The sequence below is a fragment of the Nocardioides sp. genome, from assembly GCF_047606145.1.
GTDB lineage: Bacteria > Actinomycetota > Actinomycetes > Propionibacteriales > Nocardioidaceae > Nocardioides.
In genome coordinates, this window is record NZ_JASGET010000097.1 from 1 (window position 1) to 57,186 (window position 57,186).

At 70.9% G+C, this 57,186-nt stretch carries 52 protein-coding genes and 2 riboswitches (1 of these 54 only partly in view); of the genes, 13 read left to right on the plus strand and 39 right to left on the minus strand.

Features of this window, described 5'->3' with window-relative positions:
* Positions 1-16 precede the first annotated feature (16 nt).
* Positions 17-925 carry a GTP-binding protein LepA gene (locus QM638_RS11850; RefSeq protein ID WP_415142179.1) on the plus strand — a complete coding sequence of 303 codons (909 nt, stop codon included), beginning with the start codon at positions 17-19 and terminating at the stop codon, positions 923-925.
* A gap of 70 nt (positions 926-995) precedes the next feature.
* Here QM638_RS11850 and QM638_RS11855 read toward each other — a convergent pair whose 3' ends face one another.
* The 9 genes from QM638_RS11855 to QM638_RS11895 form a co-directional block, all read right to left on the minus strand.
* Entirely contained in the window at positions 996-3,299 is a 2,304-nt protein-coding gene (locus QM638_RS11855; protein WP_415142180.1) for a RelA/SpoT family protein, read from the minus strand.
* 139 nt (positions 3,300-3,438) lie between these two features.
* Positions 3,439-3,984 carry an adenine phosphoribosyltransferase gene (locus tag QM638_RS11860; RefSeq protein WP_415142181.1) on the minus strand — a complete coding sequence of 182 codons (546 nt, stop codon included), beginning with the start codon at positions 3,982-3,984 and terminating at the stop codon, positions 3,439-3,441.
* Between the two features lie 11 nt (positions 3,985-3,995).
* Positions 3,996-5,273 (minus strand): protein translocase subunit SecF, encoded by a 1,278-nt coding sequence (gene secF, locus QM638_RS11865; protein WP_415142182.1) that lies wholly within the window; start codon positions 5,271-5,273, stop codon positions 3,996-3,998.
* Complete coding sequence (secD, locus tag QM638_RS11870) at positions 5,273-7,078, minus strand: protein translocase subunit SecD (RefSeq protein ID WP_415142183.1); 1,806 nt, start codon at positions 7,076-7,078, stop codon at positions 5,273-5,275. The genes secF and secD overlap by 1 nt, the downstream gene beginning before the upstream one ends.
* Positions 7,078-7,572, minus strand: a complete 495-nt coding sequence (gene yajC / locus QM638_RS11875; RefSeq protein WP_415142184.1) for a preprotein translocase subunit YajC — start codon at positions 7,570-7,572, stop codon at positions 7,078-7,080. The genes secD and yajC overlap by 1 nt, the downstream gene beginning before the upstream one ends.
* Before the next feature lie 138 nt (positions 7,573-7,710).
* Complete coding sequence (ruvB, locus tag QM638_RS11880) at positions 7,711-8,790, minus strand: Holliday junction branch migration DNA helicase RuvB (protein ID WP_415142232.1); 1,080 nt, start codon at positions 8,788-8,790, stop codon at positions 7,711-7,713.
* Between the two features lie 2 nt (positions 8,791-8,792).
* A complete protein-coding gene (ruvA, locus tag QM638_RS11885; protein WP_415142185.1) occupies positions 8,793-9,398 on the minus strand; it encodes a Holliday junction branch migration protein RuvA in 606 nt (201 codons plus the stop codon).
* The gene (gene ruvC / locus QM638_RS11890; RefSeq protein ID WP_415142233.1) at positions 9,395-9,919 is read right to left on the minus strand and encodes a crossover junction endodeoxyribonuclease RuvC; all 525 of its coding nucleotides are present in this window, start codon (positions 9,917-9,919) and stop codon (positions 9,395-9,397) included. The genes ruvA and ruvC overlap by 4 nt, the downstream gene beginning before the upstream one ends.
* A 229-nt stretch (positions 9,920-10,148) precedes the next feature.
* The gene (locus tag QM638_RS11895) at positions 10,149-10,919 is read right to left on the minus strand and encodes a YebC/PmpR family DNA-binding transcriptional regulator (protein WP_415142186.1); all 771 of its coding nucleotides are present in this window, start codon (positions 10,917-10,919) and stop codon (positions 10,149-10,151) included.
* Positions 10,920-11,059: 140 nt separating this feature from the next.
* Here QM638_RS11895 and QM638_RS11900 point away from each other — a divergent pair, with 140 nt between their 5' ends.
* Complete coding sequence (locus QM638_RS11900) at positions 11,060-13,567, plus strand: HAD-IC family P-type ATPase (protein WP_415142187.1); 2,508 nt, start codon at positions 11,060-11,062, stop codon at positions 13,565-13,567.
* A gap of 28 nt (positions 13,568-13,595) precedes the next feature.
* Here QM638_RS11900 and pdxT read toward each other — a convergent pair whose 3' ends face one another.
* The 15 genes from pdxT to QM638_RS11975 all read right to left on the minus strand — a co-directional run bounded on the left by pdxT (position 13,596) and on the right by QM638_RS11975 (position 28,559).
* Complete coding sequence (gene pdxT, locus QM638_RS11905; protein ID WP_415142188.1) at positions 13,596-14,222, minus strand: pyridoxal 5'-phosphate synthase glutaminase subunit PdxT; 627 nt, start codon at positions 14,220-14,222, stop codon at positions 13,596-13,598.
* The gene (locus tag QM638_RS11910; protein ID WP_415142189.1) at positions 14,215-15,276 is read right to left on the minus strand and encodes a signal peptidase I; all 1,062 of its coding nucleotides are present in this window, start codon (positions 15,274-15,276) and stop codon (positions 14,215-14,217) included. The genes pdxT and QM638_RS11910 overlap by 8 nt, the downstream gene beginning before the upstream one ends.
* Before the next feature lie 8 nt (positions 15,277-15,284).
* Positions 15,285-15,866, minus strand: a complete 582-nt coding sequence (locus QM638_RS11915; protein WP_415142190.1) for a SipW-dependent-type signal peptide-containing protein — start codon at positions 15,864-15,866, stop codon at positions 15,285-15,287.
* The gene (locus QM638_RS11920; RefSeq protein ID WP_415142191.1) at positions 15,859-16,512 is read right to left on the minus strand and encodes a hypothetical protein; all 654 of its coding nucleotides are present in this window, start codon (positions 16,510-16,512) and stop codon (positions 15,859-15,861) included. Before QM638_RS11920 ends, QM638_RS11915 begins: the two co-directional genes overlap by 8 nt.
* Positions 16,509-17,039 carry a signal peptidase I gene (locus QM638_RS11925; RefSeq protein WP_415142192.1) on the minus strand — a complete coding sequence of 177 codons (531 nt, stop codon included), beginning with the start codon at positions 17,037-17,039 and terminating at the stop codon, positions 16,509-16,511. Before QM638_RS11925 ends, QM638_RS11920 begins: the two co-directional genes overlap by 4 nt.
* A 7-nt stretch (positions 17,040-17,046) precedes the next feature.
* The gene (locus QM638_RS11930) at positions 17,047-17,601 is read right to left on the minus strand and encodes an alternate-type signal peptide domain-containing protein (protein WP_415142193.1); all 555 of its coding nucleotides are present in this window, start codon (positions 17,599-17,601) and stop codon (positions 17,047-17,049) included.
* 240 nt (positions 17,602-17,841) lie between these two features.
* Positions 17,842-18,741: a pyridoxal 5'-phosphate synthase lyase subunit PdxS gene (pdxS, locus tag QM638_RS11935; protein WP_415142194.1), complete on the minus strand. Its 900-nt coding sequence runs from the start codon at positions 18,739-18,741 to the stop codon at positions 17,842-17,844.
* A gap of 409 nt (positions 18,742-19,150) precedes the next feature.
* The gene (locus QM638_RS11940; protein WP_415142195.1) at positions 19,151-19,465 is read right to left on the minus strand and encodes a hypothetical protein; all 315 of its coding nucleotides are present in this window, start codon (positions 19,463-19,465) and stop codon (positions 19,151-19,153) included.
* Positions 19,466-19,596: 131 nt separating this feature from the next.
* Positions 19,597-21,213, minus strand: coding sequence for an MFS transporter (locus tag QM638_RS11945; protein WP_415142196.1), 1,617 nt, complete (start codon positions 21,211-21,213; stop codon positions 19,597-19,599).
* A gap of 84 nt (positions 21,214-21,297) precedes the next feature.
* Positions 21,298-21,921 carry a phosphatidylinositol phosphate synthase gene (pgsA, locus tag QM638_RS11950; protein WP_415142197.1) on the minus strand — a complete coding sequence of 208 codons (624 nt, stop codon included), beginning with the start codon at positions 21,919-21,921 and terminating at the stop codon, positions 21,298-21,300.
* A 12-nt stretch (positions 21,922-21,933) separates the two neighbouring features.
* The gene (locus QM638_RS11955; protein ID WP_415142198.1) at positions 21,934-22,464 is read right to left on the minus strand and encodes an HIT family protein; all 531 of its coding nucleotides are present in this window, start codon (positions 22,462-22,464) and stop codon (positions 21,934-21,936) included.
* A gap of 10 nt (positions 22,465-22,474) precedes the next feature.
* Positions 22,475-24,154, minus strand: coding sequence for an FAD-dependent oxidoreductase (locus QM638_RS11960; protein WP_415142199.1), 1,680 nt, complete (start codon positions 24,152-24,154; stop codon positions 22,475-22,477).
* A 27-nt stretch (positions 24,155-24,181) separates the two neighbouring features.
* Complete coding sequence (locus QM638_RS11965) at positions 24,182-25,207, minus strand: AurF N-oxygenase family protein (protein ID WP_415142200.1); 1,026 nt, start codon at positions 25,205-25,207, stop codon at positions 24,182-24,184.
* Between the two features lie 214 nt (positions 25,208-25,421).
* The gene (thrS, locus tag QM638_RS11970) at positions 25,422-27,446 is read right to left on the minus strand and encodes a threonine--tRNA ligase (RefSeq protein ID WP_415142201.1); all 2,025 of its coding nucleotides are present in this window, start codon (positions 27,444-27,446) and stop codon (positions 25,422-25,424) included.
* A gap of 219 nt (positions 27,447-27,665) precedes the next feature.
* On the minus strand, positions 27,666-28,559 hold the full coding sequence (locus tag QM638_RS11975) for a LysR family transcriptional regulator (RefSeq protein WP_415142202.1): 894 nt from the start codon (positions 28,557-28,559) through the stop codon (positions 27,666-27,668).
* A 71-nt stretch (positions 28,560-28,630) separates the two neighbouring features.
* Between QM638_RS11975 and gabT the strand changes: the two genes are divergently transcribed.
* On the plus strand, positions 28,631-29,995 hold the full coding sequence (gabT, locus tag QM638_RS11980; protein ID WP_415142203.1) for a 4-aminobutyrate--2-oxoglutarate transaminase: 1,365 nt from the start codon (positions 28,631-28,633) through the stop codon (positions 29,993-29,995).
* Positions 29,992-31,587 carry an NAD-dependent succinate-semialdehyde dehydrogenase gene (locus QM638_RS11985; RefSeq protein WP_415142204.1) on the plus strand — a complete coding sequence of 532 codons (1,596 nt, stop codon included), beginning with the start codon at positions 29,992-29,994 and terminating at the stop codon, positions 31,585-31,587. Before gabT ends, QM638_RS11985 begins: the two co-directional genes overlap by 4 nt.
* Positions 31,588-31,618: 31 nt before the next feature.
* On the opposite strand, the gene QM638_RS11990 is transcribed toward QM638_RS11985, so the two are convergent.
* The 8 genes from QM638_RS11990 to QM638_RS12025 form a co-directional block, all read right to left on the minus strand.
* The gene (locus tag QM638_RS11990; RefSeq protein WP_415142205.1) at positions 31,619-33,205 is read right to left on the minus strand and encodes an amidohydrolase; all 1,587 of its coding nucleotides are present in this window, start codon (positions 33,203-33,205) and stop codon (positions 31,619-31,621) included.
* Entirely contained in the window at positions 33,202-33,984 is a 783-nt protein-coding gene (ddaH, locus tag QM638_RS11995; protein ID WP_415142206.1) for a dimethylargininase, read from the minus strand. The genes QM638_RS11990 and ddaH overlap by 4 nt, the downstream gene beginning before the upstream one ends.
* Before the next feature lie 66 nt (positions 33,985-34,050).
* Complete coding sequence (locus QM638_RS12000; protein WP_415142207.1) at positions 34,051-34,686, minus strand: TetR family transcriptional regulator C-terminal domain-containing protein; 636 nt, start codon at positions 34,684-34,686, stop codon at positions 34,051-34,053.
* Complete coding sequence (locus QM638_RS12005; RefSeq protein ID WP_415142208.1) at positions 34,683-35,495, minus strand: ABC transporter ATP-binding protein; 813 nt, start codon at positions 35,493-35,495, stop codon at positions 34,683-34,685. Before QM638_RS12005 ends, QM638_RS12000 begins: the two co-directional genes overlap by 4 nt.
* The gene (locus tag QM638_RS12010) at positions 35,495-36,235 is read right to left on the minus strand and encodes an ATP-binding cassette domain-containing protein (RefSeq protein WP_415142209.1); all 741 of its coding nucleotides are present in this window, start codon (positions 36,233-36,235) and stop codon (positions 35,495-35,497) included. Before QM638_RS12010 ends, QM638_RS12005 begins: the two co-directional genes overlap by 1 nt.
* On the minus strand, positions 36,235-37,095 hold the full coding sequence (locus tag QM638_RS12015; RefSeq protein WP_415142210.1) for an ABC transporter permease: 861 nt from the start codon (positions 37,093-37,095) through the stop codon (positions 36,235-36,237). The genes QM638_RS12010 and QM638_RS12015 overlap by 1 nt, the downstream gene beginning before the upstream one ends.
* Positions 37,096-37,171: 76 nt before the next feature.
* Positions 37,172-38,119, minus strand: coding sequence for an ABC transporter permease (locus tag QM638_RS12020; protein WP_415142211.1), 948 nt, complete (start codon positions 38,117-38,119; stop codon positions 37,172-37,174).
* A gap of 7 nt (positions 38,120-38,126) precedes the next feature.
* On the minus strand, positions 38,127-39,659 hold the full coding sequence (locus QM638_RS12025) for an ABC transporter substrate-binding protein (protein WP_415142212.1): 1,533 nt from the start codon (positions 39,657-39,659) through the stop codon (positions 38,127-38,129).
* Between the two features lie 380 nt (positions 39,660-40,039).
* Here QM638_RS12025 and QM638_RS12030 point away from each other — a divergent pair, with 380 nt between their 5' ends.
* From QM638_RS12030 to QM638_RS12050, 5 genes are read left to right on the plus strand one after another with little or no spacing between them, the layout of a single operon-like run.
* A complete protein-coding gene (locus QM638_RS12030) occupies positions 40,040-40,390 on the plus strand; it encodes a DUF190 domain-containing protein (protein WP_415142213.1) in 351 nt (116 codons plus the stop codon).
* A complete protein-coding gene (locus tag QM638_RS12035) occupies positions 40,387-40,773 on the plus strand; it encodes a DUF190 domain-containing protein (protein ID WP_415142214.1) in 387 nt (128 codons plus the stop codon). Before QM638_RS12030 ends, QM638_RS12035 begins: the two co-directional genes overlap by 4 nt.
* A gap of 37 nt (positions 40,774-40,810) precedes the next feature.
* Complete coding sequence (locus tag QM638_RS12040; protein WP_415142215.1) at positions 40,811-42,079, plus strand: MFS transporter; 1,269 nt, start codon at positions 40,811-40,813, stop codon at positions 42,077-42,079.
* Positions 42,080-42,108: 29 nt separating this feature from the next.
* Complete coding sequence (eno, locus tag QM638_RS12045; protein WP_415142216.1) at positions 42,109-43,395, plus strand: phosphopyruvate hydratase; 1,287 nt, start codon at positions 42,109-42,111, stop codon at positions 43,393-43,395.
* On the plus strand, positions 43,392-44,075 hold the full coding sequence (locus tag QM638_RS12050) for a histidine phosphatase family protein (RefSeq protein WP_415142217.1): 684 nt from the start codon (positions 43,392-43,394) through the stop codon (positions 44,073-44,075). The genes eno and QM638_RS12050 overlap by 4 nt, the downstream gene beginning before the upstream one ends.
* A gap of 46 nt (positions 44,076-44,121) precedes the next feature.
* Here the strand turns inward: QM638_RS12050 and QM638_RS12055 are convergent, their stop codons facing one another.
* The 7 genes from QM638_RS12055 to QM638_RS12085 are packed head-to-tail and all read right to left on the minus strand — an operon-like array spanning position 44,122 to position 52,568.
* Entirely contained in the window at positions 44,122-46,182 is a 2,061-nt protein-coding gene (locus QM638_RS12055; RefSeq protein WP_415142218.1) for a proton-conducting transporter membrane subunit, read from the minus strand.
* Entirely contained in the window at positions 46,179-47,027 is an 849-nt protein-coding gene (locus tag QM638_RS12060) for a hypothetical protein (RefSeq protein ID WP_415142219.1), read from the minus strand. Before QM638_RS12060 ends, QM638_RS12055 begins: the two co-directional genes overlap by 4 nt.
* A gap of 57 nt (positions 47,028-47,084) precedes the next feature.
* Positions 47,085-48,602 carry an NADH-quinone oxidoreductase subunit C gene (locus QM638_RS12065; protein WP_415142220.1) on the minus strand — a complete coding sequence of 506 codons (1,518 nt, stop codon included), beginning with the start codon at positions 48,600-48,602 and terminating at the stop codon, positions 47,085-47,087.
* Complete coding sequence (locus QM638_RS12070) at positions 48,599-50,302, minus strand: proton-conducting transporter membrane subunit (protein ID WP_415142221.1); 1,704 nt, start codon at positions 50,300-50,302, stop codon at positions 48,599-48,601. The genes QM638_RS12065 and QM638_RS12070 overlap by 4 nt, the downstream gene beginning before the upstream one ends.
* 3 nt (positions 50,303-50,305) lie before the next feature.
* A complete protein-coding gene (locus QM638_RS12075) occupies positions 50,306-50,977 on the minus strand; it encodes a hypothetical protein (RefSeq protein WP_415142222.1) in 672 nt (223 codons plus the stop codon).
* Positions 50,977-51,939: a respiratory chain complex I subunit 1 family protein gene (locus QM638_RS12080; protein ID WP_415142223.1), complete on the minus strand. Its 963-nt coding sequence runs from the start codon at positions 51,937-51,939 to the stop codon at positions 50,977-50,979. Before QM638_RS12080 ends, QM638_RS12075 begins: the two co-directional genes overlap by 1 nt.
* Positions 51,936-52,568 (minus strand): NUDIX hydrolase, encoded by a 633-nt coding sequence (locus QM638_RS12085; protein ID WP_415142224.1) that lies wholly within the window; start codon positions 52,566-52,568, stop codon positions 51,936-51,938. Before QM638_RS12085 ends, QM638_RS12080 begins: the two co-directional genes overlap by 4 nt.
* An 11-nt stretch (positions 52,569-52,579) precedes the next feature.
* A riboswitch (Fluoride riboswitch) is annotated at positions 52,580-52,672 on the minus strand.
* A 184-nt stretch (positions 52,673-52,856) separates the two neighbouring features.
* On the opposite strand from QM638_RS12085, the gene QM638_RS12090 reads away from it, so the two are divergent.
* From QM638_RS12090 to QM638_RS12105, 4 genes are all read left to right on the plus strand, one after another.
* Positions 52,857-54,470 carry a MutS-related protein gene (locus QM638_RS12090; protein ID WP_415142225.1) on the plus strand — a complete coding sequence of 538 codons (1,614 nt, stop codon included), beginning with the start codon at positions 52,857-52,859 and terminating at the stop codon, positions 54,468-54,470.
* Positions 54,467-56,035, plus strand: coding sequence for a MutS-related protein (locus QM638_RS12095; protein ID WP_415142226.1), 1,569 nt, complete (start codon positions 54,467-54,469; stop codon positions 56,033-56,035). Before QM638_RS12090 ends, QM638_RS12095 begins: the two co-directional genes overlap by 4 nt.
* 13 nt (positions 56,036-56,048) lie before the next feature.
* On the plus strand, positions 56,049-56,909 hold the full coding sequence (locus tag QM638_RS12100; RefSeq protein ID WP_415142227.1) for a hypothetical protein: 861 nt from the start codon (positions 56,049-56,051) through the stop codon (positions 56,907-56,909).
* Positions 56,910-56,974: 65 nt separating this feature from the next.
* A riboswitch (Fluoride riboswitch) is annotated at positions 56,975-57,039 on the plus strand.
* A gap of 30 nt (positions 57,040-57,069) precedes the next feature.
* Positions 57,070-57,186: the start of a hypothetical protein gene (locus QM638_RS12105; protein WP_415142228.1), read on the plus strand. The gene runs 387 nt beyond the window's last position; 117 of the gene's 504 nt are visible here — the first part of the coding sequence; it begins with the start codon at positions 57,070-57,072; the stop codon falls past the right edge of the window.

The following is a 57,186-nucleotide window of genomic DNA, read 5'->3' on the forward strand; positions in this document are numbered from 1 at the left end:
CGATCGGATCGGTCGCATGACCCATCCGATCGCGACGCGGCCGCGAACCCCCGCCATGACATCGCCGCGATCGACCCGACTCCGACTCGCCGACCACGTCGACCGGTTCGCCAGCGAGCACCCGCCGATCCCGATCGCCTCCGTCGACTTCACCATCCGCGACCCACGCGCCGTCGCCGAGCGGTTCGGTGGAGTCCTCGACTACATGGCCCGCACCGAGTTGGAGGTCGAGCGCAACGTCCTCGAACTCACCACCCTGCTTCCGGACCCGCCCGAGATCGACCGGCGGTTCTACGCCGAGGTCTGGGGTCCGCAGGAACGACAGCACGGCCTGATCCTCGATACCCTGCAGACCAGGCTCGGGATGGCACCGACGGACGCCGATCTGACCACCGTCTCGACCAAGATCCGCGTGCTCGGGCTGCTCGCCCATCTCACGCCGATCCAGGACGTCGTACGGATGCTCTACTACCTGACCGGCATGACCACCGAGCGGTCGGCGCTGATCGCCTATCAACGACTGCACGACGGCGCCAAGGAGATGACCGAGAAGGCGCTGGCCGCCAGCGTGATCGCACCGATCCGCCGACAGGAGCCGGGCCACTACGCCTACTACCAATTCGCGGCCCGCCAGCTGTGGGACCAGCTCGCGCACTGGCAGCGGTGGCTGGTACGCCGCCTGCGGGCCCTGTCCTTCTCTCCGGTGGGCGCCGGGGACCGTCACCGCCGCGCCGAGGTCGGCCGAATGATCATCGACCTGGACCTGGGCGATCCGGCGAGCATCGATGCGCTGGCCGAGCAGGTGGCGCGAGTCGAGACCGAGCTCCTCGGTGCCGGCCGGCGCGGCTTGCGGGTCCCGCCGTACATCGTCGGGGCCTTCCGCGATGCGGTCGCACTCGCCGGTGAGCCATCGAGCCGAGCGTGACTGACCACCGCTTCATGTGCTGCTCTCGTTTGGTCGAGTAGCAGTCGCGGGGGACGAGCGACGGTCGGCGCTACTGGGTGATCCGGTAGGCGTCGAAGACGCCGGGGACGCCGCGCACCGACTTGAGCACCGTGTCGAGGTGCTTGGCATCGGCCATCTCGAAGGTGAAGCGGCTCTTGGCGACCCGGTCGCGGGTGGTGGTCAGCTGCGCGGAGAGGATGTTCACGTGGGCATCCGAGATGGCCATCGTGACATCCGAGAGCAGCCGGGAGCGATCGAGGGCCTCGACGCAGATGTTCACCAGAAAGGTGGAGTTCACCGTCGGCTCCCACTCGACCTCGACCAGCTTCTCCGGGTGCGTCGTGAGCTCGGCGGCGTTGGTGCAGTCCATCCGGTGCACCGAGACTCCCCCGCCCTTGGTGACGAAGCCGAGGATCTTGTCACCGGGGACGGGCGTGCAGCACTTGGCCAGCTTGACCCACACGTCGCCGGCCCCCTTGACCACCACGCCGGCGTCGCCGCCGGAGGCCACCTTCCGGTTGCGCCGGCCGGTGATGGTGACCGCCTCGGCGAGGTCCTCCCGGGCCCCCTCGGCACCGCCGTGCTCCTCGATCACCCGTCGTACGACGGCCTGGGCGCTCAGGTTGCCCTCGCCGACCGCGGCGTACAGCGCGGTCACGTCGGCGATGTTGAAGTGCCGCGCGGCCAGCCCGAGCGACTCGTGCGACATCAGCCGCTTGAGCGGCAGCCCCTCCTTGCGCATCAGCTTGGCGATCTGCTCCTGGCCCTTCTCGATCGCCTCGTCGCGCCGTTCCTTGGTGAACCACTGCCGGATCTTCGCCCGCGCCCGGTTCGACTTCACGAAGCCCAGCCAGTCCTGCGACGGGCCGGCGGTGGGTGACTTCGAGGTGAAGACCTCGACCACGTCGCCGCTCTCCAGGGTGGACTCCAGCGGCACCAGCCGGCCGTTGACCCGGGCGCCGATGGTGCGGTGTCCGACCTCGGTGTGGACCGCGTAGGCGAAGTCCACCGGGGTGCCGCCCTGGGGCAGCGCGATCACGTCGCCGCGCGGGGTGAAGACGTAGACCTCGGTGCGGTTCATCTCGAACCGCAGCGACTCCAGGAATTCCCCGGGATCCTCGACCTCGGACTGCCAGTCCATCAGCTGCTTGACCCAGCTCATGTCGTCGTTGGCCAGCCGGTCGGTGTCGACGCCGTTGCGTCCGTCCTCCTTGTACTTCCAGTGCGCCGCGACGCCGTACTCCGCGCGGCGGTGCATGGCGAAGGTCCGGATCTGCATCTCCACCGGCTTGCCCTGCGGCCCGATCACCGTGGTGTGCAGCGACTGGTACATGTTGAACTTCGGCATCGCGACGTAGTCCTTGAACCGGCCGAGCACCGGGTTCCATCGCGAGTGCAGCACGCCGAGCACCGAGTAGCAGTCCCGGTCCTCGGCGACCAGGATGCGGATGCCCACCAGGTCGTAGATGTCGGAGAACTCCTTCCCCCCGACGATCATCTTCTGGTAGATCGAGTAGTAGTGCTTCGGCCGGCCGGTCACCGTCGCCTTGATCCTGGCCTCGCGCAGGTCGTTCTCGACCTGACTGATCACGTCGGCGAGGAACTTGTCCCGCGCCGGCGCGCGCTCGGCCACCAGCCGGACGATCTCGTCGTAGATCTTGGGGTGCAGCGTCGCGAAGGCGAGGTCCTCGAGCTCCCACTTGATGGTGTTCATGCCGAGCCGGTGAGCCAGCGGGGCATAGATGTCGAGGGTCTCCCGCGAACTGCGCTCCTGGCTCTTCGGGGAGACGTAGCGCAGCGTGCGCATGTTGTGCAGCCGGTCGGCCAGCTTGATCACCAGCACCCGGATGTCCTTGGACATCGCCACGATCATCTTGCGGATCGTCTCGGCCTGCGCGGAGTCGCCGTAGGTGACCTTGTCGAGCTTGGTGACGCCGTCGACCAGCAGCGCCACCTCGGCGCCGAAGTCACGGGTCAGCTCATCGAGCGTGTACGGCGTGTCCTCGACCGTGTCGTGCAGCAACGCGGCGACCAGGGTCGGCTCGGTCATGCCGAGCTCGGCCAGGATGGTGGTGACCGCCAGCGGGTGGGTGATGTAGGGGTCACCGCTCTTCCGCTTCTGGGTGCGGTGCAGCCGCTCGGCCGTCTTGTAGGCGCGCTCCAACAGCGCCAGGTCCGCCTTCGGGTGGTTGGCCCGCACCGCACGGAACAGCGGCTCCAACACCGGGTTGCTCGGATTGCCGCGAGAGCCCATCCGGGCCAGTCGGGCCCGCATGCTGCGACCCGACGGCGGCTGCTCGGGGACCTCCGACGCGCGCTCGCGCGGCTTCGCGACGGCTCGGTCCTCACTCATGAACCGAGTTTAGCCACAGCCCCTCGGCCCCGTTCGACCCAGCACGAGGCAGGCGTGACCCGGCAGAGACCGACCCAGCGCCGACCGAGCCGAGTTCACCCCGGGTGGCTCCGGGTGGCTCCGGGTGGCTCCGGGTGGCTCAGACGGTGAGCAGGGCGGTGAGCGGCATCCCGCCCAGCGCGTCCCGGCCGGGCAGGAAGGAGAGCTCCATCAGCACCGCGACGCCCGCCACCACGCCACCGCAGCGCTCGACCAGCTCGCGGGTCGCGGCGATGGTGCCACCGGTGGCGAGGACGTCGTCGACGAGCAGTACCCGCTCGCCGGGAGCCACCGCGTCCGCGTGCACCTCGAGCGTGGCCGTGCCGTACTCGAGCTGGTAGGAGACCGTGTGCGTCTCGCGTGGAAGCTTGCCGGCCTTGCGGATCGGCACGAAGCCGACGCCGAGCGCCAGCGCCACCGGTGCACCGAGGATGAAGCCGCGCGACTCCATCCCGAGCACCTTGGTCACCGTCACCCGCCCGTCGCGGTCGCGCGCCGGCGCAGCCAGCGCCGCCACCACCGCGGCCAGCCCATCCGGGTCGGCGAGCAGCGGCGTGATGTCCTTGAAGACGATGCCGGGCTCCGGGAAGTCCGGTACGTCGACCACCAACCGGGACAGCGCCTCGGCGAGCCGGTCGGGGTCCATCGCGCCGGGCGTCACTTGCCGCGCTTGGAGCGCGGCTGCCGGGTCGGCTGCCGCCGCCCGGACGCGCCGCTCTCCCGGACCGGGCGATGCTCCGTCGGGGCGGTGCGCCCGCGGCCCATGGCGTCGGTGCGCGACTGCGGACGGCCGCGGGGCGACGTACCGACGCCGTCGTCCCGGTCCAGGTCATCCAGGTCGTCGAGGTCGTCGGCGTCGCTGGCCAACCGCGCCCCGCGCAGCTCCTCGGGGTCCTCGGCGACCGGCATGTCCTCGGTGAAGGCGGGCACGTCGGCGTACCGGTCGGCCTTCTTCATCCGGGCGCGAGCGCGCCGCTCGGCGTCGATGACGTCCTTCTCCCCCGACTTCAGGTGGACCAGCAGCGGGGTCGCGATGAAGATCGAGGAGTAGGTGCCGGCCGCCATGCCGACGAACAGCGCCAGCGCGATGTCCTTCAGCGTGCTGGTGCCGAGCTGAACGGCACTGACGTAGAGGATGGCCAGCACCGGCAGCAGGGCCACGATCGAGGTGTTCACCGAGCGCACCAGCGTCTGGTTCAGCGCCAGGTTGGCCTGCTGGGCGTAGGTGCGCTTGGAGGCCCGGAGGTTCTTGGTGTTCTCTCGCACCTTGTCGAAGACCACGACGGTGTCGTAGAGCGAGAACCCGAGGATGGTCAGGAAGCCGGTCACCGTGGCCGGCGTGACCTCGAAGCCGCTGAGCGCATAGACGCCCACCGTGATCACCACGTCGTGCACCAGCGCGACCACCCCGGAGACGGCCATCTTCCATTCTCGGAAATAGCCCCAGATGAAGAAGATGACCAGGATGAGGAAGACGATCAGGCCGGTCGCGGCCTTCTTCGCGACCCGCTCCCCCCAGCTCGCGCCGACCACCGTCTGGGAGATCTTGGAGTCCGCGACCCCCGCGGTCGACGTGATCGCCTCGCGCACCTTCTGGTCGGACGCGGAGTTCTCCGTGATGGCGCCGGTCTCGATGACGATCGACTTGCCGCCCGCGGTCATCACCGTCGGCGTCTCCGCCGCCACGACTCCCGTCGAGCCCACCGACTCGCGCAGTTCGTCGGCGAGCTCCTGGGTCGCCTTCGACACGCTCACGGTGTAGGTCGTGCCGCCCTTGAACTCGATGCCGAGATTGAGCCCCTTGAACACCAGCCCGCTGAGCGCGACCACGATGATCAGCAGCGAGATCGAGTACCACAGCCAGCGGCGGCCGACGAAGTCGACCGAGCGACGACCGGTGTAGAGGTCGTTCCCGATCTGGGAGAGCTTGCCCATCAGGCCCTACCTCCGAGGGTGATCTGGTCGACGCCGAGGGTGCTCGCATCGAGTCCCGAAAGCCGATGACCACGGTTGAAGAACCGCAGGCCGGAGAGCATCTTGACCATCGGGTGGGTGAAGAAGAAGAAGACCAGCAGGTCGATGACCGTCGACAGGCCGAGCATGAAGGCGAAGCCCTTCACCTCGTTCGTGGCGAAGATGTAGAGCGTCAACGCCGCCAGGAAGGAGACCGAGTCGGCGGCCAGACAGGTGTTCCGGGCACGCTTCCAGCCCAGGTCGACCGCGACCCGCATCGACTTCCCGTCGCGCATCTCGTCCCTGATGCGTTCGAAGTAGACGATGAAGGAGTCCGCGGTGATGCCGACCGCGACGATCAGACCGGCGATGCCGGGCAGGTCGAGGGTGACGCCGGCGGTCTTGCTCAGCAACACCACCATGCCGTACGTCGACGCGCCCGCCACGATCAGCGAGCCGACCACCACGATGCCGAGCCCGCGGTAGTAGAGCAGACAGAAGAGCATCACCAGCGCCAGGCCGATCGCACCGGCCCACAGCCCGGCGGTGAGCTGGTTGCCGGCCAGGGTCGGCCCGATGTTCATCGTCTGGATGCCGGACTCGGGGAAGTCGAGCGGCAGCGAGCCGTACTTCAGGTTGTTGGCCAGGTTCTTGGCCTCCTCCTGAGTGAAGCTGCCGGTGATCTGGGCGCTGCCGGAGATCCGGGAGCTGGCGGTGGCGGCCGAGATGACGTCGCCGTCGAGCGTGATGGCGAACAGCTCCGAGTCGTTGCCGGCGATGTCGCCGGTGGCCTCGGCGAAGGCCTTGCGGCCGGCGCTGTGGAAGTCGAGCGTGACGACGTAGTTGGCTTGGCCGGACTGAATGCCGTAGTCGGCGTCGGAGACCTCGGTCCCCTCGATGATCGCCGGGGTGAGCAGGTAGACCTCACCGGTGCTCTGGTCGCAGGTCAGCAGCGGCTTGGTCGGGTCGTCCTTGATCGTCGAGGTGTCGCTCGGGCAGGTGAAGTTGGAGAACTTGGTCTGCCACTTGCTCGGCACGTTGCGCATGAACTTCACCGCGGCGCTCACGCTCATCACCGCGTCGTCGCCGGTGCCGGTGATGGTCGAGCCGGAGGAGGCGCTGGCCGAAGAGGAGGCCGACGCCGACGAAGAAGCCGAGGCCGACCCGCTCGCGGACGCGGAGGCCGAGGCGCTCGACGTGGCCGACGCCTTGGCGGAGGCGCTCGACTTGGTGGTCGCCTTCTTGCTGGCCTTCTTCGTCGCCTTCTTGGTCGACACCGTGCCGAAGGCGGCCCGGTTCGCGCCGGAGTTGGTGGACGTGCTGCTCGCGGTGCTGGCGCTCGCGGTGGAGGTGCTCAGCCCGCTCTGGGTGGTGGTCGAGGAGGACGTCGAGGCGCCACCGCAGCCGTTGCTCGTCGAACAGGCCACCAGCCGGAAGCGCAGCTTCGCGGTCTGCCGCACCCGGTCGGCGAGCTCCTTCTGCACCTTGCCGGTGCCGGGGATGCTCACCACGATGGTGTCGCTGCCCTGGGTGGTCACCTTGGCCGAGGCGACGCCCGAGCCGTTGACCCGCTGGTCGATGATGTCGCGGGCCGCGTTGAGGCTGGTCTTGCTGACCGAGCCGCCCTGCGTGCTCTTGGCGGTCATGGTGATCTCGGTGCCGCCCTGCAGGTCCAGCCCGAGCTCGGGCTTCCACGAACCGCCGGCGGCGACCAGCCCGTAGACCACGGCGAGCACCAGGAAGAAGACGGCAAGGGTGCGGCCGGGCCGCACGGTCTTGCGTGCCATCAGCGCCCGCTCTCCTTCCACAGGTCGTCGTCGGTGCCGCCGGTACGGGCCGGCTTGTCCAGGCTGACCTCCTGGTCCCCGGCGGCCTCGTCCGCGACCGGGTCGCCGGTCTCGCGGCTCTCGGCCTCGGAGCTCGCGGAGCCGGCGGAGACCTCCGAGCCCCCGGGGTCCACGGTGTCATCGACGTCATCGACGGAGCCATCGGAGTCGCCGAGGCCGCCAGAGCTGTCGGAGTCGTCGGCGACGTCCGGCGGGATCACGTTCCCGATCGCCGCCCGTACCACCTTGATCTCGACGCCGTCGGCGATCGAGACCACGATGTGATCGTCCTCGATCCGGACCACCTCGCCGAAGATCCCCGAGGTCAGCATCACCCGCTCACCGGGACCGAGGGCGTTCTGCATGGCCCGCGCCTCCTTGGCCCGCCTCTGCTGCGGTCGGATCAGCAGGAACCAGAAGACGACGACGATCAGCAGCAGTGGCAGGAGAGTCACGGGATGTTGGCTTCCGTTGGGTCGGTGGAGTGGATCGACCGGTGGCCGACCGACGGGCAAGTGTAACCAGCCTGGCAGGTGCGACAAGCAATCGCGGCCCGACCGCAGGGCGGACCACCGAGCCACCGGGCTGCCGAGCTACTCCTCGAAGAGTCCCTCGTCGACGATCCCCGCGCCCGGCGGCGCACTCAGGCCCAGGTGCGTCCAGGCGGAGGCGGTGGCGATCCGGCCGCGCGGCGTACGAGCGAGGAACCCGTTGCGGACCAGGAACGGCTCGGCCACCTCCTCGACCGTCTCACGCTCCTCCCCGACCGCGACCGCAAGGGTGGACACGCCCACCGGTCCGCCACCGAACCGGCGACAGAGCACGTCGAGTACGGCGCGATCGAGCCGGTCCAGGCCGAGCGGGTCGACCTCGTAGAGGTCGAGAGCGGCCTGCGCCACCGTCCGGGTGAGCACGCCGTCCGCCTTGACCTGGGCGTAGTCGCGGACCCGCCGCAGGAGCCGGTTCGCGATTCGCGGGGTGCCGCGCGAGCGCGACGCGATCTCGGCGGCACCGCCGTCGGTCACCTCGGCCCCGAGCAACCCGGCGGAGCGGCGGACGATCAGGTCGAGGTCGTCGGGCTCGTAGAACTCCAGATGGCCGGTGAAGCCGAATCGGTCCCGCAGCGGTCCCGGCAACAGTCCCGCGCGCGTGGTCGCGCCGACCAGGGTGAACGGCGGGATCTCCAGTGGGATCGCGGTCGCACCCGGGCCCTTGCCGATGACCACGTCGACCCGGAAGTCCTCCATCGCCATGTAGAGCATCTCCTCGGCCGGCCGCGACATCCGGTGGATCTCGTCGACGAAGAGGACGTCGCCCTCGTTCATCCCCGACAGGATCGCGGCCAGGTCGCCGGCGTGGGTGATCGCCGGTCCGCTGGTGAGCCGCAGCGGCGAGCCCATCTCGGCGGCGATGATCATCGCCAGCGTGGTCTTGCCCAGACCCGGCGGGCCGGACAGCAGCACATGGTCCGGGCAGCGGCCGCGCTGCCGCGCGGCCTCGAGCACCAGGCCCAGCTGGGCTCGGACCCGGTGCTGGCCGACCACCTCGTCCAGCGTCCGGGGCCGCAGCGCCGCCTCGACGGCACGCTCGTCGCCCTCGGCCTCGGCGGCGGTGAGCGAGCCCAGCTCGCCCAGGCGCTCGGCCTCGGCCGCCAACATCTCGTCCTCGTGCATGCTCACGCCTTCGACAGGCTGCGCAGCGCGGCGCGCAGCAATTGCCCGATGTCGGGCGCGTGGCCGGCGTCCCCGGCCTGGTCGGCCACCGCCTCGGTCGCCTTGTCGGCGTCCTTCGCGCTGTAGCCGAGGCCGACCAGCGCCTCGCACACCTGGTCACGCCACCCCGGCGCCGCCGCCGTCGCGGTCCGGGCCGGTCCGGAGACCGGCGCACCGACCCGGTCCTTGAGCTCCAGGATGATCCGCTGCGCGCCCTTCTGGCCGATGCCCGGCACCTTGGTCAGGGTCTTGACGTCGTCGGCGGCGATGGCGCCCCGGATCCCGTCCGGAGACAGGACGGCGAGCATCGCCTGAGCCAGCTTGGGTCCGACCCCCGAGGCCGTCTGGAGCAGCTCGAAGAGCGTCTTCTCCTCCTCCTCGGCGAAGCCGAAGAGGGTCAGGGAGTCCTCCCGGACCACCATCGAGGTGGCCAGCGTGGCCTCGGCCCCGGTCCGCAGCCCGGCCAGCGTGCCCGGCGTACACAGCACCTCCAAGCCGACGCCGCCGACCTCGACCACCGCGCTGGACAGCGTCACCGCGGCCACTCTGCCTCGGACGAAAGCGATCATCGAGCGACCTTTCCGGTTGTCCTGCTGCGGGCGAGTGCGGCCTCGACGCGGGCCTGGGCACCGCCACGCCAGATGTGGGTGATGGCCAGCGCCAGCGCGTCGGCGGCATCGGCCGGCTTCGGCGGGGAGGTCAGCCGCAGGATGCGGGCGACCATGGCCCCGACCTGGGCCTTGGCGGCTCGCCCGTTGCCCGAGACCGCGGCCTTGACCTCGCTGGGGGTGTGCAGCGCCACCGGTAGCCCGCGACGCGCGGCACAGACCATCGCCAGCCCGCTGGCCTGGGCGGTGCCCATGATCGTGCTCACGTCGGAGCGGGCGAAGATGCGCTCGATCGCCACTGTGTCCGGCTGATACTCCTCGATCCAGGCCTCGATCCCGCGCTCGATCGTCACCAGTCGCTCGGGCACCGGGACCTGCGCCGAGGTGCGCACCACGTTCACGTCCAGCAACCTCAGCGGTCGGCCGAGCTCCCCCTCGACCAGGCCGATGCCGCACCTGGTCAGACCGGGATCGATCCCCAGCACCCGCATCGAGCATCCTTCCCACCTCGAACGTCTGTTCGTAGCGCAACGCTAGCCGCTCCGGGCGACACCTCGAGAGGCGACACGCGGGTCGTTGGCAGCCACTGGTGTCCTCGACGTTCGCGCAGACGGGCTCGCGGCCCCTCGGCGCGGTCGGAACCGAGGCAAGGACATCGTGGTGCCTCGAGCCCCGGTCGTCGCCGGATCCGCCGCGGAGCCGATCGGTCGATCAGGCGTCGTCGAGCTGGGCCAGCACCTCGTCGGCGACGTCGGCGTTGCTGAACACGTTCTGCACGTCGTCGAGGTCGTCGACGGCGTCGATCAGCCGGAACACCTTGCCGGCGGCAGCCGGGTCGGCCACCGGAATGTCCATGCTCGCCACGAACTCGACGTCGGCCGAGTCGTAGTCCACGCCCGCCTCCTGCAGCGCCGACCGTACGGCGACCAGGTCGGTCGCCTCGGAGACGACCTGCCAGGTCTCGCCGAGGTCGTTGACCTCCTCGGCCCCGGCATCGAGCGTCGCCTCGAGGACGTCGTCCTCACTGACCTCCTTGCCCTCCTGGGACTTGGCGGCCACCACCACGCCCTTCCGGTTGAAGAGTCGCGAGACCGAGCCCGGGTCGGCCATCGTGCCGCCGTTGCGGGTGACGGCCGTGCGGACCTCCATCGCGGCGCGGTTGCGGTTGTCGGTCAGACACTCCACCAGCAGTGCGACGCCCTGGGGGCCGTAGACCTCGTACATGATCGTCTCGTAGTTGACCGCGCCACCGTCGAGGCCGCCACCGCGCTTGACCGCACGATCGATGTTGTCGTTGGGGACCGACTGCTTCTTCGCCTTCTGGATGGCGTCGTACAGCGTCGGGTTGCCCGCGGGGTCCGGGCCGCCCATCTTCGCCGCGATCTCGATGTTCTTGATGAGCTTGGCGAACAGCTTGCCGCGCTTGGCGTCGATGGCCGCCTTCTTGTGCTTGGTGGTCGCCCATTTGGAGTGGCCGCTCATCTGTATCCCGTCCGTCCTCGATCCGCGGTCGCCGCTTCGACGACCCCCGATATCCTAACGATGCGGCAGGAGACCGAGCGGGCGACCGGCGTCACTGACGGCGTCACCCACACGTCGCGCACGGACGGAGGGGTGGGTCGGTGACGCAGAGTCTCGACGAACGGGCCGGCTCGGGCGGACTGAGCAGCGCCGAGGTCGCCGCCCGGGTGGCGGACGGGCGCACCAACGCCGATGGCGCGCGCACCAGCCGTCGGCTGCTCGACATCGTCCGGGCCAACGTCGTCACGCCGTTCAACGGCCTGCTGACCGTGCTGTTCGTGATCATCGCCGTCACCGGACGCTGGCAGAACGCGCTCTTCGGCCTCGTCGTGCTGGCCAACACCCTGATCGGGGTGGTGCAGGAGGTGCGGGCCAAGCGCACCCTCGACCGGCTGGCGATCCTGCACGCCCCTCGTGCCCGGGTACGCCGTGACGGGTCCGAGCACGAGCTGCCGCTGGCCGACCTGGTCGCCGACGACCTGGTGCTGCTGCGTGCCGGGGATCAGGTGCCCGCGGACGGCGAGGTCGTCTCGGCCGACGGACTGGAGGTGGACGAGTCGCTGCTCACCGGCGAGTCCGACCCGATCGCCAAGGGCGAGGGCGAGGAGGTCATGTCGGGCTCGATCGTGGTCGCCGGCGCCGGCGCCTTCGTGGCGACCGGAGTCGGCGCCGACGCCTACGCCACCCGGATCGCCACCGAGGCGCGGCGCTTCCAGGTCACCCGATCGGAGTTGATGACCGCCACCAACACGATCCTGAAATGGGTGGCGCTGACGATGGTGGTGGTCGGCCCGGTGCTGTTGTGGAGCCAGTTCCGCAGCCCGGACAACGACACCTGGCAGGACGCCGTCACCGGAGCGGTCGCCGCGCTGGTGGGCATGATCCCGGAGGGTCTGGTGCTGCTCACCAGCCTGGCGTTCATGGTCGCCACGCTCACCCTGGCCCGGCGGCAGACCCTGGTGCAGGAGCTCCCGGCGGTGGAGGGCCTCGCCCGGGTGGACGTGGTCTGCCTGGACAAGACCGGGACCCTGACCCAGGGCGACGTCGGCTTCGACCGGATCGAGACGCTCGACGGATCCGACCAGGAGCCGGCCGCGACGGGTACGACCGGTACAACCGGTACAACCGGTACAACCGGTACAACCGGTACAACCGGTACAACCGGTACAACCGGTACGAGGATCGAGCAGGCGCTCGCCGTACTGTGTCGAGGAGACGGCAACGCCACCTCGGCCGCGATCGCCGCCGCCATGCCGGACCCGGTCGCCGAGCCGAGCTCGGCGGTGCCGTTCTCCTCGGCCCGCAAGTGGTCGGCCTGCACACTGCGCGAGCGCTCCTGGGTGCTCGGTGCGCCGGAGATGGTGTTGCCCGCGCCCGCCACCCCGGCGCAGCGCGCCGCCCGCGGCCGGGCCGACGAGATCGCCCGACAGGGCAGCCGGGTGCTGCTGCTCACCCGCGCCGAGCAGCCGCCGACCATGGCACCGAACGGCACCGACTGGGCGCTGCCGGACGGTCAGCGGCCCGCGGCGCTGGTGATCCTGGCCGAGCGGGTCCGCGAGGACGCCGCGGACACGCTGCGCTACTTCACCGAACAGGGCGTGGCGCTCAAGGTGATCTCCGGCGACAACCCACGCACCGTCGGCGCGGTGGCGGCGGCCGTCGGCGTACCGGGTGTGGCCGGCGCCCGGGACGCGGTGGACGCACGCGAGCTGCCGGAGGACCTGGACGAGCTGGCCGCCCAGGTCGAGGCGCACAGCGTGTTCGGTCGGGTCACGCCGCACCAGAAGCGGGCGATGGTGGGCGCGCTGCAGCGCCGCGGACACGTGGTGGCGATGACCGGCGACGGGGTCAACGACGCGCTGGCGCTGAAGGACGCCGACATCGGCGTGGCGATGGGCAACGGCTCGCCGGCCACCCGCGCGGTGGCCCAGCTGGTGCTGCTGGACAGCCAGTTCGCACACCTGCCCGACGTGGTGGCCGAGGGCCGGCGCGTGATCGCCAACATCGAGCGCGCGGCCAACCTGTTCCTGGTCAAGAACGTCTACTCGGTGCTGCTCGCTGCGGTCACCGCGGTCACCCTGGCCGCCTATCCGCTCGCCCCCATCCAGCTCTCGCTGATCTCCGCGGTCACCATCGGCGTGCCCGGCTTCTTCCTCGCCCTCGGCCCGAACCGGCGCCGCTACGTGCCCGGCTTCCTGCGTCGGGTGATGCGGTTCGCGCTGCCGACCGGGATCGTCACCGGAGCCTGTGCGTATGCCGCCTACCTGCTGGCCCGCTCGCTGGACAGCGCCGGCGGCGCCGCCGGGGTCGACGGGGCACGCACCTCGGCAGCGCTCACCGTGCTGATCGTGTCGCTGTGGACCCTGATGGTGCAGGCCCGACCGCTGGCCGGTTGGAAGCTGGCCCTGGTCGCGGCCATGGCCGGATGCGTGGTGCTGGTGGTGCTGATGCCGCTGAGCAGCACCGTCTTCCTGCTGTACTTCACCCCGCTGCGCATCGCCATCGCGCTGGCCTGCGGTGCCGCCGGTGCGTTCGGGGTCGAGCTCAGCTGGCGAGCGGTGCAGGCGATGACCCGGGCCCGCGACGGCCACGAGGCGGTCGCCTCCTGACGCCTGGGTCCACCCGAGTCGGCCCGAGTCAGCCGCCGGCCACGACGTCCAGGAACAGCCGATGGATCCGTCCGTCGCCGTCCACCTCGGGATGGAACGAGGTGGCCAGCAGCGGCCCCTGCCGTACGGCGACCGGGTGATCCATCGCCGTGGCGAGCACCTCGACCTCCGGGCCGGCCTCCTCGACCCACGGGGCGCGGATGAAGACCGCGGGCACCGGATCGGGGAGTCCGGTCACCTTCAGCTCGGTCTCGAAGGAGTCCACCTGCCGGCCGAAGGCATTGCGCCGCACCGTCACGTCGAGCCCGCCGACGGTCTCCTGCCCGGCGACCGCGTCCAGCACCCGATCGGCCAGCAGGATCATCCCGGCGCAGGTGCCGAAGGCCGGCATCCCCTCGCGCACCCGCTCCCGCAGCGGATCGAGCAGGTCGAAGATCCGCGCGAGCCGCCACATCGTGGTCGACTCGCCACCGGGAAGCACCAGGCCGTCACAGGCGTCGAGCTCGGCGGGGCGCCGTACGGCGATCGCACGGGCACCGAGCCCGGTCAACGCGGTCAGATGTTCACGTACGTCGCCCTGCAGGGCGAGGACACCGATGGTGGGCACGGGCGGAGTGTAGTGCGGCCGGGAGTGAGCGATGACGGCGTCACGCATTGCAGGTGAAGCTCGGGATGGTCAGCACCGCTCTGGTGCTGAAGTTGATGCTCACCGTGGTCGCGCCGTACCAGTACGTCGATCCCACGAGGTGTGCCTGGATCTGCACCTGGAGCGTCTGTGCGCTGAGCAGATCCAGGCCGAGCAGGTTGCCGAGGAGGGTGCCGCCATACGTCACCGACTGGGTGGATCCGGCCGCACCGCTGTGCGAGACCGTCTGGGTCGTGACCGTGGTGCCGGTGCTCCGGTTGTCGAAGGTGAGCAGGTATTCGTACTGGTCGACGCTCTGGCCGGTCCCCGGCGTGATCCCCGTCCAACTGAACGTGATGGTGCTGCTGGTCAGCCCGTTGCTCGCCACGCAGTTCGCGGACGTGCCCAGCGCCACCGGGGAGGACGCCGCCCCGGTCGCCATCGTCACGTCCGCGACACTCCCGGTGTCGCTCCACCTGGCCGCCGCCGATCCGATCGTGCAGACCCCGATCATGAGGACACCGGCACCGACGCCCACCGTGCGAGCGCTCCGGCGCCCGCCGCGGCGTCGATGGCCACCGTGCCGGCGCGGCCGGTCGTCGGATCCGGGACCCGGCCGCACGAGCAGCAGCAACAGCACGGCGTACCCGGCGAGCACGAACACCCCCGGGGCCCGGGAGAACCAGGCGATCGCCGTCCCGAGCCCCGGCAGGGAGAACCAGATCCGGTCGGCGTGGCCGGTCACCACCACCGGCCGGGCATCGTCGGCGTTGTTCGCGTCGCCGCGCAGCCGCAGGGTGGCGCGATCGCCGTCGCGAGTCAGGTCGACGATCCGATGGGTCACCCTGACCCCACCCTCGTGCACGGTCACCACGTCGCCGACCTCGAGGTCGGCGACCGGCACCTGTCGGGTCACGCCGAGGCTGCCGGCGGTGATGGCCGGGCTCATCGATCCCGACCGGAAGACGAGCGGCTGCACCCCGGCCACGACGCCGGCGAGCACGGCCAGCAGACACAGCGCGCCGACGACGGCGGCAAGAGTGAGCAGCACTCCTCCGACCTGCCGCGCCCAGACGGCTCTCACCTGCGGTCTCACTCTTGGCTCGCGGTGAAGGTGAGGGTGACGGTGGTGCTCGCGCTCTGCAGCGAGCTGGCTGCGTCGGTGGGCAGGGTGACCTGCACGCACAGCTCCTCGCTGGCACCGGCGGCCAGCGTCCGGGCAGCCGAGACGATGCTGGTGGTCAACGTACCGGTGTCCACCGCTGTCCCGCCCGTGCAGGTGGCGCTGGTGCCGCTGCCGCTGACGGTACCGCCGGCGGAGACGTCCACGGTCAGGACCCCGGCGAGCTCCGATCCGGTGCTCGCCGCGGCCGCGGCGGTGTAGCCGAGGGCGACGGTGCCGCTGTTCGTCACCGTGAGTACGGCGGCCGTGGTGCTGCCCGGCACCATGCCGCTCACACTCAGCCCGACACCGTCGTCGACGTCATCGACGCTGTCCTCGCCATCGATCTGCAGATCGAGGCCGCCGGTGGTGATGGTGATGCCCTCGACGGTGGCGCTGTCGGTCCACTGCGCCCAGGTGCCGCCCACTCCGAGCGCGGCGACGGCCCCGAGGGCCAGCAGTGCGCGGAGCCGGACCGTGCTCCGGCGCCGTCGGTCCCGATGCTCAGCCATGGTCCTCCTTCGTGCCCACGCCGCAGCCGCGTCGGATCAGCACCGCGCCAGCGGCCAGACAGGCGCCCGCCGCCAGCACCCACCAGCCCAGCTCCGGGGCGCCGGTCGCCGGCAGGTGTCCGGCACCGGTCCCGTCCCGGCCGCCCGAGCCGTCCCCAGAGCCGGTCGAGCCGGTGCCCGCCAGGTTCACCCGGACCCGCAGCGTCGCGGTCCGACCAGCCGAGAGACCGGTGGACCCGGCGGGCAGCTCGGCCCGGAACCGGACCGGCAGCACCGCGCCCCGCTCGAGCCCGCCCAGGCGGACCCGGGCGGTCGCACCGGCCGCGGATTCCCAGCTCCCGGCGCCGATGCGCGTCGCGAGCCTCAGGTCCCTCGGCGCCGCGGACATCGTGCTGGTCATGGTGACCGAGAGCGTCGCCGTACCGCTGCCGTCGTCGCGGACGTAGAAGGTACGCCGGGCGACGTCGCCGGGCACCCAGCGCTCGGTGGAGTCGAAGACGGTCCCGGCGAGCGAGTTCGACCAGTGTGCGCGGTCCCACGAGAGCTGCAGCTGATCGGCGGCCGCGCCGGCGGGCGCGACGACCCAGCACGTGCCCGCGACGGCCACTCCGAGCACGACCAGCAGGCGCCGCAGGACGTCGCTCACGTCGCCGCCACCTTGCGCCGGTCCCGGAGCGCACCGACGAACATGACCCCGGCGTAGCCTAAGAGTCCGGCCGCCGCCGCATCGATCCCCCCTTGCCGCTGCGAGACGGTGAGGGCCTCCTCGGCCCACCCGAGGTAGGGCACCGAGTACCACAGCCGTCCCCGGATCTGCACCGGCCGCACCCACGCCTGGTCCGGTGCGTCGTTGGCGTCCCCCTGGGTGCGGAAGATCCTGCCGCCGCTGGCGTCGTACCCCAGGGCGACGATGCGGTGGGTGACCACCTCCGGCTCGCCGGAGGCGAGCTGATAGGTCACCACGTCCCCGATCCGAAGGTCCGCGGCCGCCACCGGCCGCATCACCACCAGCGTCCCGGGCGGGTGACCGGGACGCATCGAGCCGGTGAGGATGGTGTACGGCGTGGCACCACCGATCCGGGGAACGACCACCGCGACCGTGAGGATCGCGAGCGCACCGAGCAACACCACCCAGACCAGCACTCGCCACGCCCACCCGAGCGCGTTGCGCACGGCGTCCCTAGCTGTGCACCTGGGTGGCGGTGATGACGATGTCGCCGAGGGCGCTGGTGACGTCCTCGGTGTCGTTGTCCGCGCTCCCGTCGAAGCTCACCGTCACCTCGAGCTCCACGCTGTCGCCGTCGTTATCCTCGGTCAGGCCGGTGGCCGGGACCGTGGTCCAGGTGGTGCCGTCCGAGCTGGATTCCAGCGAACCCACGTCGAGGCTCAGCTCCCCGCTGGTGAACAGGCCGTCGTTGGTCCCCGCCTCGGCGTCGAGGGTCGCCCGCAGGTGATTGCCGGTGCCGTTGAACGTGGTGGTGCAGGTCTCGGTGATCACGTCGCCGGGCACGAGGGTGTCGCTGGTGGGGTCGAAGGTGTCACCGGCCGTCTCCTCCGCACTGTCGAGGGTCCAGTCGGTGCAGGTCGGGGCGGTGATGCTCATGTCGCCGGTGACGATATCGCCACCGGCGACGTCCTGGGTGGAGTTCCAGTAGGCGAGCGAGCCGGCACCGCCGAGCAGCAGTACCGCCGCGGCTCCGGCGGCGAGTGAGCCCTTGGTCGACTTCTTAATCAATTGCTCCAGAGGTTCTGCGGCCGTGACCGCGCCGGGATCGACCGGGTTCGGACGCCCGGCGGTGGAAATACCACAACATGGGTATTGACCTTGTCCCGGCGATGGGATCTAACAGCCCGAAATCACTACCGGCCATGGCCCAGGTGGGCATGGCCGGTAGTGATCGGTCGTCATCGACCCCGTCGAGCAGCGCCGCCGAGTCTCGAGGGCTCGGCTCGCTACTCGACCGGCGGCGGGGCGCTACCAGCCGCGCTCGGCGAGGCGGTGCGGGGCGGGGATCTCCTCGACGTTGATCCCCACCATCGCCTCACCCAGGCCGCGCGAGACCTTCGCGACCACGTCCGGGTCGTCGTGGAAGGTGGTGGCCTTGACGATCGCCTCGGCCCGCTGGGCGGGGTTGCCGGACTTGAAGATGCCCGAGCCCACGAAGACACCCTCCGCGCCGAGCTGCATCATCATCGCCGCATCCGCCGGGGTCGCGATCCCGCCCGCGGTGAACAGCACCACCGGCAGCTTGCCGGTCTCGGCCACCTCCCTGACCAGCTCGTACGGCGCCGCCAGCTCCTTGGCCGCCACATAGAGCTCATCGCCCTCCAGCGCCCCCAGCCGACGGATCTCCTTGCGGATCGTCCGCATGTGCGTCACCGCGTTCGAGACGTCACCGGTGCCGGCCTCGCCCTTGGAGCGGATCATCGCCGCACCCTCGGTGATCCGCCGCAACGCCTCACCCAGGTTGGTGGCACCGCACACGAACGGCACCGTGAACGACCACTTGTCGATGTGGTTGGCGTAATCCGCCGGGGTCAGCACCTCGGACTCGTCGACGTAGTCCACGCCGAGGCTCTGCAGCACCTGCGCCTCGGCGAAGTGACCGATCCGCGCCTTGGCCATCACCGGGATCGAGACCGCCGCGATGATGCCGTCGATCATGTCCGGGTCGCTCATCCGCGACACCCCGCCCTGGGCCCGGATGTCCGCCGGCACCCGCTCCAACGCCATCACCGCCACCGCGCCGGCATCCTCCGCGATCTTCGCCTGCTCCGGGGTGACCACATCCATGATCACGCCGCCCTTGAGCATCTCCGCCATCCCCCGCTTGACCCGGGAGGTTCCTGTCTGTCCAGCCTCGTGCGCAGCCATACCGCGAAGCGTAGATCCCCTCGCCGGCATCCAGCGACTCGCGGCCGGCGACGAAGGTCACCCCGGGCCTCCTCGCCGCATCGCGGCCCCTTCGCGCGGCAAACCGCCCAGGATGCCGGTCGAGGATGACGGGAACACTCATAGCCGCGTCACCCTCGATAGTCCGCTTCGCGGCCGAAGACCTCCTCGGCCGCTATGTGTCTCTCCTTCCTGATTTTGAGGCGACCATCACAACTCCGATGACGAGGGAGAAGAAAAAGAGCGGAGAGGTCAGAGCCCTGCCAAGCGAAATGCCGATCAGCAGTTGAACCGCCAACCAGAGTCCGGCACCCGCGAAGGGCGCGACGAGCGCCCACCTAGGCACGGGCTCCGTCGTCATGCGTTTCTCAGGCATCTCAGATCCACCCCCTTAACAGGACGCCGCTGCACCGGCCATCGCACCACTTGTTCCGAGCCAGATAGCGCCGGCTCCGACGCCGATCGGAGTCTCACCGGCTCCGATCGCGGCACCACCCAAGGCGCCGGTGAGCGTCGCACCGACAGTTCCTAGCGTGCATTTGAGCCAGCCCCACATGTACATCGGTCGCGCCTTCACCACGCGCATCGTGACCCGAGCGTGATGCCGGTCGATGATCTTGTAGGTGAGCGTCGCCAGACGCTTCTTCTTCCGCACCTGATGTGGGAGACGCTGGCGCTTCTTGCCGTTGGCCTTGACGATCGTCACGTGCCCCTTGTGCCGGACCAACGTCGCTCGAGAGCCGAGGGTCAGTCGCGCGACATGACGACTCACGCGATGCTGCCCGACCCGCTCCAGGCGGGCCGGGCAGCGCTGGAATCCGGCTCGACCGGCCGGGCTCAGGCGGCGGCCGGCTCCGGCTCGGACTCCTCGAGGAAGGCGTCGCGGTGGGTGTGACCGCCGATGAACACCGCCGCGATCACCGCCGCGGCCAGCGCGGCGATGCCACAGACCAGGAAGCCGAGTCCGTAGCCGTGGGAGAGGGCATGCAGCACCGCATCGCTGAGGTCACCCGAGGAGCTGCTGGTGATCGCTCGAGCCGCCAGTGGGCTGGCATGGATCTCGGCCTGCGCGGCCGCCGGCAGCTTGGCCAGCTCGGCGGCCACCGACGCCGTGGTGAGCTTGTCCGCGATCGCGTTCGCCGCCGTGGTCAGCGCGATCGCGCCGACGATCGCCGGACCGAGGCTCAGGCCGAAGTCGCGCAGCATGCTGGTGGCGCCGCTGGCCATGCCGGCCTTCTGCGTCGGCACGCTGTTGACCGCCACCACGGTGATGGCGGTGACCGCGACCTTGAAGCCGGCACCGACCACGAACAACGGGGCCAGGATGAGACCCCATGCCATGTTCGTCGCCGGGATCGCCGCGATCACGATGTCGCCGATGCCGATCATGGCGGCACCGACGGCGAGCACCCAGCCCGGGTTGAACCGCTCCAGCATCTTCGTGCTGACCGGGAAGAGGATGGCGCCGGCGATGTTCAATGCGATGAAGGCCACCGAGGTGGTCAGCGGCGAGTAGAGCTGGATGCTCTCCATCCGGAGGCTGGTCGCGTACGCCGTGCCGAGGTAGGCGAACATGGCCAGCACCGTGACCACCGCGGACACCGCGAAGACCCGGTTGGCGAAGAGCTCCAGCTGGATCAACGGCCGATCCACCCGGAGCTCGATCATCACGAACGCGACCAGGAAGACGACCGCCAGCACGAAGCTGCCGATCACGATCCCGCTGCCCCAGCCATCCTCGGCGCCCTGGATCACGCCGTACATCAGACAGAACAGCGCGACGGCGACCGTGATCTGGCCGGGCCAGTCGAGCGACCGGCCCTCGGGCGCGGAGGAGTTCTCCGACTTCCACGCGGTGACCACCACGCTGACCAGCGCGAGGATCGCCATCGCGACGAAGGAGTAGCGCCAGCTGGAGTAATCACCGCCGGAGTGGTGGATGCGGGTCAGCAGCCCGCCGAGCACCGGCGACATGAAGCCGCCGGTGGTCAACGCCGCCGCCCACAGCGACAGCGCGTGCGCCCGCTCCGCGACGGTGTGGGTGCCGGCCGCCAGCATCGCGATCGAGGTCGGGAAGATCGCCGCCGCCCCGAGTCCGGCGAGCACCTGGGCGACCAGCAGCACGCCGATCCCGCCCGACGGGGTGAGGAAGCCGAGGATGCCGCCGACCATCATCAGGCCGGCGCCGATGGCCAACAGGCGCTTGCGCCCGAACAGGTCGCCGAGCACGCCGAAGGAGAGCTCGAACAGGGTGACCGGCACCATGAAGGCGTCCGAGACCCAGGTCAGCTGGGTCGAGCTGGTGCTCAGGTCGAGATTGATGTACCCGTTGATGGTCGCCGGGATGCTGACCCCGATCTGGGCGACGAAGCAGGCGAACACCGCCGCCGCCAGGGTTCCTTTGGTCAGGGTCGATCGTGCCGCCGGGACGGCGGCCGTTGCGGAGTCACTCATGGCGTGCAGTCAACCACCGGGAAATCGGACTGTACAGGTTTCCTGTCTATGCATCCGGAAACACATCCCGAACTCACAGGTCGGTCACGACGACGCCGGCGTCCCCTCGGCGAGCGCCTGCCTGCGCACCACCCAGATCCGCTGCCCGACGGTGATGGTCGAGGCCACCGCCAGCGCCCACAGCGTGAGATAGATCAGCCAGTCGACGTCGAAGATGCCGGCGAAGCCGGTCATCACCAGGATGGAGACGAGCCGGTCGGAGCGCTCCGCGATGCCGACCTTGGCCTGGAAGCCCAACGCCTCGGCACGCGCCCTGGCGTAGGAGGTGACCGAGCCCATCACCAGACAGATGAGGGCCAGCCACAGATAGAGCCGGCTCTCGCCGGGCCCGGCGAAGTAGAGCGCCAGTCCGCCGAAGATGGCGCCGTCGCCGATCCGATCGAGCGTCGAGTCGAGGAACGCCCCGAACTTGCTGGTCGTCCCGGTCAGCCGGGACATGTAGCCGTCGATCAGGTCGCTGAAGACGAAGCAGGTGATGAAGATCGTCCCGCCGAGCCGGTGGCCCTGGGGGTAGAAGGCGAGCGCCCCCACGCAGACGCCGACGGTGCCGACCAGCGTGACGGCGTCGGCACTGACGCCGAGCCGGATCAGCAGGTGGGCGACGGGCGAGATGACCTTCGTCCAGAAGGCGCGGAATCTTTCAAGCATGGCGGCAGCAGGTTACCGTCCGGTCGGCCAGGCGTCGGCGAGCAACCGCCGGGTCTCGGCGAGGAGCTGGGGCAACACCTTGGTGTCACCGATCACGGTGATGAAATTGGCGTCCCCCGACCACCGCGGCACCACGTGCTGATGGAGGTGGTCGGCGAGTGAGCCGCCCGCCGAGCCGCCCAGGTTGAGACCCACGTTGAAGGCGTGCGGGTTGCTGACCTCGCGGATCACCCGGATGGCCTGTTGGGTCAACGCCATCAGCTCCCCCGACTCCTCCGCGGTGAGCTCCTCCAGATCCGCCACGTGGCGATACGGCACCACCATCAGGTGTCCGGGGTTGTAGGGATGCAGGTTGAGCACGACGTACGCCGCGCTTCCGCGGGCGACCACCAGCGAGTCCTCCCCCGTCATCGCCGGGATCGCGCAGAACGGGCAGCCGTCGTCGTCGACCATCGCGCGCACGTACGCCATCCGGTACGGCGTCCACAGCCGTTCGAGGCCGTCGGGATCGGGCTGGCTGGGCCGGTCGCTGGGCTCGGTCACACCCCGAACCCTAACGAGCCCGGGTCCCGGCGGTGGCTCGGGCCGCGATCCGGCGCAGCTCGGACAGGTCGGTGATCTTGACCCGGGGCCGGCCCGCGGCGGCACCACGGCGGCGCTCCTCGGCGTCGATGGCACGCCAGCCCTCCCGGTCCACCACCCCGGGCTGCCGTCGCCGCACCACCGCCGCGGTCTCCTCGGCGGTGCCGGTCGGCACCGGACACAGGCCCGTGTCGAGGTCGTCCAGGATCGCCTCGACGGTCTCCTGGGCATCGGTCTTGTTGGTCCCGATGAAGCCGGTCGGTCCGCGCTTGACCCAACCGGCGACGTACACCCCGGAGCGCACCCGGCCGGCCCGGTTGGTCACGGTCCCGGTGTCCGCGTCATAGGGCAGATCGGCCACCGGCAGTCCGCGATAGCCCACCGCGCGCAGCACCAGGCCGGCCTCGATCAGCTCGGTCCGGCCGGTCGGCACCGCACGCACCGTCCCGGCCGCGGTGGTCTCCAGCCGGTTGCGACCGACCTTGACGCCGGTGACGCGCTCCTCCCCCACGATGCGCACCGGGGAGGCGGCGAAGCGCAGCACGATCGTTCGCTTGCCCGGCTCCGGGACGCGGTCGACCAGCTCCCGCAGGATGCGGCTCTTCGTGGTCGGCCCACCCGGTCCGTCGGCGGCGAACACCTCCTCGGCACGCAGTCCGCCGAGGTCCGCGACCACGTTGAGGCCCGGGTGGCCGGCCAGGCCGAGCAGCTCGGGCACGGTGAACGCCGCCTCCGCCGGCCCGCGCCGGCCCAGCACCACCACCTCGCGTACGGCGCTGCCGCGCAGCACCTCGAGCGCCGGATCGGCGATGTCGGTGGATGCCAGCGACTCGGGGTCGAGGCAGAGCAGTCGGGCACAGTCGAGGGCGACGTTGCCGTTGCCGACGATGACCGCCCGCCCCGATCCGCACGCGTCCGCGTCCAGCCGCACCGGCGTCTCCTGCTTGTCCGGGTGGCCGTTGTACCAGCCGACCACGTCGGTCGCCGACAGCGAGCCAGCCAGGGTGTCCCCGGGCACGGAGAGCGGCTTGTCGCTGGCCGCACCGACGGTGTAGAGGACCGCGTCGTAGCGCATCGCCAGCTCCGCGTGGGAGAGGTGCTTGCCGATCTCGACGTCCAGGAAGTAGCGGAACCCGCGCTCCTGCTCGATCTGGGAGAAGAGACGCTCCACCTCCCGGGTGTGTCGATGATCGGGCGCCACCCCGGCGCGCACCAGCCCGTACGGCGTGGGCAGCCGGTCGTAGACGTCGACACCGATCTCGGGATGCTTGAGCAGCTCGTCGGCCGCGTACATCCCGGCCGGGCCGGCCCCGACGATCGCGACCCGGAACGGACCGCGACGCCGCAGCCGGCGCTGCTCGGGCACCAGCGCGAGCGGCGTACGGTCGGCATGCGGGAACACCTGGTAGTACTCGGCGTTGAGCCCGAGGAACGGCAGCTGGGCCGGCTCCAGCCTGGTGTGCGGCACGATCGCCCCGGCCGGGCAGGCCGTGACACAGGCGCCGCAGTCGACACAGCTCGAGGCGTCGACGTACACCATCTCCGCCGTCGCGAAGCCGGGCTCACCGGGAGCCGGGTGGATGCAGTTGACCGGGCAGGCGACGACGCAGGAGGCGTCGGCACAGCACGACTGGGTGACGACGTGTGGCACTCGACCGGCCCGATCGTCTCGCCGGCCTCAGGAGGCCGCGTGCGCCGGCTCGCTGCGGAACCGCGCGGCCCGACCGTCGATGCCCATCCGACGCCACACCCAGCGGGCCGGTCCGGTCCGGATCTCCAGCCGGTCCGCCAGCATCCGTACGTCGGCGAAGAGGTCGCGCAGCAGCTTGGTGGACTCCGCCGAGTCCCACCAGATCTCGCGGGCCACCTCGTCGGGGATGCCCATGTCCTCGCGGGCCTGCTTGCAGGGCACCATGATGACGTCGCACAGTGCCCGCATGATCACCGGGAACAGCATCGCGAGCAGACGACGCTTGACCGGCCCGAGCTCGGGGACATGCTGCTCGAGATACTGGTGGGCGAACCCGATGTGCCGGGCCTCCTCGGCGATGTGGATCTGCATGATCCGGTTCGCCAGCGGGTGCATCCCGCCGCTGCGCAAGGTCGCCTTCTGCAGGTGGTCGATCGGCTCCTCACCGGCCAGGATGCCGGTGAAGAACGCCTCCGGGAACCACGCACCGGCCGAGGCCAGCAGCGGCACCAGCCGCTTGAACTTCGGGGAGGCGCCGACGGCGTCCGGGCACACCCGATTGGTGAACTCCTGGAACATCTGGGTGTGGTGCGTCTCCTCGGTCACCTCGTGGGTGGCGTAGCGGAACTCCGGGTTGTCGTTCTCAGCCCACATCAGATGGTTCATCACGCCGCCGATCAGCAGTTGCTCGAACTGCAGTCCCACCTTGGCGATCTGCGCCCAGCGGTACATCCCGATCTCGATCTGGCGCTCCTTGGACAGCGTCTGGTACCACGGATGCGCGCCGACCTCATCGATGGTGGGCAGGATCCAGCGCTCGTCGTTCGCCACGACCGCCATCTCGGGGTCGTCCCAGTCCACGTCCTTGAAGGCGTCGAAGTGCTGGTCGACCGACGCCTGCGACAGCGTGCGCAGTGCGTCGTGATAGGCCTGCCGCCGGCTGTCCCGCTCGTTCGCGGACTCCTCGGTCGTGGACCGGTCGTGGTCGTGCTCGCGCTGCTCGAGGATCGTCATGGCGCACCGTCCTTGCTGATCGGTTGGATACCGGCAGGTTACTGCGACACGTGTCGCGGATACAAGCGTTAGCGGGACGCATGTCGCACTCATCTCATCCGGCCCGGGCGCCGTACGCCGGCCAGCGACGCGCGAGCCCCGAGGAGACGCTCCTCGGGGGCTCGCGGGGTGGCCTCTCGACCGACCTCTCAGAACGTGCCCAGACCGGCAGGACTCAGACCTGCGCGTGCGAGGCGACCGCCTCCACCACCCGCGCGATGGCGTCGGCGACCGGGACTCCGTTCTCCTGGTGGCCGTCGCGGTAGCGGAAGGAGACCGCGCCCTTCTCGACGTCGTCCGCACCGGCGATGAGCATGAACGGCACCTTGGCCAGCTGGGCGTTGCGGATCTTCTTCTGCATCCGGTCGTCGGAGTCGTCCACCTCGACCCGGATCCCCGCCCGCTTGAGCTGGTCGGCCACGTCGTACAGATAGTCGATGAACGCCTCGGCCACCGGGATGGCCTGCACCTGGACCGGCGCCAGCCATGGCGGGAAGGCACCGGCGTAGTGCTCGACCAGGACGCCGAGGAACCGCTCGATGGAGCCGAACTTCGCCGAGTGGATCATCACCGGCTCCTGACGGGAGCCGTCGGCCGCCTGGTACTGCAGACCGAAGCGGGCCGGCTGGTTGAAGTCGTACTGGATGGTCGACATCTGCCAGGTGCGGCCGATGGCGTCGCGGGCCTGGACCGAGATCTTCGGCCCGTAGAAGGCGGCGCCGCCCGGGTCCGGGACCAGCTCGAGCCCGGAGGCGGTGGCGACCTCCTCCAGGATGGCGGTGGCGGTCTCCCACTGCTCGTCGGAGCCGATGAACTTCTCGTTGTCGGCGTCCCGGGTGGACAGCTCGAGGTAGAAGTCGTCGAGGCCGAAGTCCTTGAGCACGCCGAGGACGAAGTCGAGCAGATGCCTGATCTCGGCCGGCGCCTGCTCGCGGGTGACGTAGGAGTGCGAGTCGTCCTGGGTCAGCCCGCGCACCCGGGTCAGCCCATGCACGACTCCGGACTTCTCGTAGCGGTAGACGGTGCCGAACTCGAACAGCCGCAGCGGCAGCTCACGGTAGGAGCGACCCTTGGCCTGGTAGATCAGGTTGTGCATCGGACAGCTCATCGCCTTGAGCCGGTACCTGCTGCCCTCCAGCTCCATCGGCGGGAACATGGTGTCGGCGTAGTACGGCAGGTGGCCCGAGGTGTGGAAGAGGCCGTCCTTGGAGATGTGCGGGGTGCCGACATAGGAGAAGCCCTCCTCGATGTGCCGGCGGCGCACGTAGTCCTCCATCTCTCGTTTGATGACGCCGCCCTTGGGGTGGAAGACGGGCAGGCCGGAGCCGAGCTCGTCCGGGAAGGAGAACAGGTCGAGCTCACGACCGAGCTTGCGGTGGTCGCGCCGCTCCGCCTCCTCGAGCCGGTGCAGATGCTCCGCCAGCGCCTCCTTGGACTCCCAGGCGGTGCCGTAGATGCGTTGCAGCTGCTTGTTCTTCTCATCCCCGCGCCAGTACGCCGCCGCCGACCGCGTCAGCTTGAAGGCCGGGATCCGCTTGGTGGTGGGCAGGTGCGGCCCGCGACACAGGTCCTTCCAGGCGATCTCGCCGCGGCGGTCGAGGTTGTCGTAGATGGTCAGCTCGCCGGCGCCCACCTCGACGTCCGCGCCCTCGGCGGCACCCTCGGCGTGGCCGGACCCCTTGAGTCCGATCAGCTCGATCTTGTACGGCTCCGCGGCGAGCTCGGCGATGGCGTCGTGGTCGGAGACCACTCGGCGGGAGAACCGCTGGTTCTCCTTGATGATCTTGCGCATCCGGGTCTCGATCCTGGCCAGATCCTCCGGCACGAACGGCGTCTCGACGTCGAAGTCGTAGTAGAAGCCGTCGGTGATCGGCGGGCCGATGCCGAGCTTCGCCTCCGGGAAGAGGTCCTGCACCGCCTGCGCCAGCACGTGCGCGGTGGAGTGCCGCAGGATGTCGCGACCATCCTTGCTGTCGATCGCCACGCCTTCGACGAGATCACCCTCGGCGAGCTGGTAGGAGAGGTCCTTGAGCGACGAGCCGACGCCCTGGGGCGACGATCCGTTGGTCGAGTCCGTCGAGACCCGCGCCGCGATGACGTCGGGCTGGTCGGTGAACAGCTCCCAGGCCCTGGTGCCCGTGGTGACCGTCCGCTCCGTCCGCTCCCCGGCGGCGAGTACGACGACCTTCAATTCGGACACGATGGCTCCTCCTGATGATGACGGCGCCGCAGGCCGGCGCCGACCTCGAGGGTATCGGCGCCGCGCGGCCCGGCGCACATCAGTATCCGGCGCACACCCCTGCGCGTTCGTCTAGGTATGCAGGTCAATGGGCACATCCCCGGTGGAGTTCCGCGAGGGATGTGGTCATTCGGCTGCATACCTAGACGAACGCGCGCGACTCGCCAGGCCAGCCCGAGCTCACCCCGCCGGCGCCACCTGGTCGCCGTACCGGGCCACGCAGAAGGCGGCGAGCCGGTCGGCGAACGCGGCCAGCGCGGCGGCCGCGTGATGGTGCGGGTCCCAGGCCGCGTAGAGCCGGATCAGGATCGGACCGGCCGGCGCGTCGATGCGCAACGGCACCAGGTCGAAGCGGGAGTCGTCGGAGACCACCGCGACCCCGCGGCCGGCCGCGGCCAGGGCCTGCGCGACCTGGGCGTTGGTGCACTCCAGGATCTCGCCGTAGGCGACGCCGGCGGCGTCCAGCGCCGCCTCGAGCAGCATCCGGGGCCGGAACTCCTCGGTCATCACGACGAGCGGACGCGTGACGAGCTCGGCGAGGCCGATCGAGTCCCTGGTGGCCCATCGGTCGTCGGGTCGCACGTAGGCGAAGACCGGCAGAACCGCCAGCGGTCGCACGGCGAGCGAACGGGCCGGGGGCCGATGGACGACCACCAGGTCGGCGCCCGAGCGGATCGCGGCCAGTGATCCGCGCGGGTCCAGCCCGCGCAGGATCGGCACCGGATCGGCGGGATCCAGGGTCGCGATGAACGGTGCGAGCACGTCGGTCAGCGTGGTCGTCGGCACCGCGAGGTGCAGCTGTTCGAGGGCGCCGGAGGCCGAGGCGCGGGTGACCCGCTCGACCCGGTCGGCGTGGCGCAGCAGCTCGCCCGCCCGCTGGTGGAAGTCCTCGCCCGCACGGGTCAGCCGCAACCGGCGGCCCTCGCGCTCGAAGAGCCGCAGGCCGAGCCGACGCTCGAGCTCGCGCAGCTGACGCGAGAGCACCGGCTGGGTGACGTGCAGCACCTGGGCCGCGCGCGTCGCCGAGCCCTCCTCGACGGTGGTCACGAAGTAGCGGAGAAGACGCAAGTCCATGCTCACAAGGCATGAGCGTAGTGCCCCATTGCCCTTAGACAGCATGGGTCGATCCGCGTCAGACTGACGCCATGACCTCCCCCGAAGAGTCCCCGGCATCCACCCCCGCGCCTCGGTTGGAGCAGACCCGGCACCTGGCGAGCGCCATCCCCGGCCCGGTGTCGAGGGAACTGATGAGCCGCAAGCAGGCAGCGGTGAGCGTCGGCGTCTCGACCACCATGCCCGTCTTCGCCACTCGGGCCGCCGGTGGCATCGTGGAGGACGTCGACGGCAACCGGCTGATCGACCTCGGCTCCGGCATCGCGGTGACCACCGTGGGCAACAGCGACCCGCGGGTGGTCGCCGCGGTCGCCACTCAGGTGGCGGCGTTCACCCACACCTGCTTCATGGTGACGCCGTACGAGGGGTACGTCGCCGTGGCCGAGCAGCTGTCCCGACTGACCCCGGGCGAGTTCGAGAAGCGCTCGGCGCTGTTCAACTCCGGGGCGGAGGCAGTGGAGAACGCGGTCAAGATCGCCCGGACCTACACCGGCAGGGACGCGGTGGTGGTCTTCGACCACGCCTATCACGGCCGGACGAACCTGACGATGGCGATGACCGCCAAGAACATGCCCTACAAGCACGGCTTCGGCCCGTTCGCCGGCGAGGTCTACCGCGCCCCGATGTCCTACCCGTTCCGGGACGACCCGGCGATGGACGGCAAGCTCGCCGCCAAGCGCGCGATCGACCAGATCGAGGTCCAGGTCGGTGCCGACAACCTGGCCGCGATCGTGATCGAGCCGATCCAGGGCGAGGGCGGCTTCGTGGTGCCGGCACCGGGCTTCCTGGCCGGGCTCGCGGAGTGGTGCCGGTCCCACGGCGTGCTCTTCATCGCCGACGAGGTCCAGTCCGGCTTCGGTCGCACCGGGACCTGGTTCGCGGTCGAGCACGAGGGCGTCGTCCCCGACCTGGTGGTCAGTGCCAAGGGCATCGCCGGCGGGCTGCCGCTCTCGGCGGTCACCGGCCGCGCCGAGGTCATGGACGCGGTGCACGCGGGCGGCCTGGGCGGCACGTACGGCGGCAACCCACTGGCCTGTGCGGCCGCGCTGGCAGTGATCGAGACCATCGAGGCCGACGACCTGCTCGCCCGCGCCCGCCGGATCGAGGAGATCCTGCTGGGTCGACTGCGCGACCTCCAGGCGGGCGACCCGCGGATCGGCGACGTCCGCGGCCGCGGCGCGATGGTCGCCGCCGAGTTCGTCGACCCGACCACCGGCGATCCCGATGCCGCGCTGGCCAAGGCGGTCGCCGCACACGCTCACGCCGAGGGCGTGATCACGCTGACCTGCGGGACCTGGGGCAACGTGATCCGGTTCCTGCCCCCGCTCAGCATCTCCGACGAGCTGCTGACCGAGGGGCTCGACATCGTCGCCGCCGGTCTGGCGGCCACCCGATGACCCTGCTCGTCGACGGCGCGGCCGCTGACGGCCCGGCCGAGGACCCGTCCACCGGCGACCCGAGCCGGCCCGACTCCTCCGCGCGTGACGGTCGTGACGGTCGTGACGGTCGTGACGGTCGTGACGGTCGTGACTGTCGTGACTGTCTGGACGCGCTCGACCCGGCGAACGGCGTGCTCGTCGGCGGGCTGTGGCGGCCCGGCTCGGCGGGCCTCTTCGCGGTCGAGGATCCGGCCACCCGGGCCGTGCTCGCCGAGGTGGCCGACGGCGACCCGACGGACGCGATCGCGGCGGTCGACGCCGCCGCCGAGCGACTGCCGGCCTGGGCCGCCGTACCGCCCCGTACCCGCGGCGATCTCCTCGGCCGGGTCCGCGACCTGATGCTGCGCGACGCCGATCGGCTCGCCGCCGTGATCGCCCTGGAGAACGGCAAGTCGCTCGCGGATGCGCGCAGCGAGGTCGGCTACGCGGCCGAGTTCTTCCGGTGGTACGCCGAGGAGGCCGTCCGCCCGCACGGCGACTACGGCATCTCACCGGCCGGCGGCACCCGGACCGTCGTCACCCACCGCCCGGTCGGCGTGGCCGCGCTGGTCACGCCGTGGAACTTCCCGGCGGCGATGGCCACCCGGAAGATCGCGCCCGCCCTGGCCGCCGGCTGCACGGTCGTCCTCAAGCCGGCCGCGGAGACGCCGCTCACCGCGCTCGCCATCGGACGGCTGATCGCGGAGGCCGGGGTGCCGGACGCGGTGGTGAACATCGTGCCGGGCACCGACGCGGCCGGGATCGTGACCGCCTGGCTCACCGACCCCCGGGTCCGCAAGATCTCCTTCACCGGATCCACCGGGGTCGGCCGGACGCTGCTGCGGCAGGCCGCCGACCGGGTGATCAACACCTCGATGGAGCTCGGCGGCAACGCGCCGTTCGTCGTCACCGCGAGCGCCGATCTCGACGCCGCCGTGGACGGCGCGATGGTCGCCAAGTTCCGCAACGGCGGGCAGGCCTGCACCGCGGCCAACCGGTTCTACGTCCACGCCGACGTGGCCGCGGAGTTCACCGCCCGACTGGGTGCGCGGGTGGAGGCGCTGCGGGTGGGCCCGGCCGCGGCCGGCAGCGACATCGGTCCGCTCATCTCCGGCAAGGCGCTGGACGGTGTGGGCCGGCTCCTCGCCGAGGCGACCGCCGCGGGTGCGACCATCACCCACCAGGCGCCGGTCCCGGACGGCGACGGCTACTTCTTCCCACCGACGGTGGTCAGCGGCGTACCGGCCGACTCCGCGCTGGTGCGCGAGGAGATCTTCGGTCCGATCGCGCCCATCGTCACCTGGCGCGCGGACGAGGAGCTGCTCGCCATGGTCAACGACACCGAGTTCGGGCTGGCCGCCTATGTCTACGCCGAGCTCGGCGAGGCGCTGCGGTTGGCCGAGCGGATCGAGGCCGGCATGGTCGGCGTCAATCGCGGCCTGGTCTCCGACCCGGCCGCCCCGTTCGGCGGGGTGAAGCAGAGCGGCATCGGACGCGAGGGGGCCCGTGCCGGCCTGGAGGAGTACCTCGAGACGCAGTACCTCAGCATCGAGCTGAGCGACCGGAGCTGAGGGCGACGTCCGGCGAGCAGCCGGTCGCTCCTCACCCCTCGCCGACGACCTGCTCGCCGGCGACGATGGTGCCGATCACCTCGATGCGGCCGAGCTCCTCCGGCGCCAGGTCCAACGGGTCCTCGGCGAACACGGTGAGGTCGGCGTCGTAGCCCGGCGCGATGCGCCCGCGGTGACCCGCTTCGCCGGAGGCCAGCGCCGCCTGCACGGTGAAGCCCTCCAGCGCCTCGCGCGCCGACAACGCCTGGTGCGGCTGGAGCGGTTCGGTGCCGGGACGGTCGAACCGACGGCGCAGCTGCGCGTCGGCCATGATCCAGCGCGGGTCGTACGGCGCGATCGGCCAGTCCGACCCGAGCGCGACCACGCCACCGGCGGAACGGATGTCATGCCAGCGGAAGCCGTGGTCGACCCGGACGTCGCCCAGGCGCTGCGACCAGGAGTCGGAGCGGTCGGCCTGGTTGAAGCACGTGCAGTGCAGCGGCTGCATGCTCGCGGCCGCCGCGCGGGTGCCGAAGAGCGCCGCCAGGTCGTCGGGGATCGTCTCGATGTGTTCGATCCTGTGCTGGGCCAGCGCCCCGTACTCGGCGCGCAGTGCCACGAAGAGCTCCAGCACCTGCCGGACGCCGCGATCGCCGATCGCGTGCACGGCGCAGTTGACGCCGGCGCGGTGCAGCGTGGTCACCGCCGCGGTGAACCGGTCGAAGTCACGCCAGAGCGGGTCGAGGCCCTCGCCGCGGGTGTCGGCGTACTCCAGCCAGCCGGTGCCGTGGTCGATGGTGCCGTCGACCATCAGCTTCACCCCCTCGACACGCCAACGCCGCCCGCCGGCGCCCTGCAGCGCCAGCACGTGCTCGGGGCCCACGTCCTCCGGCATCAGCATCGGGTTGAAGCCCAGACGCAGCGGGAGCTGGTGGTCCTGCTCGAGCAGGGTGACCAGCTCCCGCGCCGGGTCGTGGAAGTCCATCGCGTGCAGACCGGTGTAGCCGGTGGCAGCCATGCCCGCGAGCAGGGACCGGAGCCGATCGGCCCGCTCGGCGAGGGAGAGCGGCGGGATGACCCGCTCGACGAGCTCGCAGGCGTCGGACTCGACGAGGTATCCGGTGGGGACGCCGTCGGCGTCGACGTCGACGCGGGAGCGGGAGGCGAACCTCACCGGACCGTCCACCCCGGCCAGGGCGAGCGCCTCGACGGAGGCGACCGCGGCGTGCGCGTCGTAGACCTGCACGTAGCCGGGGACCCCGGCGAACGCCGGACCCAGCGCGGCGGCGGAGGGCCCGAGCGTGGCGAAGACGCGAGGGTTCAGCCCCCAGCCCCGGAGCCACTCCCCCGGCGCCAGCCGGTCGCGCTGCTGTGCCAGGAGATCCCGCACGGCCTCGAGCGTCAAGGCCTCGGAGAGGTCCACGCCGCTGGTCAGGTCGATGCCGGAGACCGGATGGCTGTGGCCGTCGACGAGCCCCGGGGTGATGACCGCCTCGCCGAGGTCGACGACCCGGTCGGCGGACAGGTCGTCCGCCTCGCCGACGGCCAGGATCCGGCCCTCCTCGACCAGCACCGCGTCGGTGCTCGACGCCGTGCCGTCCAGCGTGTGCACCCGGCGGGCCCGGTAGAGCGTGCTCATCCGCGCACCCGCACGCTCAGGCAGGTGACGCAGCCCTCGAGCTTCTCGAACTCGGAGATGTCGACGGTGACGACCTCCAGACCACGCTCGCGCAGCAATGCCTCGGTCCGCGGGGCGGCGGAGCTCATCAGCACCGTCTCCTCGTCGAGCACGACGACATGGCAGCCGGGCTCCTCGGGGACCTCGAGGTAGCGCTCGAAGATGCTCGGATCGTCGACGACCGGGCCGAAGCCGATGATCGTGCCGTCGGGCAGGGCGGTGATGGCGCTCTTGAGATGGAGGGCCTTGGTGACCGGCACCGCGGTCACGGTCCACCCGCGCGGCTCGAGGAGGTCGCGCAACTGCGCGACCGCCCGCAGATCGGTGGTGCCGGTGAGGCCGACGTACACCCGGGTGCCGACCTTGAGCACGTCGCCGCCGTCGAGGTTGCCCTCGGTGATGGTCGCGGTCTCGAGGCCGAGGTCGACCACGACCTTCTCGGTCGCGACGGTCTCGGGGTTGCGTGCCGGCTCCTTCGGGTTGGTCACCACGGCGAGGTCGCCGAAGATCACCACGGCATCCTCGATGAAGACCGAGTCCGGCAGGGTGTGGTCGACCCCGACCTCCACCGTCGCGAAGCCGTGCGCCTCGAGCGCGTCGACGTATCCGCGCCACTGGCGACGCGCGAGGTCGACATCGAGCGGCTGGGCCTCGATGAAGGTGACGATGCCGTCCTGCAGCGTGTCCGCCGGCGGGCGGACGAGAACGTACGGCGGCGTCGGGGCGGTGTGGGCGTTCATCGGATCTCTCCTGTGGGATCTCGGTGTGGTCGTGGGTTCTCCGGCGGGGCGTGCGTCGCGTCGGCCTTACTGCTCTTCCGACTGCTCTCCCGCTCTCCGGTCTCGCGGCGGGTCCTGCCACGGGACGATGGGGTCGAGGAACATCCGCACGACCTCCATCGCGCGGTCGTGGTCGACCGGGCGGTAGCCGACGACCACCCGGATGGTCAGGCCGTCGAGCAGCGCGGAGACGCCCTCGACGAGGAGGTCGATGTCGACCTCGGCCGGAAGCTCGCCGCGCGAGACGGCGTAGGAGAGGACATCGCGGAGCAGCTGCTGCCAGGCCGCCTCGAGCTCGGTGATGAGCTCGAGCACCTCCTTCTGGTGGACGGCGCCGGCCCAGCCCTCCAGCCACAGCAGCAGTCCGCTGTCGTCGAGCCCGGTCGGGGCGCCGGTCTCCAGCAGCCAGTCCCAACGCTCGCGGGCGGACTCCATGCCCTCGAACCGCCCCTGGACGCGGGCACGCAGATCCTCCTCGACCGTGGTGAGAGCGGCCATGAACAGGTCGTTCTTGCTCTCGAAGTAGTAGAGGATGTGCGCCCCGGTCATGCCGAGGCTCTTCCCCACGTCGGCCAGGCGCACGTTGTTCACCCCCTCGGCGCTCAGCGGGCGCACCGCGGCGCGGGCTATCTCGGCCCGGCGGGCCTGTCTCTTGGTCGTCATGCGGGTTCCTCTCCGGAGGCCCCGACCAGGGTCGGAGCGGCGGCGATCAGCTCGGCGGTGTACGGATCCGACGGGGTGGCGAAGACCGTCTCCACCGGACCCTGCTCCACCACCTTGCCGTGTCGCATCACGACGGCGTCGTCGCACACGTACCGGACGAGGTCGAGATCGTGGGTGATGCAGACCAGCGTGACCCCGGTTGTCGCGCGCAACTCGGCGAGCAGGTCCAGCACGGAGGCCTGGACGACGACGTCGAGAGCACTGGTCGCCTCGTCGGCGATGAGCAGGTCCGGCTCCAGGGCGAGCGCCCGGGCGATGCCGACGCGCTGCTTCTGGCCGCCGGAGAGCCGCTTCGGGCGGGCGTCTCGGATCGAGGCGGGCAGATGCACGAGGTCGAGGAGGTGGCCCACCCGCGCGTCCACCTCCGAGGCCGGGACGACCCGGTGCACCGCGAGCAGCTCCTCGAGGACCGAGCCCACCGTGCGGGCCGGGTTAAGCGTCGTGCCGGGATCCTGGAAGACCATCTGGATCGCGCGTCGGGTGGCCAGGTCCCGGGTGCGTGCGAGCGCGCGACCGCGGAAGCGGATCTCCCCGGACGCCAGCTGGTTGAGACCCATCACCGAGCGCATCAGGGTCGACTTGCCGGACCCGGACTCACCGACGATCCCGGTGGCCGTTCCGGCCGCGACACCGAGGCTCACGTCGTCGACGGCGATCACCGGGGCCGTGCCGCGACCGAGCATCCGCGCAAGCGCTCCGGACCTGCCGAAGTGCACCGATGCGTGGTCGATCTCGAGCAGGTCGGTCATCATGCGGCTCCTTCGGCCAGCCGGCGGGCGAGGTTGGCCGCCAGCAGCTCACGGGTGTATTCCTGCGCGGGGGCGGCGACCACCTCGGCCAGCGGGCCGGCCTCGACGAGCTCGCCCCGACGCATCACGAGCAGTCGCTCGCAGACGCGGGAGACGACCGCGAGGTCATGACTGACGAAGACCATCGCCATCTCCCGCTCGGCGACGAGCCCGTGCAGCAGGTCGAGGATCTGCGCCTGCACGCGCACGTCGAGAGCCGTCGTCGGCTCGTCGCACAACAGGATCTCCGGCGCCGAGGCCAGCGCCGCCGCGATCATCACCCGCTGGCGCATGCCGCCGGAGAGCTCGTGCGGCCATGCCCTGAGCCGGCGCTCGGGGTCGGCGATGCCCACCTGGTCGAACAGCTCGACGGCCGCCGTACGCGCGACGGACCGGCTCTCGCCGCGGTGGTGCCGGCGCCAGACGTCGGCCACGAACGAGCCGACCCGCATCGTCGGGTTGAGCGCGGTCGCGGGCTCCTGGAAGACCATCGCCGCGCGGCCCGTGCAGCTGATCTCGCCGGTGCGGCCGATCGACTCCGGCAAGATGCCCAGGACCGCGCGCAGCGTCAGGCTCTTGCCGCTGCCCGACTCCCCCACGATGCCCAGCGTCTCGCCGCGGGCGAGCTCGAAGGAGAGGTCGTGCACGAGCGGCATCCCGTCCTCGGCCTCGAGCCGCAGGTGATGAACGGTGAGCACCATCACGTGGCCTTCCTGTCCTGGAGACCGTCGCCCAGCAACGCGAAGCCGAGCGCGAGGACCGTGATCACCAGGCCGGGCACGATCGTCAGCAGCGGGTGCTGGGCCATGTACGGATCGGCTCCCGCGATCATGTTGCCCCATTCCGGTGTCGGCTCCTGGATGCCGAAGCCCAGGAAGGAGAAGGCGGCCAGTGCCGTGACCGCGAAGACCAGGTCCGAGGTCAGGTAGATCACGGTCTGGCGCAGCGTGTTCGGCAGCACGTGGCGCAGGATGATCCGCGGCGTCCGGAAGCCGGCGGTCACGGCGGCGGTGACGTACTCGGACTCGCGGATGCGGAGCACCTCGATCCGCACCAGCCGGGCGTAGACGACCCACCCGACCAGCGTGAAGCTGATCAGCAGCGACCGGACGCCCGGGCCCAGGCTGAAGACCAGCACGATCATCAGCACGTACATCGGAAACGCCTGCAACAGATCGCTGACCCGCATCACCACGGCGTCGAGCCAACCGCCGACGTAGCCGCAGACCACACCGAGCGCGGTGCCCAGGACGCAGGGCAGCACGGTGACCAGCGCGGCGACGGGGAGGTCGATACGGGCGGCGTACAGCAGCCTGCTGACCTCGTCGCGCCCGACCGCGTCGGTCCCGAGGAGATACGTCGAGGACGGACCGTGCAGCAGGTCGACGATGTGCTGCTGCAACGGATCGTCGGGCGCGATCCAGGGCGCGATCAGCGCCGCGAGAACGTACGCCGCCACGATGCTCGCCCCCGCGACGAGCTTGATCCGCGCCGACCGTGCCGAGGCACGCCGACCGGGCGTCACCACCGGTGCGGCCGGCTGTGCCACCGGGGCACTCACGCCGCCGCCTCCGTCGAGGAGAAGCAACGGTACGGACGCGGCGACCTGAGGTCATGGGTCGCTCGCTGACGCTCACTCATGCCGCGATCCTGACGCGCGGGTCGACGACGGCCGTCACGACGTCGGCGAGCAGGTAGAGCGCGACGACCAGCGCGGCGAAGACCACGACGTAGCCCTGCACCAGGGGGAAGTCCTGGGTGCGGGCGGCGACCACCAGCCCCTGCCCCATGCCCGGGAGGGTGAACGCGACCTCGACCACGACGGTGCCGAAGAGCGCATAGCCGGCCTGCGCGGCCGTCACCGCCACCAGCGGCGAGATGGCGTTGCGGAGCTGGAAGCGGCGCAGCAGGGAACCGCCGCGGTAGCCGAGCGTGCGCGCGGCGAGCACGAACTCCGCCTCGTGCAGTTCGATCATGGTGGCGCGCAGGCTGCGGATCATCGGCGCCAGGATGCTCAGCGCGACCACCAGGCACGGAAGCACGAAGGCCCCGAGATGGGACGCCAGCGTGTCTCCCATGCCGGCGACCGGGAACCAGCCCGTCGGCAGCGCGATCAGCCGAATGGCCATGATGGCCACCCAGAAGGTGGGCAGACCGATGCCGAACACGGCGAGCAGCCGGACGACGTGGTCGACGGCACCGTCCGGCTTGCGTGCCGCCGCGACGGCCAGCGGAACGGTCAGCACCAGGGCCAGCAGGACGCCGAAGCCGGCCAGAGCCATGGTGAGCGGTAGCTGCTCCCCGAGTTGGCCCGCCACCGACTGCCCCGTCTTGAACGAGGTGCCGAGGTTGCCGGTGATCACGTGGCCCACGTAGTCGAGATAGCGCTGCCACACCGGCTGGTCGAGACCGAGCTGGTGCGCGACGGCGTCCACCTGAGACTGCGGGGCCCGAGGGCCGGCGACCATCCGAGCCGGGTCACCCGGCGCCAGGCTGAGCAGCAGCATGGTCAGCAGCAGCACCCCGAGGGTCAGCGGGACGAGGCTGACGAAGCGCCGCGCGACGAATCCGAATCTTCCGTTCATCGGTGCCTCACTGGTTCTTCCAGATCGTGTCGAAGTAGTAGACGCCCCACGGGGTGACGTGCTCCCCGTGGACCTTGGCGCCGACTCCTTCGAGGGCGGGCGTGTTGGCCAGGGCGACGTACGGGACCTGGCCGGTCCACAGGTCCTGGAGCTTGGTGATCTGCGCCTTCTTCTCCGCCGGCGTCGTCGCCGCGCCGTAGGCGGCGAGGATCGCGAACGCCTTGCCGGTCGGGTACCCGGTGAACATCGTGTTGGTGGCCGCGATGTACCACGCCGGATCGGAGGCGTCGGGCGAGATCGCGTTGTTGGAGAAGATCGCGAGCTGGTACTGCCCGCTGCTCATCGCCCCGAACTCGGTAGCCGAGTCGGACTGCTTGAGGTCGACGGTGATGCCGATCTGCTCCAGATCGTCCTGGATCACCAGTGCCATCACGCTGGAGCTGGCGTCGTTGGGGTAGATCAGCGAGAGGTGGGCCGGGGTGGCGCCGGCCGAGGCGAGGTAGGACTTCGCCTTGTCCACGTCGTGGGTGAAGTACGGCGTGCTCGGCGCGGCCCAGTTCTCCAGATTGGTCGGCAGCGCGCCTCGGGGGGAACGGCCGTAGCCGCGCAGCGCGCTGTTCGAGATGGCGTCGTAGTCGATCGCGTTCGCGATGGCGCGCCGGACGTCCACGTCGGCGAGCGCGCCGTCCTTGGTGTTCATCAACAGCACCGGCGTGAGGTGCTCGGGTCCGGCGTACACCTCGTTCTTGGGAAGCGTCGCCGCCGTCACCGGCAGGATCTCGTCGGCCATGTCGGCCTCACCGGACTGGATCTGCAGCGTCACCGAGTTCGGGTCGCTGGCGAAGTCGCTGTCGATCTCATCGACGTACGGCAGACCCTTGCGGTAGTAGTGCGGGTTCCGCTTCAGGATCACCTCGCCGTTGCCGCTCCACTTCTCCACGGTGAACGGTCCGGCCCCGATCGGGTGCTGCCAGAAGTCGGCCTCGGACATCCCGGCGAAGTCCTGCGGGACGACACCCGCGTTGGCCCAGGAGAGGAACGCGATCAGGGTGGTGTCCGGCCCGCTCAGATGCAGCACCAGCGTCTTCGGGTTCACGATCTGGATCGTCTTGATGTCGGCGAACGTGGCGCCGTAGTTCGGGCCCGACTGCCAGGTCCGGATCGAGAACTTCACATCCTCGGCGGTGAGCTGCTTGCCGTTGCTGAACCTCGCCCGCGGCTGGAGGTGCAGGGTCAGCTGATCGCCGGTCTTGTTGTACCGCCAGGACCTCGCGAGCCCGGGAGCCAACGACGTGCCGTCGTCGCCCACCCGGACCAGCGGCTCGAGGACCGCCTGCGAGATCTGGTACGTCGAGTTGAGCGTGCCCTTGTCGAGGTCGAAGCCCTCGAACGGGTTCGCCCGAAGCGTGTGCAGCACACCCCCATGGACCGGCGTCCCACCGGACGAGGACGCCCCGGTCGCGCAGGCGCCGAGGCTGGCGCCCAGGCTCGCGACCAGCACCGTGGCGACGACCAGCCTGAGACGTCGGCGACTCGGCATGTGACGCTCCTCCGAAATTTTGAATGTGATTCAAAGTTCGGTTCAGGTTAGCGGCGCGACCGACGGCTGTGAAGGGGTTGCGCGAGTTTTCTCGCGATCGGCATACGGCCGAAACAATCCCGACCGGCCACCTGATGGGGTCGGCGAGCCTTGCCCACCCTCGGCCGCCGGGCGCTATGGTGTGACCGACGGCGGTGGGGCTCGCCGACAACCGCGACGACCATCGCCAACAGTCCCTACCTGACGAAGGTAGGAGACCTCATGTCCCGATCAGTGCCCCTCCCCACCGCGGGCGAGACGTTCGACTCCGGCGAGGCGTGCCCCTCGCCGTCCCGCGTGTCACGAGACGACTCACCTCCGGCCAGCGCTCGGGAAGCGTCATGATGCTCGGGCCCGGTCCGGCGCTGCGGCTGACGGTCTATCTGAAGGTGAACGCGCGCTGGCACCACAAGCCCGCGTACTCCGAGATCGTCGCGCGGGCCCACGCGGCCGGGCTGGCCGGAGCCAGCGTCTTCCATGGCAACGAGGGCTTCGGCAAGTCCGAGCACATCCACACCACCCACCTGCTCTCGTTCAACGGCGATCTGCCCTGTGCGGTCATGATCATCGACGCCGAGGACCGCATCCGAGCGTTCCTGCCGCGCATCGAGGAGATCCTCGAGGACGGGATCGTGTTCCTCGAGCCGGTGGAGGTCGTGCACTACGTCGGCTCCCGGGACGGTCGCCGATGAGCCTCGCGACCGGGCCGGCGGCCCGGCTGACGATCATCCTGCACGCCGACGCCTACTGGCACCATCACTCGCTCTCGGATGAGATCCTGCACCGCGCGCTCGAGGCCGGCCTCGCCGGAGCCAGCCGCTTCCACGGCATCGAAGGCTTCGGCCGCTCGGGACGGCTGCACACCGACATCGATCCCGACACCATGAGCAGCCTTCCGGCCGAGGTCGTCATCGTCGATCCCTCACCCGAGCGCCTCCGTGAGTTCCTCTCCCAGCTCGACGAGATCCTCGACCACGGCATCGCCATCATCGACACCGTCGAGGTCGCCATCGTCAGCCGGCCGGCCCCGCCCGTGACCCCGGGCCCGCGGTCGACGCGGAGTGAGACGAAGTGAGACGAAGTGAGCCGAAGTGAGCCGAAGTGAGCCGGGAGTGAGTGAGGACTCCACCCTCGCGCGCGAGGACACGGATCGGCCCTGGCTGTCCACGGGGGTGCTCTCGGTGGGGCTGGCCTCCCTGGGCAGCGACTCCGGTCACGAGATGACCACCAGCCTGCTCCCCACCTTCCTCTCCTCCACCCTGCATGCCGGGCCGGGGGCGCTGGGCGTGATCGAGGGCGTGTCGGACGCCCTGGTGGGCCTGAGCAAGCTCGCCGGCGGCCCGCTCAGCACCAGTCCGGCGCGACGCGGCCGGCTCGCCTCGGGTGGCTATCTGGCCACGGCCGTGGCGACCGGTCTCATCGGCCTCGTCACGGCCGTGTGGCAGGTGGCCGTGCTCAGAGCGCTCGCCTGGACCTCGCGCGGGCTGAGGTCGCCCGCGCGAGACGCCATGCTCATGTCCCTGGTCGACCGGTCGGCGTACGGCAGGGCCAGCGGGGTCGAGCGCGCCGGCGACAACCTCGGCGCCCTGATCGGACCGTTGCTCGCGGCCGGGCTGGTCGGCCTCATCGGCGTACGACACACGCTGGTGCTCGCCGCCGTACCGGGATTGCTGGCGGCGCTGGCGATCACCGCCGCCGCTCGCGAGGCCGGCCGGGTCGTCTCCGCTCCGGCCGGCCGGGAGGCGTTGAGCTTCCACGTCGGCGAGCTGCGCCGCGCCGGGCTGCTGCGCGTGCTGATCGCGCCCGGACTCTTCGAGCTCGGCAATCTCGCCACCACCCTGCTGATCCTGCGCGCCACCGACCTCCTCCAGTCCGACGGCCACTCTCCCTCGACCGCCACCACCATCGCGATCCTGCTCTACGCCGGCCACAACGCGCTCGCCGCGCTGAGCTCGGTGGTCGCCGGGTTCGCCGCCGACCGGTTCGGTCCCCGGCTGGTCTTCGGCGTCGGCTCGGGCGCCTACGTCGCGGCCTACGCGCTCTTCGCACCCACCCGGCACGAGATCTGGCTGATCGCCCTCGCGTTCTGCCTGGCCGGCGTCGGGATCGGCTGTGCGGAGACGGCCGAGTCGACCATGGTCGCCCGGGCACTGCCCGATCGACTGCGCGGCAACGGCTTCGGCTTCCTCGGGCTGATCCAGTCCTTCGGGGACCTCGGCGCCACCCTGGTGGCCGGCCTGATCTGGTCGCTCGTCTCCCCCACCGCGGCCTTCGTGTACGCCGCCGGCTGGATGGTGCTCGCGGTGGCGGCCACCGGCATCACCAGGAACGCCACCCGGGACACCACCGAGCCCACCACGTCCACACCCGAATCCGATTGAGTCCGATTGAGTCCGATTGAGGAGCCTCCATGACCATCACCCTTGCCTCGCTCCAGGCCCACGAGATCCTCGACTCCCGCGGGCGCCCGACGCTGCAGGTCGCGCTGACCACCTCCACCGGTGAGGAGTTCACCGCGCAGGTCCCCAGCGGAGCCTCGACCGGGAGCGGCGAGGCCGTCGAGCTGCGCGACCACGATCCCGAACGCTATGACGGCAAGGGGGTGCTCACCGCCGTCGCACACGTGAACGAGGCGATCGCCGACGCCCTGGTCGGGCGGCCCTTCGCCGCTCAGGCCGACCTCGACGCCGCCCTCCTGGACCTGGACGGGACCCGCGACAAGTCCGCCCTGGGGGCCAACGCGATCGTCGGGGTGTCGATCGCCGCCGTCCGGGCGTTCGCCGCCGCGGCGGCCCGGCCGCTGTGGTCCCAGCTGAGCGTGGACGGTGCGGCGCCACGACTGCCGGTGCCACACTTCAACGTCGTCAACGGCGGCGCCCACGCACCCAACGCGCTGGACTTCCAGGAGTTCATGATCGCGCCGATCGGGGCGCCGTCCTATCCCGAGGCGTTGCGGGCCGGAGCGGAGATCTACGGCAGGCTGCGCACCCGACTGGCCGCCGCGGGCCATGCCGGCGGGCTCGGCGACGAGGGCGGGTTCGCGCCCGAGCTGTCCCATCCCGACGAGGTCCTGCAGATCCTGGTGGCGGCCATCGACGACGCCGGCTACCGACCGGACCGGCATGGGGTCGCGATCGCGCTCGATCCGGCGGCCAGCGAGTTCGGCGAGCACGGCAGCTACACCGTGGCCGGCCGGCGCTGGTCCTCCGCGGACCTGATCGGCTACTACGAGGAGATCGTCGACCGATTCCCGATCTGGAGCATCGAGGACGGCCTGGGCGAGGACGACTCGACCGGCTGGCAGGAGCTGACCGCCCGGCTCGGGGAACGCGTGCAGTTGGTCGGCGACGACAACTTCGTCACCAACCCGCGGATCATCGAGCAGGCGATCGCCGACGGCATCGGCAACGCCGCGCTGATCAAGGTGAACCAGATCGGCACCGTGACCGAGACCCTGGAGGCGATGAGCCTGTGCCGTCAGGCCGGCTATGCCGCGATGATCTCGCACCGCTCCGGCGAAACCCCCGACACCTTCATCGCCGACCTCGCGGTCGGCTCCGGCTGTGGCCAGCTCAAGTCCGGGGCACCTGCCCGTGGCGAGCGCGTCGCCAAGTACAACCGCCTCCTCGAGATCGCCGGCGAGGCCCGGCGGCCCGACGGCAGCACCGGCCTGGCCTTCGGAATCGAGGCGAGATGAGCACTCCCCGCGGGCGAACCGACCGTGCGACCGCCGAGCCCACCAACGAACCCACCAACGAGTCCGACGGTCCCACCGAGCCCAGCGCCGTCGTCTACCTGGTCCGGCACGGACAGACCGCCCTCAACGCCGGCGGTCGGCTCCGCGGACTGCTGGATCCACCGCTGGACCAGGAGGGAGAACGGCAGGTCCAGATGCTCGGCGCCGCCTTCGCCGAGCTTCGTCGACGGCCGCGGCGCGTCGTCGCCGGTCCACTGACCCGCACCCAGCAGACCGCCGGCGCGATCGCCCGCGCCCTCGGGCTCGAGGTGCTCACCGACGAGCGCCTGGTCGACCGTGACTACGGCCCGTGGACCGGAGAGCCGGCCGACCAGGTCCGGGCGCAGTACGGCCCGGGGCTGGTCGATCTCCCCGGCGCCGAGCCGGTCGCCCAGGTCGTCCGGCGCGCCCGCGCGGCACTCGACGCCCAGGCCTCCGATCTCGCCGGGCCGGTGGTCCTGGTGGCGCACGATGCGGTCAACTCCCACCTGCTCGCCGCACTCGACCCGGCCCTCGGCGCCGCCCACGACATCACGCAGGACACCGCATGCTGGAACCGGCTGGAGCGGACGCCGTCCGGCTGGCGGGCCATCGTGGTCAACGGCCACGCCGGCACGCTGCACGACGGTCCGTGCGAGTGACTCCGCGTCTCACCCGCGGGTTCCAGCAGCTGAGCCCGCCGGCCGGTCAGGAGACGGCGGCCACCAGCGCCACCACCGCGAGCAGCACCAGCAGCATGTAGGCCATGTAGGCGTCGAGCCGGCCGGACTGGAGCCTGGTCGCGATCCGGGCCGCCGCCTGCAGGACCGCGTACGCCGGACGGTAGAGGTAGCGCCCGACGATCTCGACCACGTCCACCTCATAGGCCAGGTTCGTGCCGGAGACCGACTCCGCGGACCGGTCCACGCTCGCCCCGCGGTCTCCGGCCAGCCGGACCGCGGCGCGCCGCTCGGCGGCCGAGACCTCCTGGATCTGGTGGTGGGTCAGCAGCAGGTTGGCCAGCACCTTGCGCATGGGGTTGGCGTAACCGAACGAGGTGTACCCCACACCCCGGTCCACGCCGGGAGACGCCGAGGACCACGCCGGCACCCGGCGCACCCGCCAGGGCCGGCGGCCGGACAGGCAGCTCACCACCACGACCAGCAGGACCAGATAGCCGGGGATCACCAGCCACAGCCAGGACGGCGAGAGGGAGGAGAACCCGGAGAACACCGGCTGGATCGCCCAGTCGGACGCGTGTGCCTGGTCGACCGCGTCGGCCACCAGCGGGCGCACCCCGGCCGAGATCAGGTCGATCTCCCACGGCGCCGCGGCCGCCGCCCCCAGGCAGCCGAGGACCAGGAGGGTCACGGCGACCTTGAGGCCGAGCGCCTCGTGACGGCGGCGCACCCCCGAGGCGGCGCCGAAGCCGGTCAGCGCGATCAGCCTGACGAAGGTGACCCCGGCGACGCCGATCGAGAGCGCGACCAGCGCACCGGCGACGGCGGAGGCCAGCTGCATGCCCAGGTGATCGATGCGGAACTGCTGCATCAGCGACTCCAGGGTCAGCCACTCCGAGGCGAACCCGGCGGTCAGCGGCAGGCCGGCGAGCGTGAGGGCGCCCACGACCAGCCCGGCACCGGTCCAGGGCTGGCTCCGGGCGACGTCGCGCAGGGCATCGAGGTCCGCGGTGCGATGCGTCTCCTCGACCTCGCGCACCACCACGAACAGCAGGCTCTTGCCCAGCGCGTGCGCGATCACCTGGGCGGTGGCGGCCAGCAGACCAGCGGCCATCAGGCGCCGATCCCCGACGTGGGAGCCGATCAGCGCCACGCCGTACCCGGCCCCGATCACGCCGGCGTTCTCCACGCTCGACCAGGCCACCAGGCCGCGCAGATCCGGGTGCACCGCGCCATGGGCGATGCCGAGCACGGCGGTGACGCCGGCGACGATCAACACCACGATGGCGAGCCAGGCGGGCGCCGGACCGAGCAGGTCCAGGGTGCGCCACATCCCGTAGAAGCCGACGTTCACCGCGGCGCCCGCCATGATCGCCCGGGCCGGCCCGGGCGCGGTCGCGTACGCCGGCGGCAGCCAGACCTGGACCGGCACGGCGCCGATCTTGACCGCGAACCCGACGAGCAGGAGCGCGAAGGCGAGGTGGGCGAGGTGTCCGTGCGCCTGCTGCAGGTCGGCGTACCCCAGACCGCCCCCGGAGCGTGCGGCGAGCAGCCCGCCGAGCAGGACCGCCGCGCCGCTGGCCTTGCCGAAGCTGGCCGCGGCGAGTGCCGCCGAGGGGGCCCGCGGATCCGCTCGGTCGAACCCGGTGAGCAGGAAGAAGCCGAGAGTCAGGCCCTCCCAACCGAAGAGGAGCCAGAACAGATGGTTCGCGGCGAGGACGAAGAGCACCGAGGCGAGACAGGCCGCCACGGCGGCCGGCAGCCGGGGCAGCCTCGCCGAGGCCTGCGACGAGCCGCGCAGCCCGGTCAGACACGCGGGCAGCGCCACGCCGAGCGCGATGACGACAAAGAGACCGCCGAGCCGATCCAGCTCGAGTCCACCGGAGCCGAGGCCCTGACCCAGGTCCTCGAACGGACCGAGCGGCACCCGTACGTCGTGGCCGGTCAGCGCCCTCGCCCCGCCGACCACCGCGAGGGCACAGCCGGCCGCATTGGCCAGCCAGGCCACCGCCGGGCGCCGGGCCGGGCCGGGCACGACCGACGCGAGTGCGGCGAGCGCCCAGGCGACGAAGGCCAGGAGCAGGATCATCGGGCCCCTCCTCCATGCTGGTCACGGACGCCCGGCCGGCGAGGTGGCACTCGGTCCAGCGCGAGCAGGATGCCGTGCAGGATGCTGAACGGGGACGCCGGCGAGCCGGGGACCCAGACGTCGACGTCGACCAGGTTGCCCACCCCGCCGTCGCTGGCATAGCCGCTGCCGAACAGTCCGCCGCTGACCGCATCGGTCCCGACGGCGATGACCACGACCGGGTCGGGCATCGCCTGCCGGGTTCGCTGCAGGGGCGCGTGCATCCCGGCGGAGCCGATGCCCGTCACCATCAAGATGTCGGCGTGTCGTGGACTGGCGGTGAAGAAGATGCCGAGCCGGTGGACGTCGTAGACGGGGTTGACCAGCGCCTGGATCTCCCACTCGTCGCTGCCGTCCGAGCCGACGTCGACATGTCGGATGTGGACCGACCGCCGCAGCGCGCGGACCCGGCCGGCCAGCCGGTCCCGCACCTCCCGGACGCCTCGTTCGCTGCCCGGACCGGCCCGGGCGACCAGGGCCCGCCGGGTCAGGTCGGCGAGATCCGCGCCGGAGCGCCAGGCGAAGAGGTCCGGCCGCTCGGCGACACATCGACCACAGTTGATGCAGGCGCCGCGGTCGACGGCGATGCCTCCCGCCATGCCGTCTCGGGCCACCAGGGCGCCGGTCGGACAGATCGCGTCGAGGGCCGCCTGCGAGCCGAGGCCGCCGGCCGGGTTCGCCGGCTCGTGGTCGGATCGCACCTCCACGGTGCCCGGGAACTCCTCGAAGTAGCGGTCCGAGCGGTGCGGATAGCGACTGGTCAGGACTCCGTTGCGCAGGCCGCGCATCGCCCAGGGCAGGGGCATCTCAATGGCCTCCGTTCGTCGATGCGGGACTCGTCTGGGGACGTGCGTCGAGCGTGGTCACATCGCCACCCCCGCGTAGCCGAGGCCGAAGCTCGCCTCGATGAAGGGGAAGTCGGTGAAGACGTCACCGGCGAACACGTCGTGGAACAGCACCAGGTTGTGGAAGGAGGCCGATCGGGCGAAGCAGCGCCGTACGACGCCTCGGCTGATCTCCACGGCGTGGACGACCTCACCCTGGGCCGACTCGGCGGCACCGACGCCGAGGCCGTCCGGCGGTGCCGGCGCGGGTGCGGCGAGCGGCGCCACGTCGCGCGAGCCCAGCATCTCGAGCGCGTCGATCGCCAGCTCGTGCGAGGTCGTCAGCTCGTGCCAGCGGACCCGGGCCCGGGCCAGGACGTCACCCGTGGTGACCCGTGGCCGCGGCACCGGAGCCAGATCCAGGTAGCCGTCGTACGGCCGCTCGCGGCGGACGTCGTTGTCGACGCCGCTGGCGCGGCCGATCGGCCCGAGCGCGCCGTACCGACGAGCGACCTGAGCCTCCAGCGGGCCGGTGGTGCGCAGCCGGTCGAGGAAGGAGGCGGACGACTCCAGCGCGGCGACGTCGGCACGGATGCGTTGATCCAGCCGCCGGAGCTCGGTGGTCAGCGCCGGTGCGTCGATCCGGACCCCGCGGCTCAGCCCGCCCACCGTGACGGTGCCCCGACCGAATCTGCTCCGGCACAGCTCGGAGAGCAGTCGCATCACCCGCTCCTTGTGCCAGCCGAACCGGCTGGTCGCCACCGCCAGGCCGGCGGCGTCGGCGAGGCGCATCGTGACGTCGAGGTGGTTCGAGATCCGCTCCAGCTCGGCCAGCACGGTGCGGACCAGGCGCGCCTCGGCCGGCACCTCGAGGTCGCCGAGCGTCTCGATGGCGTGGCAGAACGCCAGCGCGTGGGCCACCGAGCTGATCCCCTCGACCCGTTCGGCGACCAGCACGGCGTCGCCGGCCGGACGGCTCTCGAACTGCTTGGCGATGCCGCGATGCTTGTAGTGCGGGCGCACGTTGAGGTGGGGGATGTCCTCGCCGGGCGTCTCGATGAGGAACTCGATCGACTCGAAGACGCCCGAGCGCACCGGCCCCAGCGGCAGGGTGAACATGCCGTGCCCGGCGACGTCCACCGGCCCGGGTCGCTCGCCGATCGTCGGCCGGGTGGTCTCGCTCGCCGGCGCTCCGGGAAGCGGCGCCGGGGAGGTCCCCGCGCGATCCAGCAGCAGCGGATCCAGTCGTGGATGCCGCAGCGGCACGACGCCGGAAAGATCGTGGAGGGCCCGCTCGTACCAGAAGGCGGCCGGCACGTCCCGGCTCAGCGAGGGGTAGCAGATGACCCCGTCCCGGTCGGGCGCGACGATCGTGCTCACCACCTCGAGCCGGTCGGCGTCGGCCAGCAGCGCGGTCAGCTGGCAGCTGCCCTCCTCGTCGGTGCCGTACAGGCCGGCCAGCCGGCTGCCGGCGCCGACTCGGCTCCGGACGACGCCCTCCCACTCGCCCAGGGCGAGCAGTCGCCCCCGCGGACCGACCGGGACCGACGCGGTCATCGCGCCACCGCCCCGGTGAGCTGGTCGGCGGCCGTCTGCAGGACCGCTGCCAGATCGCCCGGCGGATGGATCCCCAGCACGAGCAGCACCGCCAACCCCGCCAGAGTCGGCGCCACCATCCAGTAGCTCGGCTCGCGTCCGGGGTGGTCCTCACCGCGGGGTGAGCGATCCTGGCCGGCGCCCTCGCCGGTGCTCCCCGGGCTACCGCCGCGCGCGTGTCGGGGCGGCGTACGCCGATCACCCGGGGCGCCCGCGGCACTCGCGGGGCCCTGATCGCTCCGGTCGCCCGCGACGGCTCCCGCCAGGACGAGCTGGGGTGCCGACTCGCCCGCCGGTTCTCCGGACGCTCCGGACGGCTCGGCGGGACGGGTGAGCACCATCCGCCCGACCGCACCGACCAGGCCGAGGAAGGCGACGGTGACCAGCACGATCAGGATCGCCGCCGGCGTCGTACGCCCCGCGCCCACGCCACCGGCGACGATGTCGAACTCGCTGCGGAACAGGCCGAACGGTGGCAACGCGCACAGCGCCAGCACCGAGGCCAGGAAGATGGGCCCGCTCCAGGGCAACCGGTCCATCACCCCCCGGATCCGGTCCAGGGACTTGGTCTGGAAGACGCGAACGATGACCCCCGATCCCATGAAGGCGTTGCCCTTGGCGGCGGCATGGGCGAGCACGTGCAGGAGTACGCCGACCAACGCGAGCCGCACGCCGAAGGAGACGCCGATCGCCAGGATGCCCATGTGCTCGACGCTGGAGTAGGCGAGCAGGCGCTTGACGTCGCTCTGCCGGAGCAGGCTCAGCGCGGCGAGCAGCAGCGAGGCGATCCCGAAGACGAGCAGCACCCGTTGCGGGAACGCCGGTCCGAGGGCCACGTGGGCGACCTGGTAGTAACGCAGGATGGCGTAGAAGCTCACCGCGAGCAGCGATCCCGACAGCAGCGCCGAGACCGGCGTCGGCGCCTCGGCGTGCGCGTCCGGCAGCCAGGTGTGCAACGGCACCAGGCCGACCTTGGTGCCGAAGCCGACCACGGCCAGGACGAAGGCCAGCCGGACCGGGGTCGCCGGGAGCTGGGCGGCATGGGCGATCAGCGGGTCCAGGGCGAGGTCGTAGGACTGACCGAGGGACTGCGCGCCGGCGTAGTACATGACGATCGTGGCCAGCAGCGCGACGCCCAGTCCGCAGGAAGCGATCAGGACGTACTTCCAGGCCGCCTCGGTGGCGCCCTCGGTGTTGTCGAGTGCGACCAGCAGAGCCGAGACCACGGTGGTCACCTCGACCGCGATCCAGAGCAGTGCGAGACCGTCGCCCATCGGTGCGCACAGCATGGACCAGGCGAAGGCGTTGAATCCGACGAAGAAGAGCCGGCTGTAGCGACCGAAGACCCGTTGTTCGACGGCATCGGCCCGGGCCGCGTGCCGGGCCTCGTCGCCGAGGTAGCCGATCGCGAACGCGGCGGTCGCGGCGTACAGGAATCCGGTGGGGAGCAGGAATACCACCGAGAGCGCGTCGACCCGGAGGAAGCCGACCGAGACGGTGCCGTCCCCGACCGCCGGGACGAGCCGGATCACCGCGGCCAGGCAGATCAGGCCGACGACGAAGGTGGTGATCGCGGCCGGTCGGTGCGGCAGCACGACGCAGGCCAGTGCTCCCAGCGCCGGCAGGACGGCCAGGACGAGGAGCAGGGTCGAGATGCTCATGGGTCAGCCCTTCAGCCGGGTGAGGTTCTCGGTGGACAGGGACCGGGTGCGGCCGTGATGCACCCGCATCAGGACCCCGAAGACGACGACCGCGACGAGCAGGTCGAAGAGGAAGGCGACCTCGAGGATCAGTGGCATGCCGGCGGCCACGACGAGGCTGACCACCGAGACGCCGTTCTCCAAGGAGAAGAACCCGATCGCCTGACTGACCACGTCGCGGCGCATGATGATGAGCACGAAGGCGACCAGCACCACCGCGAAGGCCAGGCTCAGCGCGGTCGCGGGCAGCACCTCGGAGTCGATCCCGAGCACGTTGACGGTGAAGAACCCGAAGGCCGCCACCACGATCGCGATCATGATCTCGCTGGCCACGCCCAGCACCCCGCTGCCGGCGATCTCGGTCGAGGCGTCACGCATCAGCCGGAGGATGAGCCACGGCACGATGACGGCCTTGAGCGCGAAGGAGACCGCCGCCAGCGCGTAGAGCTCCGGGACGTCGCGGCCGCCGGCCACCACGGCGGCGAGGATGCTGACCACCAGGGACTGGGCGGCGTACAGCCTCACCTGTGCCCGCAGCAGCGCCGAGCGCAACATCAGGAACTCCAGCAGCAGTACGACGACCGCCACGGTGTTCGCGGTGCCGTCGAACAGGGACGGGACGCTGCCGTGGGACATCAGCCGCCTCCTAGGTAGAGGGTGAAGATCGCCATCGTCGCCAGCAGGAACGCCGCCGCGACGAACTCGGTGATCTTGAAGAGCCGGAGTTTGGCGAAGGAGTCGTCGATCACCGCGATCACGCAGCCCAGCGCGCAGGCCTTCCCCAGCAGCGCCAGCACGGCCAGCAGCACGGGACCCGGCGAGTGCGTCGAGGCGAGGCCCCACGGCGCGACGAAGACGTTGAGGAAGACGGTGAACAGCACCAGCTGCTTGACCATCGAACCCCACTTGAGGAGGGCGAAGTAGGGGCCGGAGTGCTCGAACGGGCGACCCTCCTCGATCATGCCGAACTCGGTGGTCCCGGTATGGGTCTCGATCGGGATGCGCCCGGTCTCGAACAGGATCACCATGAACAGCGCCGCGGACGCCAGCAGGTGGGCCGGCCGGACGATCTGGTCCGGACCGCTGCGGACCGTGGCACCGAGCACGTACGGCAGGTCGGTGGTGGTCACGATGGCCACCGTGAAGACCACCAGCAGCATCACCGGCTCGGTGATCGCCGCGAAGGTCTTGGACCGGCTCGAGCCCACCTGTGCGTAGCTGTCGCCGGTCTCGGCGGCGGCCACCGCGACCACGAAGCTGGCCAGGGCCAGGATGAAGCCGGAGCCGAGGATGTCCCCGGCGAACCCGAGCGGCAGCGCATAGCTGGTCAGCACCGGGATCAGCAACGGCACGGTCAGGTAGCAGGCCATCGCCAGGAACGGCGCGACCAGGAAGAACGGCCCGACCCCGACCGGCGCGAGCGCCTCCTTGCGGAACAGCTTGGCCAGGTCGTAATAGGGCTGCAGGACGCGCGGCCCGTGACGGCCCTGCAGGACCGCCTCCACCCGCGCGATCACACCGGTGACCAGCGGTGACCCGACCGCGATCGTCAGCACCTGCGCCACCTGGATCAGTGACGGCGCCAGCTGGACGCTCACTCCCACGTCCCTCGACGCGGCTCGCTCGGACGCGTGGCGTCGTCGAGAACGCCGCCGGATCCGTGCCCGGGCTCGTTCTCCGCCCCCTCGGGGCGCCACAGATTCCCCAGATAGGGAGCGGTCTGGGCCCTGCCCCGGACCACGTCCGGCAGGAAGCCCGCGATCGGCGGACGGAGGTTGACCTGCCGCACCCGCTCCAGCGACATCCAGGCCGGCTCGACACCGTGCTCACCGGCCAGGGTCACCTCCTCCCTCGCGCCCACCCTCGCCACGAAGACCAGCTCGACACAACGACGCCCCCGGTCGGGGGCGATGACATCGGCGACGAACGCGCATCTGTCCGGCATCACCACCACGCCGGTCTCCTCGGCGACCTCGCGCCGGGCACAGGCGAGCATCCCCTCGCCCGGGCGCGGCCGGCCACCGGGAAGCACCCACACCTCTCCGTCGGGTCTGCCGGGCTTGGCGGGCCCCTCACCAGGACGACGCAGCAGCAACACGTCCTCGCCCCGCGCCACGATCACCGCGCAGCGAAGCTCGACCAGCGACTCGTCGCCGGCCAACGCAGCCTCGACGGGATCGGCACCCGGGGAGTCCTGGGAGTGCGAGCGGAACGGGTACGACGGCACCTGCGACCTCCTGGTCAGCAGGAGCCATCAGCACGTCGCGGTTCGAACACCTGTCGGCTTGTGTCGCACCAAGGGTTCCGGCGAGCTCCATCGCCACGACAAGTGAAGCAACCGGCCATCGAACGGTCAAGCGGCCACGCCCGCCGGACGTCGACTTGCGATCCGCAGTCCCGCGCGCTTCACTGGGAACACGGCGATGGAGCCCGCCGAGCCTGGGAACAGACCGAGGCTGAACCGCAACGACTCGCTAATGGCCCCTCTCCAAGAGAGGGGTTTCACCATGGCCCGATGTCGGGACGTGGCGCGATGACGCCCGCGTCGTTCAGCATCCTGTTCGGTGGTCGCCGGCCCGAGCGGATCGACGAGACGCCAGAGCCGAGCTACTTCGGCGACCTGCGTCTCGACCAGCTGGTCGCCGGCCTCACCGGGGACGTCGACCAGTTCCATCTGGCGCCGCTGTTCCGCGCCATGGTCGCCGACCGGGAGACGCTCCGGCTGCGCCAGGACGTCTTCGACGACATACAGCAGCCGGGGGTGCGGCAGACGCTCGACGGGTTCTCCCAGGACATGGCCGCCGTACACAGCGCCCTGCGTGCCAGCCAGAACCTGCGCGTCGGCGCCCAGAAGGACCGCTGGCACCTGAACGCCGCCGCCGGCTACTGCACGGCGGTGCGCACCGCGGTGAGCGCCATCGGCGGCTCGGGCCTGCGCTCGGGCGGCCTGCGCGAGATCGTGCGCGGCCTGCGCGACCTGGCCGGTTCCGACGACTTCCGCCGGCTCGACGGCGAGTCGTCCCGGCTCGAGGAGCAGCTGCGTGCGCTGGACTACAGCGTCTTCCTCCAGGGTGCACGGATCACCGTGGGCGCCTACGACGGCGAGTCCGACTACGGCGAGCACATCGTGAACATGTTCTCCCGCTTCCGTCAGCACGATCAGGATCCGGAGGCGAAGCAGACCCAGCAACGGCGACGGAAGGTGCGGTACGCCGGCGGCGACCCCGTGCGGGAGCGGATCGTGGCCCTGGTCGCCGAGCTCCACCCGGCGCTGTTCGCCGAGCTCGCCGCCTTCCGGGCCCGGCATCCCTCGTTCCTGGACCCCACCGTCTCGCTGTTCTACCGCGAGCTGCAGTTCTACCTGCGCTACCAGGACCTGAGGCAGCGTCTCGAGGGGGCCGGCCTGCCCACCGTCCGTCCGACGTTGCGCGAGGAGCACGGCGTCACGGCGCGCGACGTCTACGACATCGTGCTGGCCAGCCAGCAGGCGACGCCGGCCGAGCCCGGCGGATCGCGGACGGGCGGATCATCGACGGGCGGATCATCGACAGGCGGGATCGTCGGCAACGACCTCGATCTCGCGCCGTACGAGCGCCGGGTGGTGATCAGCGGCCCCAACCAGGGCGGCAAGACGACGTTCTCCCGCACCATCGCGCAGATCCACCATCTGGCCGCCCTCGGCTGTCCGGTGCCCGGCAGCGAGGTAGCGCTCGCCCCGCCGGATCGGATCTTCACCCACTTCGAACGCGAGGAGCTCGGACACCGCACCGGGAAGCTCGAGGACGACCTCCTCCGCATCCAGGCCATCCTCGAGCAGGCGACCTCGCACAGCGTGGTGGTCCTCAACGAGATCTTCGCCTCGACCACCACCGCCGATGCCGTCGACCTCGCCCGTGGCGTCCTCGACCGGCTCAGCGCCTCGGGCGCACTCTGTCTCTGCGTCACCTTCCTCGACGAGATCGCCCAGGCACCGCACACGGTCACCCTGGTCGCCCAGGTCGACCCCGACGACGTCACCCGCAGAACCTTCCGGGTGATCCGGGCCCCGGCGGACGGGCGGGCCTACGCCACCGCGCTGGCGGTCAAACACGGCTTGACCTACGACGATGTGAGGAGGCGGGTGCAATGAAGGTCCGTCTGATGTTCCCCGACGCCGACTTCGATCCCACCCTGACCGAGCCGCCAGGCGCCGACGATCTGGTCCAGGACCTCCAGCTGAACCCGGTCTTCGAGGCGATGGCCGGAGGCGACGCGTTCATCCTGGAGATGTGCCGGGCCGCCCTGATGGCCGGCTGCGAGTCGACCGACCAGATCGGCTACCGGCACCAGGTCCTCGCCGACTGCGCCGCCAACCGCGCCGTGGTGACCGAGCTGTACCAGATGGCCACCGGCGTGCTCGAGGATCGCAAGCGGATCCACCGGGCCAACATCTTCCTCAGCCTGGAGTCGGGCCTGCATCAGTCGGTCTCCGTGCTCGAGGCCTGCCTGCCCTACTTCCACCGGCTCCAGGAGATGTCCGCGACCGCCCCGCCGACCTTCACCTCGCCCGCCTTCAAGGCCTTCTTCGCGGTGCTCAGCGAGGAGCTCGACGCCGACTATCTCGCCACCATCGAGCGCGAGCTCGCCGCCCTCCGCTTCCGCGGCGGGCTCCTGCTCAGTGCCGCCCTCGGCGAGGGCAACACCGGGGTCGACTTCGTGCTCCGGGCACCGGACGAGTCCAAGCGCACCTTCTTCCGTCGGATCCCGCTGCGCAAGCCCACCCGCAGCGTGACCATCCCGGAGCGCGACGAGGCGAGCTTCAACGCACTCGGCGCCCTGCGCAGCGATGCCGTCGCCGATGCCGCCGAGGCGGCGGTCGCGTCGGTCAATCACGTCATCGACTTCTTCACCGTGCTCCGCCAGGAGCTCGGGTTCTACCTGGGCTGCCTCAACCTCGCCGACGCCCTCACCGGGCGCGGCCAGCAGAGCTGCGTGCCCGAGGTGATCGCGACCGGGAGCCTGCAACACCACGCCATCGGCCTGTACGACGCCGGCCTCGCCCTCGACAGCAGCACCCGCACCGTGTCCTCGGACTACGACAGCCGGGGCGCCGCGATCACCATCATCACCGGGGCGAACCGGGGCGGGAAGTCGACCTTCCTGCGAGGCGTCGGCATCGCCGCGCTGCTCGCCCGCTGTGGGGCCTACGCGCCGGCCACCAGCTACCGGGTGCCGCTCTACCGCGCGGTGCTGACCCACTTCCGTCGTGAGGAGGACGAGCAGTTGGCCTCCGGGAAGTTCGACGAGGAGCTCACCCGGATGGCCACCGCCGTCGACGAGCTGAGCCAGGGATCGCTCTTCCTGAGCAACGAGTCGTTCTCCTCGACCAACGAACGCGAGGGCAGCCAGATCGCCGAGGACGTCCTGCGTGGCCTGGCCGACTCGAGTGTCGATGTCGTCATGGTCACCCACATGTTCGAGCTCGCCGAGCGCCTGCGCACGGACACCTCGACGGTGGTGTTCCTGCGTGCCGAACGCCGCGACGACGGTGGACGCTCCTTCCGTATCCTGCCCGGGCTGCCGAAGGCGACCAGCCATGCGATGGACCTCTACCAGCGCATCTTCGAGCACGCGCCCTCGTCCGAGCCACCCGCCGATCGGTCGCCGGATCCGGGATCGGCCAGCACCGCCTCGACCGACCCGGTCAGGACCTGACGGGCGAGACACCATGGCCCAGGATCAGCACCGGGACCAGCACCGGGACCAGCACCAGGATCGGGCTCCGCTGTGCCGGCTGCTGGTCGACGTACGGGGCCTCGAGCAGCGACCGATCGACGCACTGCGGGTCCTGGTGACCGCGGACGTGCTGGCCCGGATCCGGGAACGGTCGGGCGGCGATCAGGTGCTGGCCGTGCTCGAGGACCGCGGTGCGGCGGCGGTCCGCTCGGCGTGGTCCGGGGCGCTCCAGATCCGCGATCCGCTGGCGAGCGCTCGAGACCCCGAGGAGGCGCTGGAGTGCCTGCTCGGCCGACCCGACCTCGTGGTGGGGCCCGCCGACCCGGCCACGCCCGCGACTCGCGCCGCCCGCCCGAGTCCGGGTCGGCAGCACCGGCGCCTCGGTGTCGGTACGACGAGGCTCTCGCCGTCGCTTGCCGCCACCTTCGCCGTCTCCGGCCCGGCCGACGATCGTGATCCGCTCTCGCTCCGGCTCGCGCTGCTGCGGTTTCGCTGCGCCGCGCCGGCGGAGGTGTCGATCGCCCGCCTGCATCGCGCCGAGGAGACGCTCGAGCGCTGGCAGATCAAGGTGGCCGGCTGGGCCGACATGCCACCAGGCCCGATGCCGCCGGGGCACGCCGAGGAGGTACGCCGGGCGCTGCATGCCGACGCGACCGACGGGACGGTCGGGCCGGTGGGGGTTGTCGGGGACGGCCCCGACACCCCCGCCGTACTGACCTCGCTGCATCGCCTGGAGATCGACCCGCGCCTGCCGTCCGGCAGCAAGTACCAGGCGTTCGCCCAGGCCGACCGCGTGCTGGCCCTCCAGCTCGGCCGTCTGGTCCGGCCGGCGATCCCCGGACGCAGTGCCTGACCGTCGCCCGGAGATCGGCCCGGCATCGGCCCGGCATTGATCGGGGTCCGTTCCCGCGGGAGAATGAGGGCGATGGTGATGAGGCTCGCCGCAACTGCATCCCACCGGTGCTGATGGCCTCTACGTGCACTGCTCCGCGCTCGTAGAAAGGGTTGTCGTCATGCCACGCATCAGCGTCGAGGTCCACGCCACCGTCGGGTCGGCGATCGGCCGCAGTCACCGACCCGAACACTCGCTCTTCGCCCGACCCCACCACACCGACGGCCTCCCGGTGGGG

Coding starts and splice junctions, on each gene's coding strand:
- QM638_RS11850 (WP_415142179.1), top strand. CDS start 17: ATGACCCATCCGATCGCGACGCGGCCGCGAACCCCCGCCATGACATCG.
- QM638_RS11855 (WP_415142180.1), bottom strand. CDS start 3,299: ATGAGTGAGGACCGAGCCGTCGCGAAGCCGCGCGAGCGCGCGTCGGAG.
- QM638_RS11860 (WP_415142181.1), bottom strand. CDS start 3,984: ATGGACCCCGACCGGCTCGCCGAGGCGCTGTCCCGGTTGGTGGTCGAC.
- secF (WP_415142182.1), bottom strand. CDS start 5,273: ATGGGCAAGCTCTCCCAGATCGGGAACGACCTCTACACCGGTCGTCGC.
- secD (WP_415142183.1), bottom strand. CDS start 7,078: ATGGCACGCAAGACCGTGCGGCCCGGCCGCACCCTTGCCGTCTTCTTC.
- ruvB (WP_415142232.1), bottom strand. CDS start 8,790: ATGCACGAGGACGAGATGTTGGCGGCCGAGGCCGAGCGCCTGGGCGAG.
- ruvA (WP_415142185.1), bottom strand. CDS start 9,398: ATGATCGCTTTCGTCCGAGGCAGAGTGGCCGCGGTGACGCTGTCCAGC.
- QM638_RS11895 (WP_415142186.1), bottom strand. CDS start 10,919: ATGAGCGGCCACTCCAAATGGGCGACCACCAAGCACAAGAAGGCGGCC.
- pdxT (WP_415142188.1), bottom strand. CDS start 14,222: ATGCGTGACGCCGTCATCGCTCACTCCCGGCCGCACTACACTCCGCCC.
- QM638_RS11915 (WP_415142190.1), bottom strand. CDS start 15,866: ATGGCTGAGCATCGGGACCGACGGCGCCGGAGCACGGTCCGGCTCCGC.
- pdxS (WP_415142194.1), bottom strand. CDS start 18,741: ATGGCTGCGCACGAGGCTGGACAGACAGGAACCTCCCGGGTCAAGCGG.
- QM638_RS11945 (WP_415142196.1), bottom strand. CDS start 21,213: ATGAGTGACTCCGCAACGGCCGCCGTCCCGGCGGCACGATCGACCCTG.
- pgsA (WP_415142197.1), bottom strand. CDS start 21,921: ATGCTTGAAAGATTCCGCGCCTTCTGGACGAAGGTCATCTCGCCCGTC.
- QM638_RS11965 (WP_415142200.1), bottom strand. CDS start 25,207: ATGACGATCCTCGAGCAGCGCGAGCACGACCACGACCGGTCCACGACC.
- QM638_RS11975 (WP_415142202.1), bottom strand. CDS start 28,559: ATGGACTTGCGTCTTCTCCGCTACTTCGTGACCACCGTCGAGGAGGGC.
- gabT (WP_415142203.1), top strand. CDS start 28,631: ATGACCTCCCCCGAAGAGTCCCCGGCATCCACCCCCGCGCCTCGGTTG.
- QM638_RS11985 (WP_415142204.1), top strand. CDS start 29,992: ATGACCCTGCTCGTCGACGGCGCGGCCGCTGACGGCCCGGCCGAGGAC.
- QM638_RS11990 (WP_415142205.1), bottom strand. CDS start 33,205: ATGAGCACGCTCTACCGGGCCCGCCGGGTGCACACGCTGGACGGCACG.
- ddaH (WP_415142206.1), bottom strand. CDS start 33,984: ATGAACGCCCACACCGCCCCGACGCCGCCGTACGTTCTCGTCCGCCCG.
- QM638_RS12000 (WP_415142207.1), bottom strand. CDS start 34,686: ATGACGACCAAGAGACAGGCCCGCCGGGCCGAGATAGCCCGCGCCGCG.
- QM638_RS12005 (WP_415142208.1), bottom strand. CDS start 35,495: ATGACCGACCTGCTCGAGATCGACCACGCATCGGTGCACTTCGGCAGG.
- QM638_RS12010 (WP_415142209.1), bottom strand. CDS start 36,235: ATGGTGCTCACCGTTCATCACCTGCGGCTCGAGGCCGAGGACGGGATG.
- QM638_RS12020 (WP_415142211.1), bottom strand. CDS start 38,119: ATGAACGGAAGATTCGGATTCGTCGCGCGGCGCTTCGTCAGCCTCGTC.
- QM638_RS12025 (WP_415142212.1), bottom strand. CDS start 39,659: ATGCCGAGTCGCCGACGTCTCAGGCTGGTCGTCGCCACGGTGCTGGTC.
- QM638_RS12030 (WP_415142213.1), top strand. CDS start 40,040: ATGATGCTCGGGCCCGGTCCGGCGCTGCGGCTGACGGTCTATCTGAAG.
- QM638_RS12035 (WP_415142214.1), top strand. CDS start 40,387: ATGAGCCTCGCGACCGGGCCGGCGGCCCGGCTGACGATCATCCTGCAC.
- eno (WP_415142216.1), top strand. CDS start 42,109: ATGACCATCACCCTTGCCTCGCTCCAGGCCCACGAGATCCTCGACTCC.
- QM638_RS12050 (WP_415142217.1), top strand. CDS start 43,392: ATGAGCACTCCCCGCGGGCGAACCGACCGTGCGACCGCCGAGCCCACC.
- QM638_RS12055 (WP_415142218.1), bottom strand. CDS start 46,182: ATGATCCTGCTCCTGGCCTTCGTCGCCTGGGCGCTCGCCGCACTCGCG.
- QM638_RS12060 (WP_415142219.1), bottom strand. CDS start 47,027: ATGCCCCTGCCCTGGGCGATGCGCGGCCTGCGCAACGGAGTCCTGACC.
- QM638_RS12065 (WP_415142220.1), bottom strand. CDS start 48,602: ATGACCGCGTCGGTCCCGGTCGGTCCGCGGGGGCGACTGCTCGCCCTG.
- QM638_RS12070 (WP_415142221.1), bottom strand. CDS start 50,302: ATGAGCATCTCGACCCTGCTCCTCGTCCTGGCCGTCCTGCCGGCGCTG.
- QM638_RS12075 (WP_415142222.1), bottom strand. CDS start 50,977: ATGTCCCACGGCAGCGTCCCGTCCCTGTTCGACGGCACCGCGAACACC.
- QM638_RS12090 (WP_415142225.1), top strand. CDS start 52,857: ATGTCGGGACGTGGCGCGATGACGCCCGCGTCGTTCAGCATCCTGTTC.
- QM638_RS12095 (WP_415142226.1), top strand. CDS start 54,467: ATGAAGGTCCGTCTGATGTTCCCCGACGCCGACTTCGATCCCACCCTG.
- QM638_RS12100 (WP_415142227.1), top strand. CDS start 56,049: ATGGCCCAGGATCAGCACCGGGACCAGCACCGGGACCAGCACCAGGAT.